Source organism: Burkholderia sp. BCC0044, assembly GCF_902832955.1.
Taxonomy (GTDB): domain Bacteria; phylum Pseudomonadota; class Gammaproteobacteria; order Burkholderiales; family Burkholderiaceae; genus Burkholderia.
Map to the genome: position 1 here is coordinate 227,522 of NZ_CADFDO010000002.1, position 57,671 is coordinate 285,192.

A 57,671-nucleotide genomic window follows, 5' to 3' on the forward strand; every position below is an offset into this window, starting at 1 on the left:
TGGCGCGCATGCACGTTTGGCGGTCGGCGGCACACATCCGCTTCCCGCGTTGGTCGGCTGCGCTCAATGTGCCGCGCAAGGCGCGCCGAACCATCGCGTGACCGCCTGCGTGGCGGCGTCGATGTCCACGTCCGCATCGTCGTCGCAGGCCCAGGCGACGAAGCCGTCGGGGCGCACGAGCACCGCGCGCAATCCGAGCCGGTCTTTCGCGCCGCTCGCGATATAGGCGATGCGGTCGCGCCAGCGGCTTGCGAGTGCCCGAAGCGGCTGGTCCGCATCGAAGTCCAGCAGCACACCCTTGCCGTGCCTGACGTGTTCGCCGAGCCGCGTGCCGTCGGTCAGTTCGAAGTCCGGAACGCCGCGGCCCACGAGCGGATGGCCGCCGCCGAGATCGTACGCGAGCGACACGCCCCACAGGCGTTCGGCGAAGTACGTCGCGCCGTCGCGCGTGTCGACGAGATCGCGGATGATCGCCGCGAGCGCGCGCGAACCCGGGGACGGCCGCATCAGCGCGACCTGCGCACGCGACCAGTCGAGCACGCGTGCGCCCACCGGATGCCGTTCGTCCGTGTAGGTATCGAGCAGGGCCGCCGGCCCATCGCCGCGGATCGTCGCGGCCAGCTTCCAGCCGAGATTCATCGCATCGCCGAGCCCGAGATTGAGGCCCTGGCCGCCGAGCGGCGAGTGGATGTGCGCGGCGTCGCCCGCGAGCAGCACGCGGCCGTTGCGGTACGTCGATGCCTGGTACGCGCGGTCGGTCCACGTGGCGGCGAGCCGGAGCGCGGTCAACGTGACGCCGGTGCCGGACACGCGGCGCAGCACGGCCTGCGCATGCTCGAGCGTGACCGGCCCGCTCCGGTGGAACGTGCCGCCGTCGAACTCGACCAGCGCGACGGTTCCCGGCGGCGTGTACGTGTACATGCCGGCCGGCGTGTAGTGCCGGCCCGGCAGCAGCGCGCCCGGATCGGCGAACTCGGCTTCGATCGAGTAGCCGGTGAACTCGGCGTCGGTGCCTGCGAACGCGAAGCCGCCGGCCTTGCGGACCGCACTGCGGCCGCCGTCGCAGCCGACGAGCCAGCGTGCGTGGAATGTCTCGCCGCCTGCGTACAGCATGACCCCATCGTTCGACTGATCGAAGCCTTCGACGGCAAGGCCGCGCCGGATCTCGACGCCTGTTGTGTGCGCACGGGCCGTCAGCACGGATTCGACGCGCGCCATGTCGGTCGCCATGTGCGTGCCGGCCGGGCCGGGCAGATGGTACGGCCACTGCGACGCATCGATGTCGTCGTGGAAGAACTGGATGCCGGCGAAATGGCCGGCCGGACGACGCGCTTGCTGCATCCAGTGCGCGGTGTCCGTTGCGCGGGACGGCAGCGCGATGCCGTCGAGCAGGCCGCGACGGTAGAACGCGTCGATGGTCGGCGCGGACAGGCCGCGCATGCCGAACGGGAGAGGCTTCAGCGGAGATTCCGGATCGCCTGCCTGTTCGACCACCAGCACGGACGCACCGGCAAGGCGCAGCTCGCACGCGAGAAACAGGCCGACAGGGCCGGCTCCGGCAATCACGACATCATGGGTCACGGGTGGATTCATCGGTGGCGCGGGTTCAGGCTCGGCGGCCTGGTGTGATCGAGAGGGCGGTACGCGCCGGCATCGCGCGCGCTTCGGGAAAGTAGTGGAACGTCGTTCCATCGACAAGATATTGGAACGATGTTCCAGATGTGTCAAGCTAGCGCGCATGAAAACCAGCAACCGAACCGAGCGGCGTGCGGACGCGCTGTCGAAAGAGCGAATCGTCGAGGCCGCGATCGAGATCCTTGACCATGCAGGCGAGGGCGCGCTGACGTTTCGCGCGCTTGCCGCGCACCTGGCGACCGGAAGCGGCGCGATCTACTGGCATGTCGCAGACAAGCATGCCCTGCTCGCGGCGGCCGCGGATCAAGTGATCGCGAGTGCGCTGACGGACCTGCCGACGAAGCGTGACGGCGATGCGGCGAAAGCGATCCGGCGCATCGCGCTGCGCCTGTTCGACGCGTTCAGCGCGCATCCGTGGGTGGGCGCGCAGTTGTTCCGCGAGCCGTGGCAGCAGGCGGTGCTGCGGATACTGGAGCGCGTCGGCGGTCAGCTTCAGGCGCTGGGCGTGCCCGAGCCCGCGCAATTCAACGCGGCGTCGGCGCTGATGCATTACATCTTCGGGCTGGCTGGCCAGTATGCGGCCGGCGCGCGGCTGCATCCGCGCGAGACGGGGCAGCCGGAGATCGTCGCGGCCGTTGCCGAGCGGTGGGCGCAGCTGGAACCGTCGCAGTATCCGTTCGTGCGCAAGGTGGCGGCGCAACTGGCCGCGCACGACGAGCGTGCGCAGTTCCTGGCGGGCATCGACCTCATTCTGGCGGGGATAGGGGCGGCGGCCCGCTAAGCCCGCCGTCGGATGCATGGTTCCGAACGGCGGTGCGACGAGTCCGTTGTCACGCCAGCAGCCGAAGCGCGTCCGCGAGCGACAGCACCGTCGTGCGCGATTCGAACGCGGTGGCGAACAGATGCTCGTGGACGATCGGATCCGGGTCGTAGCAGCAATCCTTGACCGTGTAGAGGCGGAAGTCGGCGTCGCTCGCGTGGGCGATCGACGACAGCATCACGCCGGTCGACGCGATGCCGACCATGATCAGCGTATCGACGCCTTGTGCGAGCAGACGCGCGTGCAGATCGGTGCCGAAGAACACGCTTGCGCGGTGAGCGAGGATCAGCGGTTCGTCGGGCTGCCTGGCCAGTTCGGGGCACGGGGCGTCGACGATGAACAGGCCGAGTTGCTTGATGCCCTGGCCGTTCTTGTTGAGCGGGCTGACTTCCGGATAGCCGGGGCTGAAGCGAAGATTCGCGAACCAGACGCCGACGCCGGCAGCGCGTGCCGCGTCGCAGAGACGGCGCGTATTGGCGAGCAATTCAGGCGCGACCGACGGGAATAGGCCGAGGATGTCGGTCTGGTAATGCATGACGAGCAGCGCGGTTCTGGATGGCGCGATGGGGGGAATCCGGGAGGCCGTGCTTTGAGCGTGTGCGTTGTCATCATTGGCGGGCGAGTGGGTTGCCATTTCGATATCCGGTGCGGTTTCCTCGTTCATGAATAACGTTCTCCGTGCTGTTGGCGAGGTGCATCTGAATTTTTCGCGCACGTACTTCAAAAAAACCGACCGCCCCGCCGTATAAGTCGTCGACCCAACGCCGACGTGCCCGTGCCCTGGAAATATAAACCCGGGCGTGATTCCTTCAGAACGGCCCATGCGGGCAGCCACGCCGCCGTCAACGGCCGGGATCGGCAAAACGGTCACGCGTGGCCGTTGCAACCCGACATCGAAAAATGCCGCGCGCCACGAACGCGTTTTGTCCTTTCCGTCAACCGCTATCATGGACGTTCCTCTTCAAGGAGAACCCCCGATGAGCCGGCCGGATTTCATTAAGCACTGGACTGAACTCGAAGAACCGGATGCGCATTCCTATCGCGGCGATACCGAGCCAATGGCGCTCGACGCGCCGCTTTCCGCCGCACTCGGCATTACGCGTATTGGAATCCATCATGTCAGGCTGCTGCCCGGACGGCGGACGTCATATCCGCACGCCGAAAGTACCGAGCAGGAGTTTGTGTACGTGCTCGAAGGCAAGCCGGACGTATGGATCGACGGCGTGCTTCACCCCATTGCCGAGGGCGATTCCGTCGCGTTTCCGGCCGGCACCGGAATTTGTCACACCTTCATCAACAATACGAAGGACGAAGTCAGGTTGATGGTGATCGGCGAACGTCCTCGCGACGACAACCGCATTCGTTACCCGCTCAACGAAGCGTACGAACTGACCCGCGCGGACCGATGGGCGGACTGGCCCGACAGACCGCTCGGGGGCCATAACGGGATGCCGGACTGACGCTCACGCGGAAGACCGCATCGGCCGACCACCCGCCAGCGACGATATCCGGGCGAGTGACCGCCGTACTTTGCGGGTTCGGCCCGTCGATGCAACGAATGGATGAAATCGCTTAGCCGATGTATCGAAGCTCAGTGTGCTATTTCTTTGAAATCAATCCAGTCATATATTGATTCAGATCGCGAAAATCCTTGACCGTCCATGGGTGTGGCGGCAGAGCTTTTTCCCGTTGTCACTATCCGCAAAGGCTGGGGACGTTTGGGAAAGCAATGAAATTCCTAGTGAGGCGATAAGCAATGTTTTTATTTTTGTTGATTTTTTGTATAAGCCTGCGGATATCTCATCTGCGGATGAAGCGCGCCTGACCTCAATACTTCAAAAAATCGACCTTCCCGTATAAGTCGTCAACCACTCCAGCGCCAGCGTCCCCGCCAACGAATTCCCGTTCGCATCCAGCCCCGGCGCCCACACGCACACCGCCATCTCCCCGGGCAGCACCGCGACGATCCCGCCGCCGACGCCGCTCTTCGCCGGCAGCCCGACCCGATACACGAAATCGCCGGCCGCGTCATAGGTGCCGCAGGTCAGCATCAGCGCCGACAGCCGCTTCGCGGAACTCGAATCGACGACGCGCTCGCCGGTCGCCGGCGCGACGCCGCCGTTCGCGAGGAACAGCGCGGCGGTGGCGAGCTCCACGCAGTTCATCGTGATCGCGCACTGCCGGCAATATGCGTCGATCACCGTATCCGGCGGCATCTGCATGTTGCCGAAGCTCGCCATGAAATGCGCCATCGCGCGGTTGCGCTCCGCGTGCTGCAACTCCGACAGCGCGACGCGCGAATCGTAGTCGACGTCGTTCGAGCCGATCAGCCGCCGCACGAATTCGACGAGCGCCGTCTCGGCCTTCACGAAGCGGCGGCACAGCACGTCGGTGACGACCAGCGCGCCCGCGTTGATGAACGGATTGCGCGGCTTGCCGCGCTCGCTTTCGAGCTGGACCAGCGAATTGAACGCGGTGCCGGACGGCTCGCGGCCGACCCGTTCCCACAGTTCGTCGCCCAGCAGCTGGAACGCGAGCGTGCACGCGAACAGCTTCGAGATGCTCTGGATCGAGAAGCGCTCGTGCGCATCGCCGACCGTGTAAACGTTTCCGTCGAGCGTGACGACGGCCATCCCGAACTTGTCGGCGGGCACTTTCGCGAGTTCGGGAATGTAGTCGGCTACCCGGCCCTGGCCAATCCAGGGGGCGAGTTCGGTGTGGATGCGTTCAAGAATCGATTGGTAATTCATCACGTCAGGCAGGGTAGAGGCACGGCCGGATTCCGGCGAGCCCGTATGGAACCGTCCCGGCGCCGATTCGTCAAGCGCGGCCGGAATCGCGCCCTTATTTTCAAGACCGGCAAACAGGCGAGCGGCGGGCGCAGTATCATGCGGTACGTTTCGGCCGAGGGCCGGCGTCCGGCACCGGCCGGCGCCGCCGCGGCTTCCCCGATGATCCGACCGCCGCCCATGTCTTTTCGCATCCTGCTCGTCGAAGACGACACCCGCCTGTCCACGCTGATCGCCGGCTACCTGCGCAAGAACGACTATGAAGTCGACACTGTGCTGCATGGTGACGCCGCGGTGCCGGCGATCCTGTCCATTCGTCCCGATCTCGTCATTCTCGACGTGAACCTGCCGGGCAAGGACGGCTTCGAAATCTGCCGCGAGGCGCGCAAGCAGTACGACGGCGTGATCATCATGGTGACGGCGCGCGACGAGCCGTTCGACGAGCTGCTCGGCCTCGAATTCGGCGCGGACGACTACGTGCACAAGCCGGTCGAGCCGCGCATCCTGCTCGCGCGGATCAAGGCGCAACTGCGCCGCGCGCCCGCGCGTGCGGCCGAAAGCACCGCGCCGCAGCCGGAGCGCTACGCGTTCGGCAAGTTCTCGATCGACCGTACCGACCGCACCGTCTTGCTGCCCGACGGCAGCACGCCCGATCTGACGTCGGCCGAATTCGACCTGCTGTGGGCGCTCGTGTGCCACGCGGGCGAAGTCGTGAGCCGCGACGATCTTATGCTGCAGTTGCGCGGCGTCGAATTCGACGGCCTCGACCGCACGATCGACGGGCGCATCTCGAAGCTGCGCCGCAAGCTGCGCGACGACGCGAGCAACCCGCAACGGATCAAGACGATCCGCAGCAAGGGTTATCAATTCAGCAAGCACGCGTGGGAATGACGCCGCGCTCGCGCGCCGCCGTCACGTTCCGCGCGGGCATTCCGCCCGCCGCCCGGGAGCCGCGATGATTCGACGAACCCGTTCGCACCCCGATGCACCGCCGCTGCCGACGCTGCGCTACGTCAAGTGGCGCTGGCTGCATTTCCGCCGCGCGTGGACCGACACGCGCGCCGATCGCATTCCGAGCTGGTCGCGCCTGTACGTGCGCACCTACCTGCATCTGCTCGGCCTCGTGTTGCTGACCGCGCTGGTGCCCGCGCTCGCGCTGTGCGTCGAATTGTCGCCGGAGGTCGTGTGGCATGCGTTCGACTCGCTGCCGGGCGACATCTGGATCGTGCTCGCGTTCGTGTTCACCGCGCCCGCGCTCGCCGCGTACCGGTGGATGCGGCCGGTCTGGTCGGATCTGGTGATGGTGCGCGAGCGTGCGATCGACTTCACCGGCGGGCGCTTCAATACGCGTGCGCGGGAATCGCACAGCGTGATCATTGGCCCGCTCGCGCGCACGCTGAATGCGCTGGCGATGCGGATGGAGCGGCTGATCGCCGCGCAGCGCGATCTGACGAACGGGATCTCGCACGAGCTGCGCACGCCGCTCGCGCGCGTGCGCTTCGCGCTCGAAATGCTGCGCGAACCGGGGTCGGCGGCCGAATACCAGGGCGCGCTCGAGAGCATCGCGCAGGACGTGACCGAGCTCGAGGAGCTGATCGACATGAGCCTCACGTACGCGCGGCTCGAATACAGCTCGCTGCAGTCGAACCTCGAGATGACGGCGCCCGTCGCGTGGTTCGAGCACCAGGTGAACGACGCGCAACTGCTGTATCCGGACCGGGCGATCGAGTCGCGCATCGAGATCGGATCGGATTTGCGCGTGAAGATGGACCGGCGGCTGATGTCGTATGCGATGCGCAACCTGTTGCGCAACGCGAGCAAGTACGCGAAATCGCGGATCGTCGTCGGGATCTCGCTCGTGCACGGCAACATCGGGATCTTCGTCGAGGACGACGGCCCCGGCGTGCCCGAGGGCGAGCGCGAACGGATCTTCGACGCGTTCGTGCGCCTCGACCGTCGCACCGGCGGCTACGGGCTCGGCCTGTCGATCACGCGGCAGGTGCTCCATGCGCACAACGGCCGGATCGCGGTCGTCGATCCGGTCGAGCTCGGCGGCGCGCGGTTCGAGATCAGCTGGCCGGTCTAGGGCGACGCCGGGCGAGGCCCGGCACGCGGCAATCGTGAAGACGAAGGTCGCCGGTGAGCGCGCACGGCGTGACGCCGACACGGATGCCGCCTCGGCGGCATCCGCGTGTGCTCAGTAAGTGCGGCCGAGCTGCAGGTAGAAGTTGCGTCGGCCGCTGGGCGCGAGCGCCACGCCGATATAGACGGGCCCGAACGCGGTCGACAGGCTCGTGAAGAACGTGTAGCTCTGCTTGAGCGCGCCGCCGCCGATCTTCTGGCCGCTCGACCAGACGTTGCCGACTTCCGCGCTGGCGCCCACCGACAGCGCCTTGATCGGCGACGCGTTGAACGTCATCAACTGGTTCATGTACGTGATCTGCCCGTACGCGAGCTCGTTGCCGTTCAACTGGTCGGCCGCATAGGCGGACAGATGCTGGAAGCCGCCCAGCGTGAAGTTGAACGCATTGATCAGGTTGGTGCCGCCGATGCTCTTGCCGCCTTCGATCGTCGCGCTGACGCTGTGCCGGCCGAACTGCTGCGCAATCATCGCCTTGCCGTAGATCTCGGTATAAGGCGCGTTGCTGATCCCGTCGGCGAATTCCTGCGCCGAGCCGCCGTTGCGCGACACCAGCGAGCGTTCGACCCGCAGTTCGCCGAAATAACCCTTGCGCGGGAACATCGGATCGTCGAGCTGATCGATGACGAGCCGCGCCCGCGCGATCAGCGCCTGGGACGTGAAGCTCGGCCACAGCAGCGCCTGGCCGCTGCCGTCGTCGAACGGCACGTTGTAGGTCGGCGAGCCGTGCCCGGTCACGTAACCGAGGCCGACCCGGAAATCGCCGAGCCGCGCGATCGGCAGGCCGAGGTCGATCCCGGCGCGCGCCGTCTGCATCAGGTACTGCGTGATCTTCACGTCGCCGGAGTCGTCGTACAGGTTCGCATAGCGGCGCTGGTATTCCGCGTACGGCGACAGGTACACGCCGTACGCGGTCGACAGCGGCTGGCGCAATTCGACGCGCGCCGACTGCAGGTCGCTGCCGATCGTCGTGTCCGCGCGGAATTCGAGCCCCGACTCGGTGAGCCACGGCCGCCGGTAGCCGACGTGCAGGCGGAAGCCGCCCTCGTCGGTCGAACTGCTCGACATGCCGAGCCCGAACAGCAGGAAGTTGGGCCCCCAGTACTTCTCGCGCGCGTCGATCTCGAGCACGTTGTCGTCGCCGCGGCTCACGATCTGTTGCGTGACGCTCTCGAAGTTGCCGCCCGTCGTGAGCCCGAGCAGATCCTGGCTGACGGTCTTCGGATCGTAGATATCGCCGGGTTTCACGTGCAGCGCGTTGCTGACGACGCGCTTCGGCACGCCGCCGCTGGTCTTGATGTCGATGCGCGTGATCCGGATCGGCGGCGGCAGCGGCTGCGCGTGCGCGGACCGGTAGGCCGCGTACTGTTCCGGCGTGAGCGCGAAACGCCGCAGCTTCGGCAGCGCCGCGGTCGCGGCGAGCTCGCCGGCGGCGATCGCCTGCTTCGCGTTCTGGAAATCGGTGAACGCGAGCGCGCCGAGGTTCGGCGTGAGCAGCACGTCCTGCGCGTCGAGCTGCTTGCGCTGCGCGGTCACGTTCTGGCGGATCAGGATGCCGACCATCTGCTGCATCACGTCGGCCGGCGACGCGAGCGCGTCGAGCGGGCGCAGTTGCGAGCCGATGTCGACGGCAATCACGACGTTCGCGCCCATCTGCCGCGCGGTGTCGACGGGCAGGTTGCTGACGAGCCCGCCGTCCACGAGCGCGCGCCCGTTGATCTCGGCCGGCGCGAACAGGCCCGGCATCGCCATGCTCGCGCGAATCGCGAGCGGCAGCGAGCCGTGGTCGAGCACGACCATCTGGCCCGTCTGCAGATCGGTCGCGACCGCGCGGTACGGAATCGGCAACTGGTCGAACGGCTGGTTGGTCGGCACGGCGGCCGTCCAGTTCGCGAGCAGCGCCTGCAGCCGGTTGCCCTGTACGAGGCCGACCGGCGCCTTGACGCCTTTCTTGCCGAAGCCGAGCGTCAGCCCGTTGATGTACAGGCGTTCGTCTTCGCGGCTGGTTTGCGGCAGGTCCGCGCGGTCCGTCACGTCGAACGCGATATCCGCCAGGTTGACCTCCGACAGCCGCTTCTGCATCTCGTCGGCCGCCATCCCGCTCGCGTACAGGCCGCCGACCACGGCGCCCATGCTGGTGCCCGCGATGCAGTCGATCGGAATCCGGTTGTCCTCCAGCACCTTCAGGACACCGAGGTGTGCGTAGCCGCGCGCGCCGCCGCCGGACAGCACGAGGCCGATCGACGGGCGGCCGGCCGGGCCGCCGTCGGCCGCGCAGGTGTGCGCCGACGCGGCGGAGGCGGCGGGTGCGGCGGGCGTGGCGGCAGCCGGCGCGTCGGCGGCAGCGGCAACGGCCTGGGCCGCGACGGATTCGGCGGCCGGCAGCGGTTGCGCGGCGACCGTGCAGCACCAGAAGGCAACGAGCGTCGTGCAGAGCGGGCGCACCGGCGCCCAGCGGAAGGAAACGGTCGCTGTCATGGTGAAGATACCTGGCGTGATCGTGCGTCTGAGGCCTGCCGGGAGCAGGCAAGACCGAGAGATTACCGTGTTTTACAGGCCTGACGCGAGAGGCCGTTGCGTAGCCGGACGTGCCCGAAACGCCACATTCGGCAAATTCGTCGCGAAAAAATCAGCGGAATTGCCTAAAGTATCGGAACGATTTGCCGCTAAGCTCGTGATGGGGCGGTATGGACGCGCGGCAAAAAGTGCGGCGCGGCTGTCCCGGCCCGTTCCCTCACCAAGGTTTGATATGTCCACACCGCTGTTCGGAAAGTTGTTTGCGCAACCCGTTGCGATCGACCCGGGAACGGCGAGTACGCGGATCTATACGCATGAACGCGGCGTGGTGCTGAACCAGCCGTCGGTCGTCTGCTTCCGCAAGGGCGGCGCGAGCGACGCGCGGCCGACGCTCGAGGCGGTCGGCGAGCTCGCGAAGGCGCTGCTCGGCCGCGAACCGGGGCATCTGGAAGCCGTGCGGCCGATGCGGCACGGCGTGATCGCGGACGCGCACGCGGCCGAGCAGATGATCCGCAGCTTCATCGACATGTCGCGCACCCGCTCGCGCTTCGGCCGCCGCGTCGAGGTCACGTTGTGCGTGCCGTCCGACGCGACGGCCGTCGAGCGCCGCGCGATCCGCGAGGCCGCGTTCGCGGCCGGCGTATCGGAGGTCGAACTGATCGAGGAGTCGCTCGCGGCCGGGCTCGGCGCGGGCTTGCCGGTGACCGAGCCGGTCGGGTCGATGGTCATCGACATCGGCGGCGGGACGACCGAAGTCGCGGTGATCGCGCTCGGCGGCATCGTGTACCGCGAGGCGATTCGCGTCGGCGGCAGCCAGTTCGACGCGGCGATCGTCAACCATGTCCGCAACCTGTACGGCGTGCTGCTCGGCGAGCAGACGGCGGAGCACGTGAAGAAGACGATCGGCTCGGCCACCAGCGCGGTGCCGCGCACGTCGACCCGCGCCGTCGGCCGCGGCATCGGCGACGGTCTGCCGCGTTCGGTCGAGCTGTCCAATCACGACGTCGCGGACGCGCTGGCCGCGCCGCTCAAGCAGGTGATCGGCGCGGTGAAGTCGGTGCTGGAAAACGCGCCGGCCGAACTCGTGACCGACATCGCGAATCGCGGCGTGGTGCTCACGGGCGGCGGCGCGCTGCTCGCCGATCTCGAACGCCTGCTGTACGACGAGACCGGGCTGATCGCGCGGATCGCCGACGAGCCGGCCACCTGCGCGGTGCGCGGCGCCGGCGAGGCGATGGGGCGGCTCGCGATGTGTCCGGCCGATTGAGCCGGGGCGGTGCCGTCGGCCGCTGCCCGCCGCACGCATTCACATTCTTTCGATCTCCGTATTGCCGGCCTGCGTGGCCGGCATCGGTCCATCGCATGGACAGGCGCGGGCGCGCCGTGCTAGCGTGACGCGCCCGTTCGGGGCCGGGCCGGCCGATGCGCCCGACGACACCTGAGAGACCGGATACCTTGAAATATCGAACCAAACGGGGCTTCGCGGCCCGGGCCGGCCGCGTGCTGGCGATCGTCGCATGCGTGTGGGCCGCGGCGGCCGTCGCGATCGTCGTCCATGGCATGCGGATGCCCAGCGACCCGGCGGACGTCGCCGTGATCTTCGGCAACGCGCTCGACGCAACCGGCGCGCCGAAGCCCGTGCTCGCGGCCCGGCTCGATGTGGGCGTGCGCTGCTACCGCGCGGGGCAGTGCCCGGCGTTCCTGGTCAGCGGCGCGATCGACGGCCCCGGGCTGAACGAGGCGACGGCCATGCGCGACTACCTCGTGGCGCGCGGCGTGCCGGCGGAGCGGATCGCCGTCGACGACCAGGGCGACAACACGCTCGCGACCGCGCAGCACACGCTTGCCTACCTGCACGCGCATCGCGTGTCGCGCGTGCTGATCGTCAGCCAGTACTACCACCTCGCGCGGGCGCGCCTCGCGTTCGAGCGCGTCGGCATTGCGCGGTCGAACATCTCCGCCGCGTATCCGCGCCGCTTCCAGTTGCGCGATGTTTATTCGAGCTGGCGCGAGGTGCCCGCCTACGCAGTGTATGCGGTGCGGTTGTGGATGAATCCCGATGCGCGGCCGGTTTCGTTTCGGCCGATGCTTTATCTGATGCGGCTGTTTTCGTGATGTAGCGGCCCTGGGCGCGTGCGCTTCCGGTGTGAGGTCGTAGCTTTCCTGGTTTCCTGTCGCCTCATGCCGGCTGCGCGAACGTCATTGGCACCGAATAAACGATAACGATTCGTGTCGCGGATTCGTTGCAACGCAAAAAATAAAAATAATTCCGCCGGAAGCTTGAACATCGAGGTCTATGCGCTTGTTAAGCGGATGCTGATTATCCGTATTGATGGTTCATGACGATAAAAATATTGCGCTGCAAAATCCACGTGTGTTGAATCAAAGCCATATATCGGCGTTTTTGCTGATGCGACACGCCCGCTATCTTTGCGGAAAAGCAAAACAAGGCGGCGGAAAACGTGCCGGATGCCGCGACCGGTTGCTTTCGTCGAGTAAAAAGTACACGTTCGTCGACCCTTGATCCGATGGAAAACATCGACTGGAAAACGGTTAGAGTTTGATATAGCCTTGTCTGATAAAAGCAGGGCAGTAATCAAATCAACCAGAAAGTCGCTGCAAAAAAACAGGGGCCGCCATCATGTCATTCGACTAGTTTCGAACCTGCATTCCCGGGCTGTTAAAAAATTCATCCATGAATAAACCGACATCGCGTCGCGATTGCCGGAGCGGACGCTTTTATCCGTGATTTTCTGCCGCGTGCCATGCGGCCGCGATACCCATACCAGCGCCGAAATCGATAACGAGGGAAAGCATGAATATTGCGCGTTCGAAAAAAGCGGGTGAGCCGTTTCCGAGACTGTTGCTGCCCACCGGCGTGATCCTGGCGCTGTCGGGCGCGGGCATCGTTCCCGCCCATGCGACCTGCAGCACGGCGGGCACCACGGTGACCTGTTCCGGCGTCGCGAATCCGCTGGCGCCCAGTTATTCGAACAGCGCCAACAACGTGAACGCGACGGTCAACCCCGGTGCAAGCGTCGGCGTGCTGCTCGGCGTCGGCGGCACGGCGATGTCGTTGACCGGCAATAACGTCAGGCTGACCAACAACGGCACGATCGACCCGTCGGCGCTCGGCTCCGGGCTCGGCATACTGTCGAGCGGTGCCGTGGTCGGCAACGCGGCGGCGAGCGCCACGTTCGTGACCAACAACGCCACCATGAACGGCTCGACCGGCGTGGCGATCAGCGGCGTGACGGGCATGGCGCTGGCGGTTCAAAACGGCACGGGCGGCACGTCGACCATTTCGAACACCGGTACGATCGGCTCCACCCCACTGGTCGGCGCGACGCTGACTGGCGCCGATGCGCCGGTGGTCGCCGCCTATGGCGGCGGCACGGTCAACATGTCGAACAGCGGAACGATCACCGGTCGCGTGTCGTTGGGCTCGAGCGGCACACCGGGACAGGGCAATACATTCACCAACTCGGGCACGATCAACGGCGGCGTGTCGATGGGGGCGAACAGCACCAATACGTTCAATGCCGTGACGGGCTCGTCGGTCAATACGGCCGGCGGCACCGGCGGCGCCTTCAACATCACGGTCGGGCCGGTCACGCTCGGCGTGGCGGCAACCGGCGTCGTCGACGGCGGCGCGGGCGGCAACAATACGCTCAACCTGCAGCAAGGGGCCGCGGCAACCGGCACGATCGCGGTCAACAACTACATCAACTTCAATCACCTCGACGTCACGAGCGGCAACTGGACGATCAACGGCGCGTCCACCGCGCAGGACGCGACGCTGACGGGCGGCGTGGCGATCATCAACAACAACGCGTCGCTCGGCACCGGCACCGTCACGGGCAACGGCGGCGCGTTGCAGGCGGGCACGGCGGGGCTCGACGTGTCCAACAACGTGTCGCTCGGCGCGGGCGGCCTGACCGTGCAGGGCGCGACCGGGCTGACGCTGTCCGGCACGGTGTCGGGCGGCGGTGCGCTGACGAAGAACGACGGCGGCACGCTGACGCTGTCCGGCGCGAACAGCTACACGGGCGCCACGAACCTGAATGCCGGCGGCCTGGTGGTCGGCAACAATTCGGCGCTCGGCATCGGCGCGCTGAACGTCAACGCGTCGGCGTCGCTCGACGCGAACACGAACGTGACGCTCGGCAACACGGTCAATCTCGCCGCCGGCTCGACGCTGACGATCGGCGGCAGCAACGATCTCGGGCTGACCGGCGCGATCAACGGCAGCGGCGGCCTCACGAAGAACGGCTCGGCGACCACGACGCTGAGCGGCGCGAACACGTATACGGGCGACACGACCATCAACAGCGGCACGCTCGCGCTGAACGGGGCCGGCAGCCTGTCGGCGACCGGCACGGTCAACCTGACCGGTGCGGGCGCAACGTTCGACGTGAGCGGTGCGGCGGGCGCGCGGACGATCGGCGCGCTGGCCGGCGCGGCCGGCACGAACGTGAACCTCGGCGCCAATTCGCTGACGCTCGACGGCAGCGTCAATGCGACCTATGCCGGCACGATCGGCGGTTCGGGCAGCGTGACGCTGTCGGGTACCGGCACGCAATCGCTGACGGGCACGAACGTGTACACGGGCGGCACCAACCTGAACGGCGGCAACCTCGTCGTCGGCAGCAATACGTCGCTCGGCATCGGCGCGGTGAACGTGAACGGTTCGTCGTCGCTCGACGCGACGACCAACGTATCGCTCGCGAATGCCGTCAACATTGCGACGGGCACCACGCTGACACTTGGCGGCAGCACCGATCTCGGCCTCGGCGGCGTGGTTGCCGGCGGCGGCGGTCTCGTGAAGAACGGCGCGGCGACGCTCACGCTGTCGGGCGCGAACAACTATGCAGGCGGCACGACGCTGAACGCGGGCGGACTGGTGCTCGGCAACAACGCGGCGCTGGGCACCGGCGCGCTGACCGTCGGCGGCTCGGCGACGCTCGATACGAACACGAACCTCACGGTCGGCAATGCGATCGATATCGGGACGGGCCATACGCTGACGCTCGGCGGCAGCAACGCGCTCGGGCTGAGCGGGACGATTTCCGGCGCGGGTGCGCTCGTGAAGGACGGCGCGGCGACCACGACGCTGACGGGCGCGAACACATACACGGGCGGCACGACGATCAACGCCGGCACGCTGGCGATCGGCGCGGGCGGCAGCCTGTCGTCCACCGGTACGGTGAACCTGGTCAATCCGGGGGCCGCGCTCGACATCAGCGCGGGCAGCGCGCAGTCGATCGGCGCGCTGTCGGGCGGCGTCGGCACGAGCGTGAGCCTCGGCGCCAACGCACTGACGCTGGGCGGGACCGCGAGCGGCGCGTTCAGCGGCACGATCGGCGGCGCCGGCAGCCTGACGCTGGCGGGCACCGGCACGCAGACGCTGAACGGCGCAAATACGTACACCGGCGGGACGACCCTCAATAGCGGCAGCCTCGTGCTCGGCAACAACGGGGCGCTGGGCGCCGGCGCGCTGACCGTCGGCGGCGCGGCGACGCTCGATACGAACACGAGCCTGACGGTCGGCAATGCGGTCAATCTCGGCACGGGCGCCGCGCTGACGCTGGGCGGCAGCAATAACCTCACGCTGGGCGGCGCGATTTCCGGTGCGGGCAGCCTCGTGAAGGACGGTGCGGCAACCACGACGCTGACCGGCACGAATACCTACACGGGCGGCACGACGATCAACGCAGGGACGCTCGCACTCGGCGCGGGCGGCAGCCTTGCGTCGACCGGCGCGATGAACCTTGCCGGCGCCGGCGCGACGCTGGATTTGAGCGGCGCGGCGGGCGGGCAGACGCTCGGCGCGCTGTCGGGTGTTGCGGGAACGAACGTCAACCTTGGCGGCAACGCGCTGACGTTGGGCGGCACCGCCAGCGGTACGTTCAGCGGGGTGATCGGCGGCTCGGGCAGTCTCACGTTGTCGGGCACCGGCACGCAGACGCTGAACGGCGCAAATGCGTACACCGGCGGCACGAACCTCAATAGCGGCAGCCTGGTGCTCGGCAACGACGGAGCGCTGGGCGCCGGCGCGCTGAACGTCGGCGGCGCGGCGACGCTCGATACGAATGCCGCGCTGTCGGTCGGCAATGCGGTCAATCTCGGTACGGGCGCAGCACTGACGCTGGGCGGCAGCAACAGCCTCACGCTGGGCGGTGCGATTGCCGGTGCGGGCAGCCTCGTGAAGAACGGTGCGGCGACGACGACGCTGACCGGCGCGAACACCTATACGGGCGGCACGACGATCAACGCGGGGACGCTGGCGCTCGGCGCGGGCGGCAGCCTCGCGTCGACCGGCGCGATGAACCTTGCCGGTGCCGGCGCGGCGCTCGACCTGAGCGGAGCGACGGGCGGGCAAACGCTCGGCGCGCTGTCGGGCGTCGCGGGAACCAACGTCAACCTGGGCGGCAACGCACTGACGCTCGGCGGCACCGCGAGCGGCACGTTCGGCGGGGTAATCGGCGGCACCGGCAGTCTCACGTTGTCGGGCACCGGCACGCAGACGCTGTCCGGCGCGAACACCTATACGGGCGGCACGACGATCGGCGCCGGCAGCACGCTGGCGCTCGGCGCGGGCGGCAGCCTTGCGTCGACCGGCACGGTGAATCTGGCCGGGGCGGGCGCGACGTTCAACCTGAGCGGCGCATCGGGCGCGCAGACGATCGGCGCACTGACCGGCGCGGCCGGCACGAACGTGAACCTCGGCGGCAACGGGCTGACGCTGAGCGGCAACGGCAGTAACACGTTCGGCGGCGCGATCGGCGGCACCGGCGGCCTGACGCTGGCCGGCAGCGGCACGCAGACGCTGACGGGCGCGAACACGTATACCGGCGGTACCACGATCAGCGGCGGCGGCACGCTGGCGCTGGGCGCGGGCGGCAGCCTCGCATCGACCGGCGCGGTGAACCTCGCGGCCACGGGGGCGACGTTTGACGTGAGCGGCGCGGCGGGCGCGCAGACGATCGGCACGCTGACCGGCGCGGCCGGCACGAACGTGAATCTCGGCGCGAACGCGCTGACGCTGAACGGCAGCGGCAACACCACGTTCGGCGGCACGATCGGCGGGACGGGCGGCGTGACGGTCGCCGGCACCGGTACGCAAACGCTGACGGGCGCGAACACGTATTCCGGCGGCACGACGATCAACGGCGGCAGCACGCTCGCGCTGGGAGCCGGCGGCAGCCTCGCGTCCGGCAGCGCGGTGAACCTGGCGGGCGCGGGGGCGACGTTCGACGTGAGCGGCGCGACGGCCGCGCAGACGCTCGGCACGCTGACCGGGGCGGCCGGCACGAACGTGAATCTCGGCGCGAATGCGCTGACGCTGAACGGCAGCGGCAACGGGACGTTCGGCGGCGCGATCGGCGGGACGGGCGGCGTGACGTTCGCCGGCACGGGCACGCAAACGCTGACGGGCGCGAACACGTATTCCGGCGGCACGACGATCAACGGCGGCAGCACGCTCGCGCTGGGGGCTGGCGGCAGCCTCGCGTCGGGTAGCGCGGTAAATCTTGCGGGGACGGGCGCGACGTTCGACGTGAGCGGCGCGACCGGCACGCAAACGATCGGTGCGCTGTCGGGCGCGACCGGCACGAACGTGAATCTCGGCGCGAACGCGCTGACGCTGAACGGCAGCGGCAACACCACGTTCGGCGGCACGATCGGCGGAACGGGCGGCGTGACGCTGGCCGGCGCCGGCACGCAGACGCTGACGGGCGCGAACACGTACACGGGCGGCACGACGATCAACGGCGGCAGCACGCTCGCACTCGGCGCGGGCGGCAGCCTCGCGTCGACGGGCGCGGTGAATCTCGCGGGGACGGGCGCGACCTTCGACGTGAGCGGGGCGACCGGCACGCAAACGGTCGGTGCGCTGTCGGGGGCGGCCGGGACGAACGTGAATCTCGGCGCGAATGCGCTGGCGCTGAACGGCAGCGGCAGCAGTACGTTCGGCGGCACGATCGGCGGTTCGGGCGGCGTGACGGTGGCGAGCGGCACGCAGGTGCTGACGGGCGCCAACACGTACACGGGCGGCACGACGATCGCAGCCGGCGGCACGCTGCAGCTCGGCAACGGCGGCACGTCGGGCAGCGTGGCCGGCAACGTCGTCGACAACGGTGCGCTGATCGTCAATCAATCGGGCAATGTGACGATCGCGAGCGTGCTGTCCGGCACCGGCTCGCTCACCCAGGCCGGCAGCGGACAACTCACGCTGACCGGCACGAGCACGCTGAGCGGGCCGACCACGGTCGGCGCGGGCACGCTCGCCGTCAACGGTTCGCTCGGCCAGTCGACCGTCACCGTGCAGAACGGCGCGACGCTGACGGGCACCGGCACGATCGGCGGCCTCGTGGTGCAGGGCGGCGCGACGGCGGCCGCCACGCAGCCGGGCGCGGCGCTGAACGTGGGCGGCAACGTCACGTTCCAGCCGGGCTCGACGTTCCAGGTCGCCGCCACGCCGCAGCAAAGCGGCAGCCTCGCGGCGAGCGGCGCGGCGACGCTGAACGGCGGCACCGTGCAGGTGCTCGCGAACCAGAGCGGCTATCAGCCGAGCACGACGTACACGATCCTCAGCGCGTCGTCGGGCGTGCAGGGCGCGTTCACCCAGGTGAGCGCGAACTACGCGTTCCTGACGCCGACCCTCAGCTACGATCCCGGTCACGTGTACCTGCGGCTGGTCCAGAACGGCACGTCGCTGCCCGACGTCGCGACGACGCCGAACCAGCGCGCGGTCGCGACCGCGTTGGGCGGGCTCGGCGCCGGCAATCCGCTGTACGACGCGGTGCTGACGACCGATGCGCCCACCGCGCGCCGCGCGTACGGGCTGCTCGACGGCGAACTGCAGGCGAGCCTGAAGAGCATGCTGCTGCTCGACAGCCGCTATGTGCGTGACGCGGTGACCGATCGTGTCCGTCAGGGACTCGCGCCCGGATCGGGCCCGCTCGCGGCCCTGTCGTCGGGCGGCGCCGCGCTGTGCGGCGACAACACGGCCGGCGTGGTCGACCCGACGCTGCCGCCGGAACGCCGGATCGGTTCGCGCGACGGATGCTATGGCGGCACGCCGTATCAGCCGGTCGTCTGGGGGCAGGCGTTCGGCGGCCGCAGCCGGCTCGCCGGCGACGGCAACGCGTCGACGATCAACCGCAGCATGACGGGCTTCATCGCCGGCGCCGACATGGCGCTCAACGACAAGTGGCGCGCGGGCCTCGCCGCGGGCGTCACGCACAGCTCGCTCGACAACGACCAGAGTGCGTCGGCGGCGGTGAACAGCTACTACCTGTCGCTGTACGGCGGCGCGCAGTACGGCGCGCTCGGCGTGCGCGGCGGCGCGTCGTACACGTGGTACCGGATCAACAGCGACCGCTATCCGGGCTTCGCGGGCTTCTCCGATCACGACTCGGCCGGCTACAACGCGCATTCGGCGCAGGTGTTCGGCGAAGTCGGCTACGCGCTGCCGGTCGGGCCGGTCGCGATCGAACCGTTCGCGGGCCTCGCGTACGTGAACCTGCATACCGACGGCTATACGGAAACCGGCGGCGCGGCCGCGTTGCGCGCGGGCGGCGAGACGACCCACGTCGGCTTCTCGACGCTCGGCCTGCGCGCGGCATCGCAGCTCGGCTCGATCGCGAGCGGCACGTTCACCGCGCGCGGGACGGTCGGCTGGCGGCATGCGTTCGGCAACGTGCGGCCGTCGTCTGCGTTCACGTTCGCGAACGGCGGCACGTCGTTCCAGGTGTCGGGCGTGCCGATTGCTCGCGACAGCGCGGTGCTCGAAGCCGGCATCGACGCGAACATCACGAAGCGCCTGACGCTCGGCCTCACGTACAGCGGCCAATACGGCAGCGGCGTGCGCGACAACGCGATCCTCGGCAACATCCTGTGGAAATTCTGACCGGCAACTGACGAGCCCGTACGCGGCGCGCGGCGACGAAGCAATGTCGCCTTGCGCCGCGGCCGTTTCGTCGCTGCGCACGTTCGCCGTTCTGGCCTATCCTGTGCGAAACACGCGACGCGCACCGCGCGTTGCGCCTCGACACAGGAGCATCGATGCCGAATCACGCCGAAGCCACGACGACGCAGGCGCCGCAAGTCGCGCCGATTGCCCCGACCATCGCGTCGGGTCCCGCTTTCATCGCGCCCGAAGCCGATCCGCAGGTCCTCGCGCGCAACAACCAGTACGTGCTGAAATCCGGCGACGCGTTCGTGGTCAGCGACGCGCTCGGCGACATCGGCGGGCATGACGACGGCCTGTTCGTCGACGACATGCGCGTGCTGTCGACCTGGCGCCTGACGTTCGGCGGCCGCGCGCCGTCGCTGCTGTCGGGCGCGACGAGCGCCGACAACGCGTCGTTCACCGCGCACCTGACGAACCGCCCGCTGCCGCCGCTCGGCGGCCAGGAGACGCCCGAGGGCGTGATCCATATCGAGCGCATGCGCGTGCTCGCGGGCGACGTGCTGTACGAAGCGCTGACCTTGACGAACTACGGCGCGAGCGAAGCCGAGGTGCCGCTGTCGCTGTCGTTCGCGGCCGATTTCAAGGACATGTTCGAAGTGCGCGGCACGCGGCGGCCGAAGCGCGGCACGGTGGGCGCGCCGCGCGTCGACGCGGGCGCGGTGCGGCTGCGCTACGACGGCCTCGACAGCGTGGAGCGCAACGTGACCGTGCATTTCTCGCCGGCGCCCGACGCGCTGTCGGTCGATCGCGCCGACTACACGCTGAAGATCGCCGCGCAGGCGTGCGTGTCGATCTACCTGACCGTCGATGCGACGCTCGGGCCCGCGCAGGCCGACGGGCCCGGATGCGGCCGCGTCGCGCTGCGCACCGCGCTCGTCGGCGTGCATCGCGAGATGCGGGCACGGCGCGAGTCGATGGCGCGCGTGAACACCGGCAATCCGCTGTTCGACGCGTGGCTCGATCGTTCGCTCGCGGATCTCGGGCTGCTGACGACGCAGCTCGACACGGGGCCGTACCCGTATGCGGGCATTCCGTGGTTCTCGACGCCGTTCGGCCGCGACGCGATCATCACGTCGCTGCAGATGCTGTGGCTGCAACCGTCGCTCGCGCGCGGCGTGCTGCGTTTTCTCGCCGAGCATCAGGCGCGCGAGACTTCCGCGTTCCGCGATGCCGAGCCCGGCAAGATCATGCACGAGTTCCGCCGCAGCGAGATGGCCGCGACGGGCGAGGTGCCGTTCGCGCTGTACTACGGCGGCGTCGATACGACTCCGCTGTTCATCGTGCTCGCGGGCGCCTATGTCGAACGCACCGGCGACGATGCGCTGATCGACGAGCTGTGGCCCGCGCTCGAGCGCGCCGCGCAATGGGTGACCGACAAGTGCGACCGCAATCCGTACGGACTGCTCGATTATCAGCGCACGTCGGAGCGCGGCCTCGCGAACCAGGGCTGGAAGGACAGCCACGATTCGGTGTTCCACGCGGACGGCCGTTTCCCGGACGGGCCGATCGCGCTCGTCGAAGTGCAGGCCTATGCGTGCGCGGCGCTCGACGCGATGTCGGCGTGCTCGCACCGGCGCGGCCACGCGGCCGACGCGACGCGCTACGCGCTGCGTGCGAAGACGCTGCGCGATCAGGTCGACGCGCTGTTCTGGATGCCCGAAGGCGACTTCTACGGGATCGCGCTCGACGGTCATGGCGACCTGTGCCGTGTGTTCGCGTCGAACGCGGGCCACCTGCTGGCGTTCGGGCTGCCCGACGCGGAGCGCGGCGCGGCGGTCGCCGGCGTGCTCGGCTCGGCGCTGTTCCAGACCGGCTGGGGCATCCGCACGCTCGCGGCCGGCCAGCCGCGCTTCAACCCGATGGCCTATCACAACGGCTCGGTGTGGCCGCACGACAATGCGCTGATCGCGCGCGGCCTGGCGCGCTACGGCGACAAGACGGCCGCGGTGAATCTGCTGCGTGCGCTGTTCGAGGCGGCGGTGAGCTTCGAGATGCGCCTGCCCGAACTGTTCTGCGGGTTCCCGCGCCGGCGCGGCGAACCGCCGACCGCGTATCCGGTGGCCTGCCTGCCGCAGGCGTGGGCGGCCGGCGCGCCGTTCATGATGCTGCAGGCCTGCCTCGGCGTGAGCATCGACGCGTCGCGCCACGAGGTGCGCGTCGAGCGCCCGGCGTTGCCGGAAGGCGTCGACTGGCTGCGGATCGATGCGCTGCGCGTCGGCGACGAAACCGTGTCGCTGACGTTCCGCCGCGTCGACGGCCAGGTCGTCGCGTCGGCGGAGCAGCCGGGCCGCGTGAAGGTGGTCGCGGTGCTGTAGCGGGGCGCTGCGCGAACGTTGCGCGATGTCGCGCCACGTTCGCGCGCGGCGGCATAGAATCGCGACATGACCCTTGAACGATGGCGGAGGTAGACGATGACGACCGACAACCGGCCCGACGACGGCGAGCACAAGCTCGAGAATCTGGAAGCGGCGGTCGACCACCTGCACAAGTCGATCGAATCGCAGAGCATTGCGGTTGGCGCGGCGAAGGGCATTCTGTTCAGCCTGATCGAAACGCTCGGCGCGCTGATCGGCGATCCCGACCTGCCCGAGCATGCGCGCTCGGGCTACGAAGCGCTGCGCGACAAGGCGAGCGAATTGCGCGGCGGGCTCGACCGCCATTGATGCACGGGCGGCGCAGGCGCTGCCCGATTCGGCGGACGCAGCACAAAACCCCGTGCGCTCAATCAGTTAGGTGCCCGATACGCAGGATATCCACAAGCTTGCCAACACAATCTGTGGAGAACCACCCGGCTCTCGGCCGGGTGCGCCGCGCGTGCGCGGCATGCGGCTAGACAACCGTTCCGGTGCCACACCATTGACCGGTCAAGGTCCGTGGATCGAATCTCCTTGTGTATCAAGATGTTACGCATCTGATATGACGGATATCCACAGGCTTGCCAACAAAATCTGTGGACAACTCGCGATCGATTGCATCGCCCTGGTTGAGGATCCGATCGGCATGCGGCGCGTGCGCGAAGCCCGTGCGCAAAGGCTGCCCGCGCCGTGCATCGGCGCGCGAATGCGTGCGCGATCAAGGGCTTAGGCCCCGGGTACCCAGGATATCCACATCCTTGCCAACACTTTCTGTGGACAAATGCGGCCGCGTTATTCGGCCGGCGCCGCGTCGGCCGCTTCCGCCACGATCCAGTCGCGAAAGAGCGTCATCGCGGGCGTCAGCGGTTTCGACTTCAGCGACGTGAGCCAGTAGCCGCCCGCGCGCACGTCGATGTCGAGCGGTCGCGCGAGCTGGCCGAGCTGCAGTTCTCGCGCGAACATGCAGGCAGGCGCGAGCGCGACGCCCGCACCCTGCATCGCTGCCTCGACCATCAGCCGCGACGAATCGAATACCGGCCCGTTGACGGCCCACGGTTCGAGCTGCGCGGCGTCGAACCAGCCGAGCCATTCGTCGGTGCGGTACGAGCGCAGCAGCGTTTCGTTCGCGAGATCGGCTGGCTGCGCGATGCGCCGCGCAATGTCTGGCGCGCACAGCGCGGTGAGCGGCGCATCGAGCAGCCGCTCGTTGCGCGTCGTCGGCCAGTTGCCAACGCCAAAGCGGATCGCGAAGTCGAGGCCCTCGGCGGCGAGATCGACGACGTTGTTGTTGGTCCGCAGCCGCAGCTCGACGAAGGGGTGCGTGTCGCCGAACTGCTTGAGCCGCGGCATTAGCCAGCCTAGGGCAAAGGTGCCGACGACGCCGAGCGTCAGCACCTCGTGGAAACGCCCGCCGTCGAACTGCTTGAGCACCGTCTCGATCCGGCTGAACGCGTCGCTCAGCACCGGCAGCAGCGCGCGGCCCTCATCGGTCAGCCCGAGACCGCGCGGCAGCCGCGTAAACAGCGTGCAGCCGAGCCGCTCCTCGAGCGAGCGCACCTGCTGGCTGACGGCCGCCTGCGTCACGCTCAGCTCGAGGCCGGCGCGCGTGAAGTTCAGGTGGCGCGCCGACGATTCGAACGCGCGCAACGCATTGAGCGGAAGATGGGGGCGGAGGCTCGGCATAAGAATTTCTTTTGTCAGCGCTCAATTATCGTTGCTTGTCGGTCAACCGTAAAGTCTCGATAGTGCTGTCTCGGCGGCCGGCCGTTTTCAACGCGTCAACAACGTTGCGCCGCCATTCCATCACGAGACAACCGACATGACCTACTCATCGAAACGTCGAACCCTGTTGCTGGCCGCCGCGACGGCGCCGCTCGTTCTCACCGTCACCGCATGCGCGTCGCAACAGGCCGCCGCGCCGGACGCGGCCACCGCGGCGGCGAAGGCTGCCGCGGACGCCATTGCGCCCGCCGCGGCCGCGACGACGCTTGCCGATCTCGAACGCGACGCGGGCGGCCGTCTCGGCGTGTGCGCGATCGACACGGCGAGCGGCCGGGTCGTCGAGCATCGCGCGGGCGAACGCTTCCCGTTCTGCAGTACGTTCAAGGCGATGCTGGGCGCGGCGGTGCTCGCGCGGAGCGTCGAGCGGCCGGGCCTGCTGCAACAGCGCGTGACGTATACGAAGGCCGACCTCGTCAACTATTCGCCGGTGTCGGAGAAGCATGTCGGCGCGGGCATGACGGTCGCCGCGCTGTGCGAGGCCACGATCCAGTACAGCGACAACGCGGCCGCGAACCTGCTGATGAAGCTGATCGGCGGCCCGTCGGCGGTAACGGCCTACGCGCGCTCGATCGGCGACGACACGTTCCGGCTCGATCGATGGGAGACCGAACTGAATACCGCGCTGCCGGGCGACCCGCGCGACACGACGACGCCCGCCGCGATGGCCGCCAGCCTGCGCGTGCTGACGCTCGGCGACGCATTGCCGGCCGCGCAGCGCGCGCAGTTCGTCACGTGGCTGCGCGGCAACAAGGTCGGCGACAAGCGGATTCGCGCGGGCGTGCCGGCCGGGTGGGTGGTGGGTGACAAGACCGGTACCGGCGACTACGGGACGACGAACGACGTGGGCGTCATCTGGCCGACGTCGCGCGCGCCGATCGTGCTGGCCGTCTACTACACGCAGACGCGTGCCGATGCGCGGGCGAAGGACGACGTGATCGCGTCGGTCGCGCGCATCGTCGCGCAGACGTTCGGTTGAGCGGCGCGGCACGGCGTGCGTGACGAGCGCCGCGGGCGCGCCGTGCCGCAGTCGTGACCTGCGCGATCAAACGTTGTGCGATCAACGACTTAGGTCGCGCATGCTCAGGATATCCACATGCTTGCCAACAAAAATTGTGGACAAGCCCGCGCGCCGCGGCGCCCGGCGCGATGCGCGCCGCCGTGCCGCGTTCGAAGCAGCGCGGACAAAGTCTTTCGGATCAAGCGCTTGACCGCGGTATGCGCAGGCTATCCACACGCTTGCCAACACAATCTGTGGACAAGCACGGCAGGCGGCGTGACAGGCGGTGCGTCACGCGTCGAAGCGGTATGCGACCGTCGATTCGCCGGCCGCGCGCCGCTTTCGAAGCAGCGCGAACAAAGTCTTTCGGATCAAGCGCTTGGTCGCGGTATGCGCAGGCTATCCACATGCTTGCCAACACAATCTGTGGACAAGCTCGCGCGCTGCCGCGGCTGCAACGCTCAGGGCTGCCGATCGTCGACGGTGGGCCAGCGCGCGAACGCGAACACCCACAACATGATGAAGTTCAGCACCGGGATGAACATCGTCAGGATCCACCAGCCCGAATGCCCGGTGCGCCGAACGATGCGGACGTACGGATAGACGACGATGGCGACGAGCACGAGCGAGACGAGCAATTGCCACGCGGTGAAGTGTTCCATGGTCTTCCTCGGTTTGAAATGTCGTCATGCGGTGCCGGCGCAATGGCCGGCCCGGGGCGCCGACGCGCGTCGCCGGCGATGCGCGGCCGCGTGCGGCTTGCGTGATCTTGATGCGCGACGGGCGCGGGCGTCAAGGCATCGGCGGTGCGCTGCGATCGCACTGAATCGTCCGTGTTCGCGCAGGCCGAACCCGCGCGCTGCCGAAACGGTGACACGCGGCATGAACCCTAGGCCGATCAACGGGTTAGCGCAGGCTTGCGCAGGATATCCACAAGCTTGCCAACACAATCTGTGGGTAAGTGGCGCATCGTCGTGGCGTCGTGGCGTCGTGATGCGAAGTGCGGCGAAGCGGTGTGCGCGATGGCCATGACGCGCGCCGTGTCTGCATCACGCGTGCCAAAGTCCATCGGATCAAGGGTTTAGCGTCGCGGTGCGCAGGATATCCACAAGCTTGCCAACATTTTCTGTGGAGAAGTCCGCGTTCGCGATTCGGCCGATGCCACGCGCTGCCACGCTATGCGCGCCGGCTTACGCGGTGCAGATACCGGCCACGCCGACCTTCTGGAACAGGTGCGGGCTGGCGACGGCGGACGACGGATAGGCCGCCAGCTTCGCGACGAACTCCGGATGCGTGAAGGCCGCGCGAAACGCTTCCGTCGATTCCCAGATCGCGTAGTTCAGGTAAGTCGGGCTGTCGCCGAGCGCGCGGTGAAGCTGCGTCGAGATGAATCCCGGCTGCCGCTTCATGAATGCCGCATCGTCTTGCCAGACGGCGAGAAAGTCGGCTTCGTCGGCAGCTGCCAGCGTGAACACGTTGACGAGTACGACCGGCGCCGCGTCGATCGCGATCTGTTGCTGGATCGGAAAGGCCGGATCCATCGGCTTGAATTGAGGCATGGGCACTCCTGGTGGGGTAGCGGGGCAAGCGGGCGGTCACGCGTGGCCGTTTTGACCGTGCGCGCCGGACATCGCCGACAGCACGCGAAGCGCCGCGTCGAGGTCGGCCGAACTGAAATCGCCGGCAATGTCGCGGACATGCCGCTGCCACTGCTCGACCACGGCCTGATAGGCCGCTTCGCCGCGGGGCGTCAGCGCATACAACGGCGAGCGCTTGTGCGCCGGATTGGGCAACGACAGCACCAGCCCTTCGTCGGTCAGCACGTTGATCTGTTTCAGGACGGCCTGGCGCGTGATGCCCATCGCATCGGCGATCTGCGGGATGGTCGGCGCGTCCGGCGCCATCGAGATCGCGCCCAGCACCTGCCAGCGCGCACTGGTCAAGCCGTGCGGCCCGGCGAACGTGTTGCCCCATTCGATCAGCAGGCCGTTCAACCGGAATACGGACAGCGCGACGGCGGTCAACTTGTCGGATTTCGTCATACCGAGCTCGGATCTTGAATTGACAACCAGTTTACGTAATGGACAACTGGTTGTCAAATTGGCGGGTCGAGCGGATCGTCCACGACAACGTGCGCGAGCGCGTGCGTGCTCCGCTCCGGCGCATTTGCCGCGCACGTACGACAAACCCTTTCCGATCAAGGGTTTGGTGCCGTTAATGGAAGGTTGTCCACAAGCTTGCCAACATAATCTGTGGACAAGCCGCCAGCCGCCCGCACATCAGCCGGGCGGCGGGAAGCGCACCGTGACGGTCAGCCCGCCCCCGCCGCGCGTGGTGCCGAGCGCGACGGTCGCGCGATGCTGTTCGGCGATCCGCTTGACGATCGACAACCCGAGCCCGCTGCCCGACGACGTAATTGCCTGCGCGCCTTCGCCGCGATAGAAGCGTTCCCACACGTCCGTGCGTTCGGCCTCCGGGATGCCGGGGCCGTCGTCGGCGACTTCGAGCACGGGCGTCGCGCCGTCGATGCGCGCCGACACGTCGACGCGCGCGCCTTCGCCCGCATAGCGGATCGCGTTGTCGACGAGGTTGTTCAGCAGCACGCGCAGCGTGTCGGCATTGCCGGCGGCCATCACGGGCGCGTCGACGATCGCGCCGAGATCGATCCGGTGCGCGTCGGCCACACGTGCGCGGTCCGACACCACCGAGCGGCACAGCGCGGCGAGATCGACCGGCGCCGATGCGGCGGCGGCCGCCTGCGCATCGGGTTCGAGGCGCGCGAGCGTCAGCAACTGTTCGGCGAGGTGGCCGAGGCGTGTCGTGCCCGCATGGATTTGCGCGAGGATGTGCTCGCGTTCCTCGGCGCTCGCCGCGCGTCGCAGCAATTGCGACTGGATCGACAGCCCCATGATCGGCGTGCGCAGCTCGTGCGCGGCATCGGCGATGAAGTGCCGCTGCAACGTGAACGAGCGGTCGAGGCGTGCGAGCAGGTCGTTGATCGCCTCGGCGAGCGGGCGGACCTCGTTCGGCATCGACGCGACGTCGACCGGTTCGAGGTTGTTCGCATTCCTGCGTTTCAGGCCGGACGCGATCGCCCGCAACGGCCGCAGCCCCGCGCCGATGCCGAACCACAGGCCCAGCGCGAGCAGCGGCAGCATCGAGAACACGGGCCACAGCAGGTGGACGGCGATGCCCGCGATCGCTTCCCAGCGCGCATGCCGCGCCTGCGCGAGCCGGATCGTCGTGCCGCCGCGTTCGGTCACATAGGTGCGCCACGGCTGGCCGCCGACGTCGACGCTCGCGATGCCCTGCTGCGCGGGCGGCGGCAGCTTCGAATCGCGGTCGGTCGAATACACGAGCGTGCCGTTGCGCCACACCTGCAGCAGCACCGCGTCGGGGTCGCTCGCTTCGAAGCCGTGCTTGCCTTTGTCGTGGTTGCTGAACGACAGCTCGCCGTTCGGGCCGACGACGATCTGTTTCGACATGCTGCGCATCTGGTCGTCGAGCAGGTCGTCGAGTTCGCGCAGCGCGCCCCAGTAGGTGCCGGCGCTCGCGACCAGGCCGATCACGCACGCGGCCGGCAGCAGCCACGTCAGCAGGCGCCGCCGCAGCGACGCGTTGCGCCAGCGCGCGGCCGCGCGTTGGATGCGTGTCACGTGCCGTCACCGATCCGGTAGCCGACGCCGCGCACCGTGCGGATCATGTCGTGGCCGAGCTTCTTGCGCAGGTTGTGGATATGCACCTGCACCGCGTTGCTCTCGATTTCCTCGCCCCAGCTGTACAGCCGTTCCTCGAACTGTTCGCGCGAAATCACCGCGCCCGGTTCGCGCATCAGCTCGTGCAGCAGCACGAACTCCTTCGGCGACAGCGGCACTTCGTCGTCGTCGAGCCAGACGAGGTGCTTGACGGGATCGAGCCGCAGCGGGCCGATCGCGAGCGTGGTTTGCGCGCGGCCCGCATGGCGGCGGCTGACCGCGCGGATGCGGGCGAGCAGTTCGTCGAGTTCGAACGGCTTGACGAGGTAATCGTCCGCGCCGCTGTCGAGGCCCGCGATGCGGTCGGGCACGCCGTCGCGCGCGGTGATGATGATCGCGGGCAGGTTCTCGTCGCGGCGGCGCAGCGCGGCGAGCACCGACAGGCCGTCGCGGTTCGGCAGCCCGAGATCGAGCAGCAGCAGCCCGTAGCCGGTCGCACGCAGCGCGAGCGACGCGGCATCGCCGTCCTTCACCCAGTCGACCGCGAAGCCTTCCTGTTTGAGGCCCTGTTCGAGTCCGCTGCCGATCAGCGGATCGTCCTCGACGAGCAGTACGCGCATGGATTCGTGTCTCTCCAACGGGGGCGCCGCGGCGCCCGGAATTTCGCATGATAAGCGCACGTGTCTTAGGCGAAGCTTAAATGGGTGCGGTGCGCGGCCCGCTTTCGTACTCGTCCGGCGCGGCAACGTGTCACTTCGGCGCGCCCTTCAGGTTTGCTTAATCTTACGGTCCGTAATCTGGCGCCGTCGCGTTCAACGGAGCGCGGTGCCACATCGAAGAAGAGGACCGACATCATGAAACACCTGGCCAGAATCCTGGCGGTTGCGCTCGTCGCGCTGCCTGCCGCCGTCTACGCGCAATACACGGGGCCGTCCGCGCTGACCACGACGACCGTGAAGGAACTGCTCGCCAACGGGAAGGACGACCAGCACGTGCAGTTGCAGGGGCGCATCGTCAAGCACGTCGGCGGCGAGGATTACGAGTTCGCCGACGCCACCGGCACGATCCGCGTCGAGATCGACCACAAGCTGTGGGCGGCGGGCCAGCCCGTCAGCGACAAGAACGAGGTGAAGCTGACCGGCGAATTCGAGCGCAAATGGTCGGGCCGCGTGAAGGTCGACGCCGATCACGTCGAAGTGCTGCGCTGACCGGTGGGCGCGGGGCCGGTGATACCATGGACGATCGGTTCCCGTTCCCACCAAGATGGCCGCCAATTTCGACGAACTCGCGTCCCGGATCCGGGCGCAATTTTCCGAGCTGAGCCCGCAATTCCAGGCGGGCGCCGCTTTCCTGCTCGATCATCCCGACGAAGTCGCCACGTCGTCGATGCGCAAGGTCGCGCAGCGCGCGCAGGTGCAGCCTGCGTCGCTCGTGCGGCTCGCGCAGCAATTCGGCTTTCCCGGCTGGAACGAGCTGCGCGACCTGTGCGTCGCGCGCGTGCGCACGCGGCCCGAGCCGCTCACGCAACGTGCGCGCTCGCTGGTGCGGCCCGACGCGAAGGCGTCGCTCGCGCACGATCTGCTCGCCGCGCAGCAGCACAACCTGTCGGCGACCGCCGCGCAGAACGAGCACGCGCTCGCGGATGCGGCGAAGCTGCTCCGCAAGGCATCGCACGTGCACGTGGCGGGGTTTCGCTCGTGCTATCCGGTCGCGTTCGGTTTCGTCTACGGCTACCGGCTGTTCCGTCCGACCGTGTCGCTGCTCAACGGCGTCGCTGGTTCGCTCGAAATGGAGCTGCGGACGATCGCGAAGCAGAGCGTGACCGTGATCATCAGCTTCGCGCCGTATTCGGCCGAGGCGACGCGCGTCGCGCAGGCGGCGAAAGCGCAGGGCAGCAAGATCGTCGCGATTACCGACAGCGCGGTGTCGCCGATCGCGCTGCACGCGGACGCGCAACTGATCTTCACGCACGACAGCCCGTCGTTCTTTCCGTCGCTGGTGGCCGCGCATGCGATGGCCGAGGCGCTGGTCGCGCAGTTGCTGGCGCTCGAAGGCAGCGATGCGGTCGCGGCGCTCGAGCGGACCGAAGCGGAACTGCACGCGAAGGGCGCGTACGTCGTTTGACGGGCGCGGGATGTGCGGCGGGTTGGGCCCGCTTTCATTGACGACTCGATGCAACCGATGACGTTGACCTATGCAGTGACCGACGCGGCCGACGCGGACGTGCGCAAGCAGATCGTCGCGCCGCTTATCCGCTTCAACGAACGCCAGGCCGGCCCGGCCGACTTCCGGCCGCTGGCCGTGATCGCGACCGACGCGGCCGGCTCGGTGGTCGGCGGCCTGTGGGGCGGCACGGCGTTCGGCTGGCTGCATGTCGACCTGCTCGTGGTGCCCGAGGCCGCGCGCGGCCAGGGCGCCGGCACGCGCATCATGGATCTGGCCGAACGAGAGGCCGTCGCGCGCGGCTGCCACAGCGCGTGGCTCGATACGTTCGACTTCCAGGCGCGGCCGTTCTACGAGAAGCGTGGCTATGTGCGTTTCGGCGAGCTGCCCGATTATCCGCTCGGGCACACGCGCATCTTCCTGACGAAGAAGCTTGCGGGCTGAGCGGCGCCGCGCGGCACGGTTGACGATGCCGCCGGCCGTCGCCTACGATACCGGGCAGCGATGCAGGTCGCTTCCGGGTCCGCGGAAAGGGTTCAACCCACCTGTCGCAGCCAATCCAGTCTTCCCCATCCTTCGTGCTGGCGGTATTGCGGACCTTCGGCCATCCATGCACGAGGATTCGCATGAAAAAGCTGCCTCCGAACGCCCATCCCGATCATCTGAAAAAGCAGGCCAAGGCATTGTTGCGCCTGTATCGACAGGGCGACGCCGACGCCGTCGCGCGCTTCGTCGAATTCCTGCCCGCCGCCGCGCATCGCACGCATGACGAAGCGCTCGCGCTCGGGCTGCGCCTGCATGACGCGCAGTCCTGCATCGCGCGCGAGTACGGTTTTGCTTCGTGGGCCGATCTCGGCGCGTTCGTCGAAACGCATGCGCTCGCGCGGCAACCGCGGTCGCAGTTGATCCGGCGCTGGCTCGATCTCGCCTACGGCGCCGACGTGACCGGCGGCTTCGACGCGGCCCGGCCGCGCGTCGCCGCGCAATTGCTGCGCGACCATCCCGATCTCGTGTCGGCGGATCCGGCCGTCGCGTGCGCGGCGGGCGATCTCGACGCGGTGAAGGCGGCGCTGGCCGCCGATCCCGGCTGGATCGCGCGCGCCGCCGGTGCGCTGAAGTTGCCGCCGCTCGTCGCCGTCACGCATTCGCGGCTCGGGCAGCTTCCCGAATTCGCGGCCAGGCTGCGCGCGTGCGCGCGTCACCTGCTCGATGCGGGCGCCGATCCGAACCAGCGGATCGGTAACCGGTATCCGCCGGCATCACTTGCCGAGCCCGACGAGTCGGAATCGTTGTCGGCGCTGTATGGCGCCGCCGGCGTCAATCGCGATCCGGCGCTCACCGCGATGCTGCTGGAAGCGGGCGCCGATCCGAACGACGGCGAATCGCTGTATCACTCGGTGGAGAACCCGGCGTGCACGCGCCTGCTGCTCGAGCACGGCGCACGGGTGGGCGGGACGAATGCGTTGCGGCGGGCGCTCGACGTGCCGGACGCGGCCGCGCTCGAATTGCTGCTCGCGCACGGCGGCGACCCGAACGAACCGGCCGGCGAAGGGCCGACGAAGACGTGGGGCGCGCCGTTGCTGCGCGCGATCGCCGTGCGTTGCCCGGCGCGCCACGTCGCCGCACTGCTGGCGGCCGGCGCCGATCCCGGTGCGCGGACCGCGGCAGGCGTCAGCGCGTACCGGCTGGCCATGCAGACCGGGTTGTCGGACGTCGCGGCGCTGTTGCGCGCGGCCGGCGCGGACGAGGCGCTCGACACGCAAGACGCGTTCGTGGCGGCCTGCGCGCGCGCCGATGCCGACGACGCACGGCGTATCCAGGCGCGCCATCCCGAACTGCCCGGCGCGTTATCCGTCGACCGGCTCCGGTTGCTGCCGGACGCCGCCGCGTGGGGTTCGCGCGATGCGGTGAAGGTGATGGTCGAGCTCGGCTGGCCGATCGCCTCGCGCGGCGGCGACTGGGACGCGAGCGCGCTGAATCACTCGGTGTTCCGCGGCGATGCCGAACTGCTCGCGTTCCTGCTCGCGCATGGCGCAAGCTGGCGCGACCTGCACGGATTCGGCAGCGACGCGCTCGGCACGTTGTCGTGGGCGTCCGTCAACGAGCCGGAGGGCATCGGCGATCCCGACTGGGAAGCGTGCGCGCGCATGCTGCTCGCGCACGGCGTGCCGCCAGCGGTGCGCGATCCGTCGAATCCGGAAGGCGTGGTGATCGACGGTCGCGCGATGCGGTTCTCCGACGCTGTTACCGACGTGTTGCTCGGCATTGACGTCGGGCCGCCCGCATCGACGTGAACCGCGCGGGCCGCCGTGCGTGGCGGCCCGCATTCGGCACGGGCGCGTGTTTCCTGTCGCGCGCCGACATTTCGGCGAAAGCTGAAACGTCGCGCGCACGACCGGCGTAAGCTCACCGTCAACACCTTCCCGGAGTTCGCGATGACCCGTTCCGACCAGCAAGCCCGCCACGCCGAAGTTTTCCGTGCACTGCATACGCGCCCCGGCGCGTTCATCATCCCGAACCCGTGGGACGCCGGCACCGCGCGCCTGCTCGCGATGGCCGGCTTCGAAGCGCTCGCCACGACGAGCGCCGGCTACGCGTTTTCGAAAGGGCAGCCCGACAACGCGATCGACCGCGACGCGATGCTCGATCACATTGCCGATCTCGTCGCCGCGGGCGGCCTGCCCGTGAGCGCCGATCTCGAGAACGGCTTCGGCGACGCGCCCGACACGGTGGCCGAAACGATCCGGCTGGCGGCCGAGGCGGGCGCGGTCGGCGGCTCGATCGAGGATGCGACCGGCCGCGCCGATACGCCGATCTATGCGCGCGACGCGTCGGTCGAGCGCATCGCGGCGGCCGTCGATGCGGCGCGCGCGCTGCCGTTTCCGTTCACGCTGACCGCGCGCTGCGAAAACTACCTGCACGGCCGCCGCGACCTCGACGACACGATCGCGCGGCTCGTCGACTATCGCGACGCCGGCGCCGACGTGCTGTATGCGCCCGGCATCACCGACGCCGACGAGATCGCGGCGGTGACGCGGGCGGTCGGCGCACCCGTCAATGTCGTCATGGGTCTGCAGGGCGGCTTGCTGAGCCTCGACGAGCTGGCGGCGCTCGGCGTGAAGCGCGTCAGCGTCGGCGGCGCGCTGGCGCGGGCCGCGTTGGGCGCATTCCTGCGCGCGGCGACGGAGATGCGGCGCGACGGCACGTTCACTTTTACCCAGGCGGCCGTGCCGGGGCGCGATATCAACCGCTGGTTTGCCGCGCCGGATAATTCACCGATTTTGTTGGACGAATGAGCCCCAATAAAAACCGGAATCGTTTCCGCCGAAACATTGATTGACAATAATCAACCGATTTCGCGTCCGGATTAATCGTCGGTGACGGCGCGAAAATCATCGTCTATTCTCCGCATTCCATCCGATCGACCGCGGCCGGCGCGTAAGCCGCGCCGGGCCTGCCGCCCGGCGAGCCGTTATACGCGACGATGCCGCGCATTGTTGCAGGTTCCCGTTCGAAGCATTTTCGTGCGCGGGAGTTGCCGGATGATTTTTTGATTGATAATCTGCGGCACGTTCCAATGAGCGGTGAGTGGGCTGCCGGGAATATCAATATATTCAATATATAAAAAGCTGAGAGAGCGATGACGATCCGAGAAAATCACCGAGTCGGGTTTCGCGTGGGCGATGTCGTGACGCTGAAAACGGGCGGGCCGCGCATGACCGTCACGTATGCCGGGCCCGTCGTGTTCGACGACGGCGACTGGCTGATCTGCCAGTGGTTCGACGAAAGCGGCGAGTTCCGGCAGGAAATGTTCCATCACGACACGGTGGTGCCCGAGCCGCGCGCGATTTCGGCCGGGCGGGTCCGGCTGCGCATGCAGTCGCACCGCTACCGGTCGGCGGCCTGACGCCGGCCGGGCGCTGCGATGCCGCGGCGCGTGGCGCCCGGCGTCCGTGCAGCGACATTTCACGCCATCCCGAAACATCGGGCGGCGCACTGCGACGATACTGAACGCATGAACCCGACCGATCCCATTGCCGCGGTCACGCACCGCGATCCCTATCCCTATTACGCCGCGCTCGTCGACGGGCCGCCGCTTGCGTTCGACGCCACGCTCGGCCTGTGGGTCGCGAGCCGCGCGGCGGCCGTGACGGCCGTGCTCGGCCATCCGGCCTGCCGCGTGCGCCCGCTCGATGCGCCGGTGCCGCCCGCGTTGCGCGGCACGACGGCCGGCGCACTGTTCGGCGAGCTGGTGCGCATGAACGATGGCGCGTCGCGACACGACGTGCCGAAGCAGGCGTTGCGCGCGGCGTTCGCGCCGATCGACACGGATACGCTGCGCGATCGCGCCGACGTGCTTGCCGCCCGGCGGTTGCCGGTGCCGGGCGATGCCGACGCGCTGAACGCGTGGTGCATGACGGTGCCGGTGTGCGTGGTTGCCGATCTGCTGGGCTTCGACGAAACGCAACTCGACGACATTGCCGCGCAGGTCGTCGATTTCGTCGCCGCGCTGTCGCCGCTGTCGGATGCCGCGGCGCTGGCCCGTGCGAGCGACGCGGCGCGGCACCTGCTCGACCGGATGACGGAGCGCGTTGCACGGTCGCATGCGCACGACGGCACGCTGGTCGCCGCCGTGCAGCAGGCGGCCCGCGCGTCGGGCTGGCACGCGAGCGGCGCGCTGGTCGCGAATCTCGTCGGGTTGCTGTCGCAGACGTGCGAGGCGACGGCCGCGTGGCTCGGCAATGCACTCGTGGCATGGGACGGCGAAGCCGGCGCGGCGCCGGACGCGGCCGCGCTCGACGCATTCGTCGCCGAAGTCGGGCGTTTCGAGGCGCCGGTGCAGAACACGCGCCGCTTCGTCGCGGCACGCACGACGATCGAAGGCGTGAGCGTCGAGGCCGGCGACGCGATCCTCGTCGTGCTTGCGGCAGCGAACCGCGATCCGGCGGTGCATCGCGATCCGCACCGGCTGATGCCCGGCCGCGCGGCAGGGCCGAATTTCGGCTTCGGCACGGGGCCGCACGGGTGTCCGGGCGAGCGGATCGCACGGGCGGTGACGGCGGGGGCATTCGCGGCGCGATTGCGCGCGGGCGGCTGGCCGCCGCGCGACGCACTGAAGTGGGATTACCGCGCGTCGACCAACGTCAGGATGCCCAAGTTCGACGCGATGCGGTGAAGAGGAAAGAGGGACTTAACGGCAGCCTTGTTTTTCCGCCCATTGCTCCTGGGCGGCGACGCGGCGCTGCACGCGTTCGACGAGGCCGGTCGAGAAGGTCCGCATGCTGACGCCGCGGCGCTTCGCGAGGATCGTCTGCGCGACGTCGGTGCGCGGGTTCGGCTGGCACGCCCAGTACAGCGTCATCAGCCAGCCGATGCCCGTCCACGCGAACAGCGCGTTGAACATCGCGATCGTCAGCTTGTCGTGCCGGCCGCGCCGGTCGGCAATGACGGCCGGCAGGAAATAGAGCGCGATCGCCGCGACTGAACCGGCCACTTGAATCAGGACTGCATCATGCATGGTGCTGCTCCGTCCGAACTGCAATGAGGCTGATTGTCGCGCTTTTTCCGTTCGTGTGCAGGCAATTGATTGTTGCGCTTTTGGTGACGATCAGGCGGCTTCGGCGTCCGCCGGCTGCACGTCGTTGCTCAGCGCGAAACCTTCGTCGAGCCAGCCCGTCACGCCGCCGATCATCAGTTTGACCGGGCGGCCGAGGCGCGCGAGCCGGATCGCCGCGCGCGCGGCGCCGTTGCAGTGCGGCCCCGCGCAGTAGACGACGAACAGCGTATCGGCCGCGTAACCGGCGAGCTTGCTTTCGATGATCTTGCGGTGCGGCAGGTTGCGCGCGCCGGGCACGTGGCCGGCGGCGAACAGGTCCGGCCCGCGCACGTCGAGCAGCACGAAATCGGGCGTACCGGACGCGAGTGCGTCGTGCACGTCCCAGCAATCGGTCTCGAAGCGCAGCGATGCCTCGAAATGCGCGAGGGCGGCGGGGCTGTCCGCGGCGGGGATGTCGGTGACATGGGACATGGTCGGGCTCTCCTGGTCGAGCGGGCACGGAACGCGCCGCAATGAAGGGCAGTATCGCGGTTCGGCGCGTTTCGCGGCAGTGGCGCGATCGACAAGTTCCGGTAACATCGCGCCATGCACAATCATCTCGTCGTCGCGCTCGCCTACGATCGTCTCTGCACGTTCGAATTCGGCTGCGTGGTCGAACTGTTCGCGCTCGAGCGCCCGGAGCTGGGCGTCGACTGGTATCGCTTCGCGGTCTGCGCGAGCGAGCCGGGGCCCGTGCGCGCGGCGGGCGGCATTACCGTTGCCGCGCCGTACCGGCTCGCGACGCTCGATCGCGCGGACACCATCGTGATTCCCGGCTGGCGCGATCCGGACGAGCTGCCGCCCGAGCCGCTGCTGAAGAAGCTGCGGGCCGCGCACCGACGCGGCGCGCGGCTCTGCTCGATCTGTTCGGGCGTGTTCGTGCTGGCGGCGGCCGGCGTGCTCGACGGTCTCACCGTGACGACGCACTGGCGGTATGCGGAACGCCTGCAGGCGCGTTATCCGGCGCTGCGCGTGAATCCCGATGCGCTGTACGTCGACGAAGGACAGATCGTCACGTCGGCCGGCTCGGCGGCGGGGCTCGACATGCTGCTGCATCTCGTGCGCCGCGATTACGGCGGCGCGATCGCGAACCGCGTCGCGCAGCGCCTCGTGCTGCCGCCGCATCGCGACGGCGGACAGGCGCAGTTCGTGCCGCGCCCGGTCGCGCCGGGCGGCACCGACCGGCTCGCGAAACTGATCGACTGGATGCGCGCGCATGCGGCCGAGCCGCACACGCTCGCGTCGCTCGCCGCGCAGGCCGCGATGAGCACGCGCACGCTGCAGCGTCAGTTCGCGGATGCGACGGGGATGTCGCCGCTCGCGTGGCTGATCCGCGAACGCGTGAACGTCGCGAAGGACATGCTCGAAGCGCAGCCCGCGTTGCCGCTTGCGCAGGTCGCGGCGCGCGCCGGGTTCGGTTCCGAGGAATCGCTGCGCCGGCATTTCCGGCGCGTCGCGGCGACCAGCCCGGCCGCGTACCGGCGCGGGATGGATCGCGGCGGTACGTAGCGAGCGCCGGGCGGGACCGCGCGTGCGCGACGAAGAAAAGCACACCCGATGTGGCGCGGCCACTCATTCAAAAAAGGGATTCCGATGACGATACTGCCTTCCCGTTTGCCGTTGATCCAGGCCCCGATGGTGGGCTCGCTGAGCCCGCTCGCGATTGCCGTGTGCGAAGCCGGCGGGCTCGGTTCGCTCGCGTGCGCGGCGCTCGGCCCGCAGCAGTTGCGCGACGAGATCGCGGCGATCCGTGCGCGCACGGCCGCGCCGTTCAACGTGAATTTCTTCTGCCACGCGCCGCCCGCGCCCGATGCCGAGGTCGATGCGCGCTGGCGCGCGGCGCTCGCCGGCTACTACGCGGAAGCCGGGCTCGACCCGGCCGACGTGAAAGGCGGCCCCGGCCGCGCGCCGTTCGACGATACGATGTGCGCGGTCGTCGAGGAGTTGCGGCCGGCCGTCGTGAGCTTCCATTTCGGACTGCCGGACGACGCGCTGCTCGACCGCGTGCGCCGCACGGGCGCGCAGGTGGTGTCGTCCGCGACGACCGTCGAGGAGGCGCGCTGGCTCGATGCGCGCGGCGTCGACGCGATCGTCGCGCAAGGGGCGGAGGCCGGCGGCCATCGCGGGATGTTCCTGACCGACGACATCCACGCGCAGCCGGGCCTGTTCGCGTTGCTGCCGCAGATCGTCGATGCCGTGCGCGCGCCGGTGATCGCAGCCGGTGCGATCGCCGACGGGCGCGGCATCGCGGCCGCGTTCGCGCTCGGCGCGAGCGCGGTGCAGATCGGCACCGGCTACCTGCTGACGCCGCAGGCCGGCCGTTCGGCGCAGCATCGAGCGGCCGTGCGCGCCGCCCGCGACGACGGCACGCGCATGACCAACCTGTACACGGGCCGCCCCGCACGCGGGCTGCTGACGCGCTTCATGCGCGAACAGGGGCCGATGAGTGCGCTCGCGCCGGCGTTTCCGCTCGCGACGGCCGCGGTCGATCCGCTGCGCGGCGCGTTCGAGCGGCAGGGCCGCGACGATTTCTCGTTGTTGTGGTCGGGCGAGGCCGCGGCGCTCGCGCGCGAAGAGGATGCCGGTGAACTGACGCGGCGCCTGTGGCACGACGCGCTCGCGTGCGCGGCCGGGCTGCGCGACGCGTTTCCGAAGGCTGGCTGAACGGCCAGGAGGGGCGCCGGCGGGGGAGCATCGGCGTATGATCTGGATTTTCGTCAGCCCGATCCAGGCACCCCCACCATGACTTCCGTCGACACTACCCCCGTCCTCGACCATGACAAGCTCGTTACCTTCATCGAGCGCAAGTGGAACGATGAAATTCTCCACGCACTGACCGACTACATCGCGATTCCCGCGAAGAGTCCCGCATTCGACCCCGACTGGGAGAAGCGCGGTTATCTCGAGCGGGTCGTCACCGACGCCGCGCAGTGGGCCGAACGGCAACCCGTGAAGGGCCTCAAGCTCGAGATCGTGCGCCTGCCCGGCCGCACGCCGGTGATCTTCTTCGAGTCGCCGGCCACGCGCTCGGGCAGCACCGACACGATCCTGCTGTACGGCCACCTCGACAAGCAGCCCGAATTCGACGGCTGGCGCGCGGATCTCGGCCCGTGGACGCCGAAGTTCGAGAACGGCAAGCTGTACGGCCGCGGCGGCGCGGACGACGGCTATGCGATCTACGCGAGCCTCGCGGCGCTGGGCGCGCTCGACGAGCAGGGCATCGAGCGGCCGCGCTGCGTCGGCCTGATCGAAACCTGCGAAGAGTCGGGCAGCTACGACCTGCTGCCGTACGTTGACGCATTGCGCGATCGGCTCGGCCAGGTATCGCTCGTCGTGTGCCTCGATTCGGGCGCCGGCAACTACGACCAGATGTGGCTCACCACGTCGCTGCGCGGCCTCGTGTCCGGCGACCTGCAGGTCGAGGTGCTGGAAGAAGGCATCCACTCGGGCGTGTACGGCGGCATCGCGCCGTCGAGCTTCCGCGTGATGCGCCAGTTGTTCGAACGCCTCGAGGACGCGAAGAACGGCAACCTGCTGCCGGGCGCGTTCCATTGCGAGATTCCGTCGAGCCGCGTGCGCGAAGCCGAGGCCGCTGCCGCGATTCTCGGCGATACGGTGTGGAAGGGGCTGCCCTGGGCGTGCGGCCAGGACGGCAAGCCCGTGCTGCCGACCACGACCGATCCGCGCGAGGCGCTGCTGAATTCGACGTGGCGTCCGTCGCTGTCGGTGACGGGCGCGGCCGGCCTGCCGGCGCTCGCCGATGCGGGCAACGTGCTGCGTCCGCGCACCGCGTTCAAGCTGTCGCTGCGGCTGCCGCCGCTCGTCGACGCCGCGCAGGCCGTGCAGCAACTGAAGGCGTTGCTCGAGCTCGACCCGCCGTACAACGCGAAGGTCACGTTCAAGCCCGACGCGGGCGCCGCGACGGGCTGGAGCGCGCCGGATCTCGCGCCGTGGCTCGCGTCGTCGCTCGACGCCGCGTCGCGCCGCCACTTCGGCGCCGACTGCGCGTACATGGGCCTCGGCGGCACGATCCCGCTGATGAACGTGCTGCAGGAAGGCTTCCCGGCTGCGCAATTCATGGTGTGCGGCGTGCTCGGGCCGAAGTCGAACGCGCACGGCCCGAACGAGTTTCTGCACGTGCCGTATGCGAAGAAGCTCACGGCGGCGGTGGCCGACGTGATCGCGACCGCGCGCTGAGCGTCGCAGCGTTCGACGTAGCGATTGCCCGACCCGAACCGACTGGATGGAGTGCTGCCGATGACCGTACTGCCGACACCCGATACCGAACCGCTGCGCATGCGCGCCGAACCGCTGCATGCGTTCGTCGCGGCACTCTGGGAACGGGCCGGCAGCAACGCGCGCGAGGCAGCGCTCGTCGCCGATCACCTGGTCGGCGCGAATCTCGCGGGCCACGATTCGCACGGGATCGGGATGATCCCGAATTACGTCGCATCGTGGCGGGAAGGGCAGTTGCAGTTGAACGGGCATGCGTCGATCGTTCGCGATGGCGGCGCGGTGCTGACGATCGACGGCGGGCGCGGCTTCGGCCAGGTGATCGCGTTCGAGGCGATGGTCGAAGGGATCGAGCGCGCGCGGCGCATGGGCATCTGCGCGATCGGGCTGCGCGACGTCCATCACCTCGGCCGTATCGGGCACTGGGCCGAACAGTGCGCGCGCTCGGGGCTCGTGTCGTTCCATTTCGTCAACGTGCCGGGCGACCTGCTGGTCGCGCCGCTGCACGGCACCGATCCGCGCTTCGGCACGAACCCGTTCTGCGCCGCGTATCCGCGCGCGGGCAAGCCGCCGCTGCTGCTCGATTTCGCGACGAGCGCGATCGCGTACGGCAAGACGCGGGTCGCGTACAACCAGGGCAAGCGCACGCCGGCCGGGTCGCTGATCGACCATCGCGGCCAGCCGACCGACGATCCGGCCGTGATGCACGAGCAGCCGTTCGGCGCGCTGCTGCCGTTCGGGCTGCACAAGGGGTATGCGCTCGCGGCGATGTGCGAGATCTTCGGCGGCGCGCTCGTGGGCGGGCATACGACGTACGGCGATACGCTGCAGAAGACGAGTGCGATCGTCAACGGGATGCTGTCGGTGCTGATCGATCCGAAAGCGTTCGACGCGGCCGATGCCGAACGCGAAGCCGATGCGTTCGTCGCATGGGCGAAGGCGTCGCCGCAGGCCGGCGACGCGCCGGTGCAGATGCCCGGCGAGCCGGAGGACGCGAGCCGCGCCGCGCGCGGCTCGGCCGGCATTCCGGTCGACCGCGCGACGTGGCGGCAGATCCGTGAGAGCGCGGCGGCCGTCGGTTTCAACGCGGCCGAGCTCGATGCGTGGACGCAGCGCTGCGAGGTGTCCGCATGAGCTGGCAGGCGGAAAAGGCGCACGGCGAGGAAATCGCGTATCAGCTTGCGCCGCTCGGTACGGTCGCCGTTGTCCGGTTCTTCAGCGGCGCGGCGTTGCGGCTCGATGGCGTGATGTTCGGCTTCATGTCGCGCGGGTCGCTGTTCCTGCGTGTGGACGACGTGAACCGTCCGGCGTTCGTCGCGGCGGGGATGGGGCCGTTCTCGTATGCGCGGCCCACGCGCACCGTCGCGCTCGAGGGCTATTACGAAACGCCGGCCGACGTGCTCGAGGATGCGGGCGCGCTGTTCGACTGGTGCCGCAGTGCGTATCGCGCGGCGCTGCTGGCCGGGCCGCCGAAGCGCAAGGCGAGGACGGCGTCGAAGACGGTATCCGGGGCGGGGCCGAAAGCCGCGCCGAAAACTGCGGTGAAGGCTGCGTTGAAACCGGTGACGAAACCGATGACGAAACCGGTGACGAAACCGGTGGCGAAACCGGTGGCGAAACCGGTGGCGAAACCGGTGGCGAAACCGGCAACGAAACCGGCAACGAAGCCTGCAACAAAACCGGCAACGAAACCCGCATCAGCCCAGAAAACGAAGCCGGCGGCGAAATCCGCATCGAAACCGGCGTCGACGCAGAAACCGAAACCGGCATCGAAATCATCGCCCGCGCCGGCACGGAAACCCGCGGCGAAGCGCAAACAGGCGTAGTCCCGAGCACGAGGAGCGACAACCTCGCGATTTTCGCTTTCCTTACTTTCAGACCCACCCGTCGCTCCCGACCCGCACGCTGCGCGGCCGACTCGCGCGCACGATCCGATGCGCGAACGCATCGAGCTTGACGCGCCGCACATCCTGCATGCTTCACAACGGCGGCCCCGGCGTTTATGATCGGCGCGGGTTGCGCCCGTGCCTCGCGCGACCCGCGCCGGCCTCGCCGCCGGCCCCGCGAACGGCGCACCGTACGCCGCGCGGAACGCTTCCCCACTCATCATTCCAGACGGAGACAGCCGATGCTCGTCCTGATTCTCGGTTTAGCGATCTTCCTCGGTGTGCACTCGATCCGGATCGTCGCCGACGGCTGGCGGTCCGCGACGATCGAACGGATCGGCGAGAAAGGCTGGAAGGGCGGGTACGCGATCGCGTCGATCGTCGGCTTCGTGCTGATCATCTGGGGATACGGGCTCGCCCGCGCAGGCGCGACGCTGCTGTGGGTGTCGCCGGTCGGCGTGCGCCACCTGACGGGCATGCTGACCGCGGTCGCGTTCGTGCTGATCGCCGCGTCGTATGTGCCGCGCAACCGGATCAAGACGCTCGTCGGGCATCCGATGCTGGCCGGCACGATGGTCTGGGCGGTTGCGCACCTGCTCGTGAACGGCACCGTGCACGCGGTCGTGCTGTTCGGCGCGTTCTTCGTGTGGGCGATCGTCGATTTTGTCGTGTCGCGTGCGCGAGACCGCCGCGACGGTGTCCGCTATCCGGCCGGAGGGCTGGCCGGCGACGTCGCGGCCGTCGTGGTCGGACTCGTCGTCTGGGCGGTGTTCGCGCGGTTCCTGCACGGCCCGCTGATCGGCGTGCGGCCCTTCGGCTGAACGCGCAGGCCCGGCCGGACAGGCAGCTGCGGCAGGAAACCGTGGAGGCTCGCGTCGAGCAGGATCGCTGTGTGCCGCGCCGCCGACGGCGAGTCGGCATGACTGCCGCGGCCGCGGCGTGCGCGCGTCAGATCGGTTTGACGAACAACCCGATGGTCAGCAGCGCGCCGATGCAGACGATCGCGATTCGCAGCACGCGTTCGTTCACGCGATGCAGCGCCCACGCGCCGAGCAGGCCGCCGACGATTGCGCCGCCGCCCAGCGCGATCGCCTCACGCCAGTGCAGGTGCGGCGAAGTGACGAACAGCAGGACCGCCGACGCGTTCATCACGCCCGCGAGCGCATTCTTGGTCGACATCGCGTGGCGCGGCGGCAGGCCGGCCATCGTCAGCGCGGCCATCATCAGGAACCCGATGCCGCCGCCGAAGTAGCCGCCGTAGATCGCGATCAGGAACTGCGAGACCCCGGCCGCGACGGGGCCGAGATGTTGCGCGCCTGCGCCCGGCTTGCGGAAGAAACTGCCCCACGCGAACACGGCCGTCGCGAACAGCACGAGCCACGGCACCAGGTGCGAGAAGATCGACGACGGCGTTTTCAGCAGCAGCAGGCCGCCGAGCGCGCCGCCGGCCACGCTGATTGCGAACAGCGCGCGAAACGGCAGCCTGCCCACACCGCTCACCATGTTCCGGCTCGCCCAGCCCGTCGTGACCTGGCCGGGGAACAGGGCGACCGTCGACGTGATGTTGGCCGCGAGCGGCGACATCCCCGACACGATCAGCGCGGGCAGCGTGACGAACGAACCGCCGCCCGCGAGGGCGTTCTGGAGGCCGGCCCACAGGCCGGCGACGATGATGAGAGCGAGCACGATCGATTGATCCAGGATATGACCTTGAACCGCTGACGGCCAAGCCCGCCGCGTGAGGATGCCCGATGGTAATTCAGGACCGCCGTCCGCGCACGCGCGAGTCGCGCCATGCCGGCGACGGCCGGTGCGCGGGCAAAATGCGCGCCGATTATTTATGACGAGGATTTAATTTTGGCAGAGCCTCGTCATTTATTTCCTTTCCGGATTCATTGGGTCTGGTTTTGAGGCTGGTTTTCCGATATGAGCGGATAGGGTTACAGCGAAGACTGAAACGAATTTCAGGTGTTCGGTGCGAAAGGATGTCGGGTTTGGAAGCGCCGTCGATATCTACGGGTTTTCGATAGAGACCGAGAAGAACGAAAAGGCCCCGAAAAATCCTTGTTGCCGACGAGGTTTATAGCTGGATGTGATGCATCGGATGCGCGGTTTCAAACCGTTGTACGCGACTGAGACCCGATTTCGTTTTCATTCCACGATTTGGACATGAGTTCACGCGGGCATTTTGCCGTACCGGTCAAATAGGAAGGTTGGGCTTGTCCGGCGGGATTTTCGAGATAAATCGTATCGCGACAAATCATTGTCACGACAACGAACGCCGCGAATCAATCCTGCAAATTGTTGATCTTTTTAGAGTGATGAAAAAATATGGGCGAGAAAGACTGAAAAAATTTGTAAAAGCTCCAATGGAGTGCAATCATGTACGTGAAAGATCGGTGTAATCTAAATGCAGGCACGAGTGGTACCAAAAGAGAGTGATGGTGCACCGCGGCAATTCGCCTTGATCAAGCGAATTGTTGATGATTCGCGATAAAAGGAAATAACTAATATGGCGAGGGCGGTAGAGATGCAGATCCAATATCAAACAAAAAATCGCCGTGCGGAGAAAATCCGCGGCACAAGGGCCATCAAACACATACGGCTGTCGGCGCGGCGCACCGTATTGGGCCGTTTCCTGGCGCGCAGGGCGAACGGCTTTTCCGGCCGTCTGGACTCGTCCCTGATTCCATAGCAGTCCCGGCTCCTTTCTTTCTTCCTTTTCCGTTATAGACCGCCTCGGGCGGGCTAGCGGCTCGTTGCGTCCCGCGCGAGCCGGATACCCGATTTGCAGCGGCGCGAAATCGCGTCGTGCCCCGTCGCGCCTGTTTGGTTGAACGTTTGCCCGTCAGCGACGGGCCAGGTTTGTCATTCCATCTACAAGGAGTCGGGCAATGGTTTCCTCGTCGGTCTTGAGCAATCACGTCGATGTTCCGGTCGCCAATGGTTCGCAGGTCGTCACGTCGCCTGGCGGTCCCGCCAATTTCCTGCTGTCGGCTCACAAGGAAGACGTGGCCAACTACGCGCGTTCCGGGAACGACCTGGTCGTCGAATTCAAGGACGGCCGGACGGTGCGCGTGCAGGCGTTCTTCGAGAACGGCGCGGATTATCACAATCTCGTCTTCGTCCAGGACGACGGGCGGTTTCTTGTGCAGTTCGGCCCCGGACTGCAGGCGACCGGCGATGGCATCGTCGACTCGGCGCTCACCTATGCGCCGATCGGCGACGGGTTGTCGACCGGTGCGCTGCTCGGCATACTCGGCGGCGTCGCCGCGGCCGGCGGCATTGCGGCGGCCGCGGCCAGCGGCGGCGGCGGTGATGGCGGTGGCGGCGGCGGAACGCCGGCCGGACCCGCGCGACTGGCGATCGACTCGATCGATGGGCAGCCGATCGACGGCAACGGCAATATCGTCACGGGTCGTGCGTCGCCGACGATCTCGGGTTCGGGCGCTCAGCCGAACGCGACGGTGAAGATTCTCGTCGATGGCCAGACGGTCGGTACGGTGACCGCGGACGCGAACGGGCGCTGGTCGTACACGCCCGGTACGTTGCCCGACGGCACCCATCAGGTCACGGTGACGCAGACCGATAGTAGCGGCAATACGAGCGAACTGAGCACGGTGGGGATCGTGGTGGATACTGCCGTGCCGGACACGCCTGCGATTACGGCCGTCAACGACGATGCGCAACATCCGGTTGCGATCGGCGGTGCGACGAACGATACGACGCCGACGTTGAGCGGTACCGCGGAAGCGGGCAGTACGGTGAGCGTCTATGACGGTACGACGTTGCTGGGGACGACGACGGCGGATTCGTCCGGGAAGTGGACTTTTACGCCGAGCGCGGGTTTGGGAGAGGGCGCGCACGCGATCACGGTGACTGCGACGGATACGGCAGGCAACGTTAGCGCCCCGAGTACGGTATTCGGTCTGACGATCGATACGACGGCGCCGGCATTGCCGACGGTGAATGCGACGGATGGTACGTCGCTGTCGGGTACGGCCGAAGCGGGGGCGACGGTCAATATCGATACGAATGGTGACGGTACGCCGGATGCCACCGTAACGGCCGACCCGAGCGGCGCATGGACGTACACGCCGTCGACTCCGCTGCCGGTCGGCACGGTGATCGGCGTGACGGTCACCGACGCAGCAGGCAATACGGGGCCGTCTGCTTCGGTGGCGGTGACGGGTGACACGACGGCGCCGGCCGCGCCCACCATCGGCACCGTGACGGATGACGTGGGTTCTGTTGTTGGCGCGATCGTTTCTGGCGGCAGTACTGATGATGCGACGCCGACATTGAGTGGTACGGCAGAAGCGGGTAGCACGGTCAGTGTGTATGACGGCACGACACTGTTGGGCACGACGACGGCAGACCCGTCCGGAAACTGGACCTTTACGCCGACCACCGCACTGGGTGAAGGTGCGCACAGCCTGACCGTCACCGCAACGGATGCGGCCGGGAACGTCAGCACGCCGAGCGCGGCGTTCGACCTGACGATCGATACGACGGCGCCGGCATTGCCGACGGTGAATGCGACGGACGGCACATCGCTGTCGGGCACAGCCGAAGCGGGAGCGACGGTCAACATCGATACGAATGGCGACGGTACGCCGGACGCCACCGTAACGGCCGACCCGAGCGGAGCGTGGACGTACACCCCATCGACTCCGCTGCCGATCGGCACGGTGATTGGTGTGACGGTTACCGACGCAGCAGGCAATACGGGGCCGTCTGCTTCGGTAACGGTGACGGGTGACACGACGGCGCCGGCCGCACCGATCATCGGCACCGTGACGGACGACGTGGGTTCTGTTGTTGGCGCGATCGTTTCTGGCGGCAGTACTGATGACACAACGCCTACTCTCGCTGGCACAGCAGAAGCCGGCAGCACGGTGAGCGTCTATGACGGTACGACGCTGCTGGGCACGACGACCGCAGACCCGTCCGGAAACTGGACGTTCACGCCGACCACGGCTTTGGGCGAGGGCGCACACGCGATCACGGTGACTGCAACGGATACGGCAGGCAACGTTAGCGCCCCGAGCGCGGCGTTCGACCTGACGATCGATACGACGGCTCCTGCATTGCCGACAGTGAATGCAACGGACGGCACGTCGCTGTCGGGCACCGCGGAGGCGGGCGCAACGATCAATATCGACACGAATGGCGACGGTACGCCGGATGCCACCGTAACGGCTGACCCGAGCGGTGCATGGACGTATACGCCATCGACATCGCTGCCAGTCGGTACGGTGATCGGCGTGACGGCTACCGATGCAGCAGGCAATACGGGTCCGTCTGCTTCGGTAACGGTGACGGGCGACACGACGGCGCCGGCCGCGCCGACCATCGGCACCGTGACGGACGACGTGGGTTCCGTTGTGGGTGCGATCGTTTCTGGCGGCAGTACTGATGACACAACGCCTACTCTCGCTGGCACAGCAGAAGCCGGCAGCACGGTGAGCGTCTATGACGGCACGACGCTGTTGGGCACGACGACCGCAGACCCGTCCGGAAACTGGACCTTTACGCCGACCGCGGCTTTGGGAGAGGGCGCGCACGCGATCACGGTGACCGCAACGGACACGGCGGGCAACGTGAGCACCCCGAGCACGGCGTTCGACCTGACGATCGATACAACTGCACCGGCGATTCCGACGGTGAATGCAACGGACGGCACGTCGCTGTCGGGCACCGCGGAGGCGGGCGCAACGATCAATATCGACACGAATGGCGACGGTACGCCGGATGCCACCGTAACGGCTGACCCGAGCGGTGCATGGACGTATACGCCATCGACATCGCTGCCAGTCGGTACGGTGATCGGCGTGACGGCTACCGATGCAGCAGGCAATACGGGTCCGTCTGCTTCGGTAACGGTGACGGGCGACACGACGGCGCCGGCCGCGCCGACCATCGGCACCGTGACGGACGACGTGGGTTCCGTTGTGGGTGCGATCGTTTCTGGCGGCAGTACTGATGACACAACGCCTACTCTCGCTGGCACAGCAGAAGCCGGCAGCACGGTGAGCGTCTATGACGGCACGACGCTGCTGGGCACGACGACCGCAGACCCGTCCGGAAACTGGACCTTCACGCCGACCGCGGCTCTGGGAGAGGGCGCGCACGCGATCACGGTGACCGCAACCGACACCGCCGGCAACGTGAGCACCCCGAGCACGGCGTTCGACCTGACGATCGATACAACTGCACCGGCGATTCCGACGGTGAATGCAACGGACGGCACGTCGCTGTCGGGCACCGCGGAGGCGGGTGCAACGATCAACATCGACACGAATGGCGACGGTACACCGGATGCCACCGTAACGGCCGATCCGAGCGGTGCATGGACATACACGCCGTCGACCCCGCTGCCAGTCGGCACGGTGATTGGTGTGACAGCTAGTGATGCAGCAGGCAACACCGGCCCGTCTGCTTCGGTAACGGTGTCGGGTGACACGACGGCGCCGGCCGCGCCGACCATCGGCACCGTGACGGACGACGTGGGTTCCGTTGTTGGCGCAATCACTTCTGGCGGCAGTACTGATGACACAACGCCTACTCTTGCTGGTACGGCAGAAGCAGGCAGCACGGTGAGCGTGTACGACGGCACGACGCTCCTGGGCACCACAACAGCAGACCCGTCCGGAAACTGGACCTTTACGCCGACCGCGGCTTTGGGAGAGGGCGCACACGCGATCACGGTGACTGCAACGGATACGGCAGGCAACATTAGTGCCCCGAGCGCGGCATTCGACCTGACGATCGATACGACGGCTCCGGCATTGCCGACGGTGAATGCGACGGACGGCACATCGCTGTCAGGCACGGCCGAAGCGGGCGCAACGGTCAACATCGACACGAATGGCGACGGCACACCGGACGCCACCGTAACGGCGGACCCGAGCGGAGCATGGACGTACACGCCGTCGACTCCGCTGCCGGTCGGTACGGTGATTGGTGTGACAGCTACGGATGCAGCAGGCAACACCGGGCCGTCTGCCTCGGTAACGGTGACGGGCGACACGACGGCGCCGGCCGCGCCGATCATCGGCACTGTGACGGATGACGTGGGTTCGATCGTGGGTCTGCTGACGACTGGTGCAACGACGGACGACACGACTCCGACTCTCGCTGGCACAGCAGAAGCCGGCAGTACGGTGAGCGTCTATGACGGTACGACGTTGCTGGGCACCGCGACAGCAGACCCGTCCGGAAACTGGACGTTCACGCCGAGCACTGCACTGGGTGAAGGTGCACATAGCCTGACCGTCACCGCAACGGACACGGCCGGCAACGTGAGCACCCCGAGTACGGCCTTCGATCTGACGATCGATGCGACGGCTCCTGCACTGCCGACGGTAAATGCGACGGATGGCACATCGCTGTCAGGCACGGCCGAAGCGGGCGCAACGGTCAACATCGACACGAATGGCGACGGTACGCCGGACGCCGCCGTAACGGCCGACCCGAGCGGCGCATGGACGTACACGCCGTCGACCCCGCTGCCGCTCGGCACGGTGATCGGCGTGACGGCCACCGATGCGGCAGGCAATACGGGCCCGTCTGCCTCGGTGACGGTGACGGGCGACACGACGGCGCCTGCGGCACCGATCGTTGTTAGCGTTACGGACGATGTGGGTTCCGTTGTTGGCGCGATCACGTCTGGCGGCACTACTGACGACACGACCCCGACGCTTGCCGGTACGGCAGAGGCCGGCAGCACGGTGAGCGTCTATGACGGCACGACGCTGCTGGGCACGACGACCGCAGACCCGTCCGGAAACTGGACCTTCACGCCGACCGCGGCTCTGGGAGAGGGCGCGCACGCGATCACGGTGACCGCAACCGACACCGCCGGCAACGTGAGCACTCCGAGCACGGCATTCAACCTGACGATTGATACGACGGCTCCTGCACTCCCGACGGTAAACGCGACGGATGGCACGTCGCTGTCGGGCACCGCGGAGGCGGGCGCAACGATCAATATCGACACGAACGGCGACGGTACGCCGGATGCCACCGTAACGGCCGATCCCAGCGGAGCGTGGACGTACACCCCATCGACTCCGCTGCCGGTCGGTACGGTGATTGGTGTGACAGCTAGTGATGCAGCAGGCAACACCGGCCCGTCTGCTTCGGTAACGGTGTCGGGTGACACGACGGCACCTGCCGCGCCGATCATCGGTACCGTGACGGATGACGTGGGTTCGATCGTCGGTCTGCTGACGACTGGTGCAACGACGGACGACACGACGCCGACACTCGCCGGTACGGCAGAAGCTGGCAGCACGGTCAGCGTCTACGACGGCACGACGTTGCTTGGCACCACAACAGCAGACCCGTCCGGAAACTGGACCTTCACGCCGACCACCGCACTGGGTGAAGGCGCACACAGCGTGACCGTGACCGCAACGGACACGGCTGGCAACGTGAGCACTCCGAGCACGGCATTCAACCTGACGATCGATACGACGGCTCCTGCACTCCCGACGGTAAACGCGACGGACGGCACATCGCTGTCAGGCACGGCCGAAGCGGGCGCAACGATCAACATCGACACGAACGGCGACGGCACCCCAGACGCCACCGTAACGGCCGACCCGAGCGGCGCCTGGACGTACACCCCATCGACCCCGCTGCCGATCGGTACGGTAATCGGCGTAACCGCCACCGACGCAGCCGGCAACACCGGTCCGTCCGCATCGGTGACGGTTACAGACCTGACGGCCCCGGCCGCACCGATCATCGCTACCGTCACGGACGACGTCGGTTCGATCGTCGGCTTGCTGACGACTGGCGCAACGACGGACGACACGACGCCGACACTCGCCGGCACAGCAGAAGCCGGCAGCACGGTCAGCGTCTACGACGGCACGACGTTGCTGGGCACCACAACAGCAGACCCGTCCGGAAACTGGACCTTCACGCCGAGTACCGCACTGGGTCAAGGCGCCCACAGCCTGACCGTCACCGCAACGGATACGGCAGGCAACGTCAGCACCCCGAGCGCAGCGTTCGCGATCACGGTCGACACGACCGCCCCGACCGCGACGGCCACGCTCACGACGCTGACCGACAACACCGGCGTGCCCAACGACTGGATCACCGGCGACACGACCCCGACCTTGGGCGGCACGCTGAACGCGGCGCTCGGCGCGGGCGAGGTCGTCCAGGTCAGCCTCGACGGCGGCGCACACTGGACCAACGCGACGGTCAGCGGCACGAACTGGACCTGGTATGCACCGGGCGTGCTGTCCGCGGCCAACTACACGGCGACGGTGCGCGTCGTCGATGCCGCGGGCAACCTCGGCCCGACGACCTCGCAGCCTTTCACGATCGATCCGAACGTCGCACCGGTCGTGTCGGCGCAGTCGTCGGGGAACCTGCTCGGGATCATCGGCGCGAATCTGCTCAACCTGATCGATTTCAGCACGCAGCAGGCGTTCTCCGCGTCGGACTACAACAACAACCTCGATCACGTGACGCTGCACTACGGCGGATTGATCGGCCTCGGCGCGCTGCAATTCAACGCGAACCAGGCGCTGGCGAACGAACTGGGGCTGCACTTCAACGTCGTCAACAACCCCGGGATCCTCGGCATTATCGGGCCGTCGTCCGACCTGACGATCACGGCGACCGACGGCGGCGCGATCGACAACCTGAAGCTCAACGAGTTTCTCGGTTCGATCACGCTGAACGGCGGGCTGATCAGCATCAGCGCGCTCGACAGCGTGACGATCTCCGCGACCGACAAGACAGGGCTGTCCGCGTCGGCCACGGCCGGTCAGTTGCTGAATGCGAGCCTGCTCGGCTCGACGCAGTCGGCGTCGATCATCGAGGGGACGTCGGGCAGCGACACCGTCACCGGCACGTCCGGCAACGACCGCCTGTACGGATACGGCGGCGACGACGTGCTGAACGGCGGTGACGGCAACGACCTGCTGCGCGGCGGTGCCGGCAACGACACGCTCAACGGCGGCAACGGCAACGACATCCTGATCGGCGGCGCCGGCAACGACACGCTGACGGGCGGCGCCGGCACCGACGTGTTCCTGTGGGAAGTCGTCGGCGCGGACAACACCGGCGGCAACGGTCACGACGTCATCACCGACTTCCAGCTGGCAAGCGGTCCGACCGATACGAGCGGCGACAAGATCGATCTGTCGAAGCTGCTGGTCGGCTACACGGCCGATGCGGACGGACCCGCGCACTACGTGGACGGCGTGCCCACGATCGATGCGGGCGACACGATCGGGCAGTTCCTGTCGGTGACGAACGTCGGCGCCGATACGGTGATCAGCATCGACCGCGACGGCGCCGGTACGGCGTTCGGTTCCGAAACCCTCGTCACGCTGAACAACGTGACGACCAATCTGGAGACCCTGCTCGCGAACCATCAGATCCTCGTCTGACCGCAGCGCCCCGGGGAGGCCGGCCTGCCTCCCCGACACGGCGGGCCCGTTCGCATCGCGACGCGGGCTTGCCCGACGCATATCCGTCCCCGCGGCAAACGGGGGCCTGCTTTGCCGGGCGGCTCGCCGCCGGCGTCCCGATGATGCTCAAGACAACCGCTTGCTCCAGATTCACCGTGCGTCGCGCCGCTCGCGCGGCGCGTGCCGTTTTCCATCCAGGCCATGTGTTGTTCGCGATCGCGCTGCTCGACACCGCACCGGCGGCGTTCGCGTCGTCGTCGCCGCTGCCGAGCGGACGGCTGACCGATTCGTTCGAGACCGCGGCGCGCGTGCCGGCTGACGCGATCCTCGCGGCCCCCGCGCCGTCGGCGCATTCATTGCCGCCCGCGCCGCTGGCCGCTCCGAAGGCGGCGGCTCCGTCGGTGCGGCCGGCGGTGGCGACCGCGTCGTTCGTGCCGCTGCCGGCCGGTATGCCCGCCGCCGCACCGCGCCGGCACGTGGCGCCGCCATTGCCGCCCGCAGACCCGGCGCGGCGCATCGTCCTCGCGAACCTGTCTCGCGCGATGGCGCCGGGCGACCCGCCATCACCGGTGCCGCCGCCGCGCGACGGGGTGACGACGATCACGCCGGATCTGCCGGCTCTGCCGGACGCATTCGACCCGCCTGCCGCCACGCACGCAGCGGATTCCGCGGATACCGAGGATGCCGTCGAAGCTTCGGGCGAAACGCTGCGCATCGCGCTCGACCGTCTGACGCTGCGTGATGCGGTCGGCGTGGCGATCGCGCGCCATCCCGACATCGGCCGCGCCCATGCGGAAGTGGCGCAAAGCACGTCGGAGGTCGAGGTCGCGAAGGCAGCGTGGTACCCGAAGATCGACTACGGCGTGCGTCCCGGCTATGGCGGCAGCTTCGGCAGCAACGGCAACCGTACCGGCACGCGCGCATCGATCGGCGTGTCGCAGTTGCTGTACGACTTCGGCCGTACGTCGGGCCGGATTTCCGCGGCGGATTCGACGCGCAGCCAGAAGCAGTACCAGTTGGCCGACACGATCGAGACGGTCGCGTACCAGACGGCGTCGACGTTCGTCGAACTGGCCGCCAGCCAGGACGTCGTCGCCGCCGCGCGGCGCCAGGTCGCCGCGCTGAGCGACACGCGCACGAAGATCCTCGACCGCGTGCGGGCCGGACTATCGGTGTCGTCGGACCGCAATCTGGTCGAACTGGCGATCCTGCATGCGCAGGCGGAAGTGCTGAAGGCCAACACGCGCTTCGACGTCGCCGCCGCGAAGCTCACCGAACTGATCGGCGCCCGCCCGCGGCGCGTGGCGCCGCTGGGCGGCACGGTGGATTTCGTCGGCGATCTCGGCTACGCCGGCGGCGACATCGAACGGACGCCGTCGGTGCTCGCCGCATCGGCCGCCGTCGATGCGGCCGATGCGCGCGTGCGGGTCGCGCAGGCGGAGCGCTTTCCGTCGATCGGCATCGGCGCGAGCCGTTCGATATCGAGCGGCCGCCCGAACGCGACCAACGACACGTGGATCGGCTTCGCGGTGAGCGGCAATTACTCGCTGGGCGGCCTGGCGAGACATCAGATCGCGGCCGCCGAAGCCGAACTGCGCGCGAACCGTGAAAGCCTCGAGAACCGGCGGCTCGTCACGCGCAGCGCGCTCAAGTCGGCGGAGATCGAGGCGTCGGGTGCCGCGGCACGCCTGAACAGCTACGAAAAGGTGACCGCGCTGTCGCGGGCATCGCGCGACCTGTACTGGCAGGAATACATCCTGAACAAGCGCACGTTGACCGAAGTCGTGAATCCGGAGCGCGACATCTTCGAATCGGAAGTCGAGTCGATCAACGCACTGGCCGACGGCGCGATTGCGCGCATCAAGGCATACGTGGCAGTCGGCAAGTTCGTCGAATTGCTGCGCGAACACGAGGGGAGTCGTCATGAATGATGCGTTTCGCGCCGGGCGCGATGCCGGCGCCGATATCGCGCGCTGGGCCGACCCGCTGATTTTCGCCGCACGGCATCTCGGTCTCGCAGTTTCGCCCGAGCAAGTGCGCGGCGCGGCATCGTGGGCGAGCGTCGCGGATCCGGACGCCGCCGTCGTCGAAGTCGCCGCGTCCGCGGGCCTCGCCGCGCAGTTCGTCGCGTTGCCGGCAGCGCGGCTCACGCCGGCGATGCTGCCGGCGCTCGCCGTGTTCGACGATACGCATGTCGGCGTGATCGTGTCGGTCGCGGCGGGGCGTGCGATCGTCCAGTTCGTCTTCGACGGCAAGCCGCTCGAACGCGCGATCGATCTCGACGCGCCGGCGCCAGCGTGGCCGGCCCGCGTGCTGATCGTCCACGAGCGGGTCGCGCGGCGCGACGAGCGCGTCGACGGCTACCTGTCCGCCAAACCCGACACCTGGCTGCACGATCTGTTCTCGGCGCAATGGAAGGTGTTGCTCGATCTCGGCGCCGGCTCGCTGTTCGGCAATCTGCTCGCGATCGCGACGTCGCTGTTCGCGATGCAGGTGTGGGATCGCGTGGTCCCCGCGCGGGCGACGCATACGCTGTGGGTGCTGGCTTCAGGCGTCGTGCTCGCGCTCGCGCTGGAACTGCTGCTGCGTACCGCGCGCGTGTCGATCGCCGATCATTTCGGCAAGCAGGCGGACCTCAAGCTGTCCGCGATGTTCTTCGCGCGCGTGCTCGACATCCGCAACGACGCGCGGCCGCGCTCGCCGGGCACGCTGGTCGCCCAGCTTCGCGACCTCGAACAGCTGCGCGAACTGCTGACGTCGAGCACGATGGGCGTGCTGATCGACATCCCGTTCGTCATCACGTTCCTGTTCATCATCTGGCTGCTCGGCGGGCCGCTCGCGTTCGTGCCGCTCGCGGCGATTCCGCTGCTGATCCTGCCGGGCGTGCTCGCGCAAATCCCGCTGGCAAAGCTGTCGAACCAGGGGCTCGAGGAATCGGCGCTGCGCAACGCGATCCTGATGGAGGCCATCTATCGCGCGGAGGACATCAAGGCGTTGCAGGCGGAGCCGCGATTCCGGCAGCTGTGGGCGCAGACGAATCGCGTGAATGCCGACATCGGTTTGCAGCAGCGCCGGCTGGCCGGTCTGCTGGTCAATCTCGCGCAGACGGTGCAGCAGCTCGCGTACGCCGGCGTGCTGGTTGCCGGCGTGTACGGCATCCTGGACTCGAGCCTGTCGTTCGGCGCTGTGCTCGCCTGTTCGATCCTGACGAGCCGCACGATCGCGCCGCTGGGTCAGATTCCCGCGGTGCTGTCGCGCATCCAGAACGTCCGCGCGGGCAAGAAGGGGCTCGACAACCTGCTCGCGCTGCCGGTCGATCACGATCCGGCGGTCGATGCGTATCACAAGCCGGCGCTCGTCGGCCGATATCGCTTCGAGCAGGTCGGCTACAGCTTCGATCCGCAGGAAAAGCCTGTGCTCAGCATTCCGAATCTGTCGATCGAACCGGGCGAGCGGGTCGCGATCCTCGGCCGGGTCGGCGCGGGAAAATCGACGCTGCTGAGGCTGTTCGGCGGTCTCGCGACGCCGGTGCAAGGGCGCATCCTGTTCAACGACACGCCGATGCCGCTGATCGACGTCGCCGATGTCCGCCGCGACGTCGGGATGCTGCTGCAGGAGTCGAGCCTCTTCTACGGCACGCTGCGAGAGAACCTGCTGATCGCGAATCCGCTCGCCACCGACGACGCGATGCTCGCCGCGATGAAGGTCGCGTGCGCGGACCAGTTGCTGCTGCGGCAGCCGCACGGCCTCGATCTGAAGCTGCGCGAAAGCGGTCTTGGCCTGTCCGGCGGCCAGAAGCAGGCGCTGATGCTGGCCCGCGTGATTCTGCGCTCGCCGAACGTGTTGCTGCTCGACGAGCCGACCGCATCGCTCGACGAGGCGACCGAGCGCGCGATCGTCGAGCGCCTGCAGCAGTGGCTCGGCCATCGCACGTTGATCGTGGCGACGCATCGTTATCCGGTGCTGTCGATCGTCGATCGCATCATCGTGCTCGATGGCGGGCGCGTGGTGCGTGACGGCCCGAAAGACGAGGTGCTGGCCGCGTTGCGCGGCACCGGCACCGGCACACCGGAGCCTGCGGCCGCTGCGCGCGCGCCGGCCGGCGGCTCGCGTCCGTTGCCGACGCAGATGGCGGGAGAGGCGAAATGAGCGATTTTCCGTGGTCGGTGCACCGCGCGCGCGAAGCGGCCCCCGCACGGCGGATGCTGTGGCTGATCGTCGCGGCGCTGGCGGTCTTCCTGGTGTGGTCCGTGTTCGCGAACCTCGACGAAGTCGCGGTCGGCGAAGCCAAGGTCACGCCGGCATCGAAAGGGCAGGTCATCCAGAGTCTCGAAGGCGGCATCCTGCGGGAGCTGGCGGTGCGCGAGGGCGATGTCGTCGACGCGGGCCAGCGGCTCGCGACGCTCGATCCGGTGCTCGCTCGCGCGTCGATGGAGGAAACGCTCGAGCGGATCACCGCATTGCAGGGGCGCGCCGCGCGACTGTATGCGGAGATGAACGACCTGCCCGGCATCGAGTTCCCGGCCGAACTGGCGAACGAGAAGGCCGTGACCGGGCGCGAGCGTCAACTGTTCGTCGCCAACCGGCGCGCGTTTCGCGAAAACGTCGCCAACCTGCGCGAACAGTTGCGCCTCGCCGAGGACGAG

Annotated in this window: 40 protein-coding genes (1 of these 40 cut by a window edge); 27 read left to right on the forward strand and 13 right to left on the reverse strand. The window is 68.1% G+C overall.

Annotated features, from left to right (window positions below; all coding sequences use genetic code 11):
* Positions 1 to 63: 63 nt before the first annotated feature.
* On the reverse strand, positions 64 to 1,593 hold the full coding sequence (locus HWX14_RS09665; RefSeq protein WP_175882521.1) for an FAD-dependent monooxygenase: 1,530 nt from the start codon (positions 1,591 to 1,593) through the stop codon (positions 64 to 66).
* Between the two features lie 145 nt (positions 1,594 to 1,738).
* Between HWX14_RS09665 and HWX14_RS09670 the strand changes: the two genes are divergently transcribed.
* On the forward strand, positions 1,739 to 2,416 hold the full coding sequence (locus HWX14_RS09670; RefSeq protein ID WP_175882522.1) for a TetR/AcrR family transcriptional regulator C-terminal domain-containing protein: 678 nt from the start codon (positions 1,739 to 1,741) through the stop codon (positions 2,414 to 2,416).
* A gap of 49 nt (positions 2,417 to 2,465) precedes the next feature.
* On the opposite strand, the gene HWX14_RS09675 is transcribed toward HWX14_RS09670, so the two are convergent.
* A complete protein-coding gene (locus HWX14_RS09675) occupies positions 2,466 to 3,089 on the reverse strand; it encodes an isochorismatase family cysteine hydrolase (protein ID WP_244130243.1) in 624 nt (207 codons plus the stop codon).
* Between the two features lie 343 nt (positions 3,090 to 3,432).
* Between HWX14_RS09675 and HWX14_RS09680 the strand changes: the two genes are divergently transcribed.
* Complete coding sequence (locus HWX14_RS09680; RefSeq protein WP_175882523.1) at positions 3,433 to 3,915, forward strand: cupin domain-containing protein; 483 nt, start codon at positions 3,433 to 3,435, stop codon at positions 3,913 to 3,915.
* A 375-nt stretch (positions 3,916 to 4,290) separates the two neighbouring features.
* Here HWX14_RS09680 and HWX14_RS09685 read toward each other — a convergent pair whose 3' ends face one another.
* Entirely contained in the window at positions 4,291 to 5,205 is a 915-nt protein-coding gene (locus HWX14_RS09685; RefSeq protein WP_175882524.1) for a glutaminase, read from the reverse strand.
* A gap of 219 nt (positions 5,206 to 5,424) precedes the next feature.
* On the opposite strand from HWX14_RS09685, the gene HWX14_RS09690 reads away from it, so the two are divergent.
* Both HWX14_RS09690 and HWX14_RS09695 read left to right on the forward strand, forming a co-directional pair.
* The gene (locus HWX14_RS09690; RefSeq protein ID WP_175882525.1) at positions 5,425 to 6,135 is read left to right on the forward strand and encodes a response regulator; all 711 of its coding nucleotides are present in this window, start codon (positions 5,425 to 5,427) and stop codon (positions 6,133 to 6,135) included.
* A gap of 64 nt (positions 6,136 to 6,199) precedes the next feature.
* Positions 6,200 to 7,330, forward strand: a complete 1,131-nt coding sequence (locus HWX14_RS09695; RefSeq protein WP_175882526.1) for an ATP-binding protein — start codon at positions 6,200 to 6,202, stop codon at positions 7,328 to 7,330.
* 111 nt (positions 7,331 to 7,441) lie between these two features.
* On the opposite strand, the gene HWX14_RS09700 is transcribed toward HWX14_RS09695, so the two are convergent.
* A complete protein-coding gene (locus HWX14_RS09700; RefSeq protein WP_175882527.1) occupies positions 7,442 to 9,862 on the reverse strand; it encodes a patatin-like phospholipase family protein in 2,421 nt (806 codons plus the stop codon).
* 271 nt (positions 9,863 to 10,133) lie between these two features.
* On the opposite strand from HWX14_RS09700, the gene HWX14_RS09705 reads away from it, so the two are divergent.
* The 5 genes from HWX14_RS09705 to HWX14_RS09725 all read left to right on the forward strand — a co-directional run bounded on the left by HWX14_RS09705 (position 10,134) and on the right by HWX14_RS09725 (position 22,540).
* Entirely contained in the window at positions 10,134 to 11,168 is a 1,035-nt protein-coding gene (locus HWX14_RS09705) for a rod shape-determining protein (RefSeq protein ID WP_175882528.1), read from the forward strand.
* A gap of 155 nt (positions 11,169 to 11,323) precedes the next feature.
* On the forward strand, positions 11,324 to 12,016 hold the full coding sequence (locus HWX14_RS09710) for a YdcF family protein (protein WP_175882529.1): 693 nt from the start codon (positions 11,324 to 11,326) through the stop codon (positions 12,014 to 12,016).
* Positions 12,017 to 12,716: 700 nt separating this feature from the next.
* Entirely contained in the window at positions 12,717 to 19,814 is a 7,098-nt protein-coding gene (locus tag HWX14_RS09715) for an autotransporter-associated beta strand repeat-containing protein (RefSeq protein ID WP_175882530.1), read from the forward strand.
* A gap of 155 nt (positions 19,815 to 19,969) precedes the next feature.
* Positions 19,970 to 22,192: an amylo-alpha-1,6-glucosidase gene (locus HWX14_RS09720; RefSeq protein ID WP_175882531.1), complete on the forward strand. Its 2,223-nt coding sequence runs from the start codon at positions 19,970 to 19,972 to the stop codon at positions 22,190 to 22,192.
* A gap of 96 nt (positions 22,193 to 22,288) precedes the next feature.
* Entirely contained in the window at positions 22,289 to 22,540 is a 252-nt protein-coding gene (locus HWX14_RS09725; RefSeq protein ID WP_006482135.1) for a hypothetical protein, read from the forward strand.
* 483 nt (positions 22,541 to 23,023) lie between these two features.
* On the opposite strand, the gene penR is transcribed toward HWX14_RS09725, so the two are convergent.
* Positions 23,024 to 23,914, reverse strand: a complete 891-nt coding sequence (gene penR / locus HWX14_RS09730) for a beta-lactamase transcriptional regulator PenR (RefSeq protein ID WP_175882532.1) — start codon at positions 23,912 to 23,914, stop codon at positions 23,024 to 23,026.
* A gap of 136 nt (positions 23,915 to 24,050) precedes the next feature.
* Here penR and blaPEN-B point away from each other — a divergent pair, with 136 nt between their 5' ends.
* Positions 24,051 to 24,989 (forward strand): PEN-B family class A beta-lactamase, encoded by a 939-nt coding sequence (gene blaPEN-B / locus HWX14_RS09735; RefSeq protein ID WP_175882533.1) that lies wholly within the window; start codon positions 24,051 to 24,053, stop codon positions 24,987 to 24,989.
* A gap of 482 nt (positions 24,990 to 25,471) precedes the next feature.
* Here the strand turns inward: blaPEN-B and HWX14_RS09740 are convergent, their stop codons facing one another.
* The 5 genes from HWX14_RS09740 to HWX14_RS09760 form a co-directional block, all read right to left on the reverse strand.
* On the reverse strand, positions 25,472 to 25,672 hold the full coding sequence (locus tag HWX14_RS09740; protein WP_175882534.1) for a hypothetical protein: 201 nt from the start codon (positions 25,670 to 25,672) through the stop codon (positions 25,472 to 25,474).
* 528 nt (positions 25,673 to 26,200) lie between these two features.
* The gene (locus HWX14_RS09745; RefSeq protein ID WP_175882535.1) at positions 26,201 to 26,569 is read right to left on the reverse strand and encodes an antibiotic biosynthesis monooxygenase family protein; all 369 of its coding nucleotides are present in this window, start codon (positions 26,567 to 26,569) and stop codon (positions 26,201 to 26,203) included.
* A 36-nt stretch (positions 26,570 to 26,605) separates the two neighbouring features.
* Positions 26,606 to 27,052, reverse strand: coding sequence for a MarR family winged helix-turn-helix transcriptional regulator (locus HWX14_RS09750; RefSeq protein WP_175882536.1), 447 nt, complete (start codon positions 27,050 to 27,052; stop codon positions 26,606 to 26,608).
* 237 nt (positions 27,053 to 27,289) lie between these two features.
* A complete protein-coding gene (locus tag HWX14_RS09755) occupies positions 27,290 to 28,666 on the reverse strand; it encodes an ATP-binding protein (protein WP_175882537.1) in 1,377 nt (458 codons plus the stop codon).
* Positions 28,663 to 29,325, reverse strand: coding sequence for a response regulator (locus HWX14_RS09760; RefSeq protein WP_027781177.1), 663 nt, complete (start codon positions 29,323 to 29,325; stop codon positions 28,663 to 28,665). The genes HWX14_RS09755 and HWX14_RS09760 overlap by 4 nt, the downstream gene beginning before the upstream one ends.
* A gap of 234 nt (positions 29,326 to 29,559) precedes the next feature.
* Between HWX14_RS09760 and HWX14_RS09765 the strand changes: the two genes are divergently transcribed.
* The 7 genes from HWX14_RS09765 (at position 29,560) to HWX14_RS09795 (ending at position 36,044) form a co-directional block, all read left to right on the forward strand.
* Positions 29,560 to 29,913 carry a NirD/YgiW/YdeI family stress tolerance protein gene (locus tag HWX14_RS09765; protein ID WP_006480793.1) on the forward strand — a complete coding sequence of 118 codons (354 nt, stop codon included), beginning with the start codon at positions 29,560 to 29,562 and terminating at the stop codon, positions 29,911 to 29,913.
* A 55-nt stretch (positions 29,914 to 29,968) separates the two neighbouring features.
* Positions 29,969 to 30,829 carry a MurR/RpiR family transcriptional regulator gene (locus tag HWX14_RS09770; protein WP_175882538.1) on the forward strand — a complete coding sequence of 287 codons (861 nt, stop codon included), beginning with the start codon at positions 29,969 to 29,971 and terminating at the stop codon, positions 30,827 to 30,829.
* Positions 30,830 to 30,886: 57 nt separating this feature from the next.
* Positions 30,887 to 31,312: a GNAT family N-acetyltransferase gene (locus HWX14_RS09775; protein WP_175882539.1), complete on the forward strand. Its 426-nt coding sequence runs from the start codon at positions 30,887 to 30,889 to the stop codon at positions 31,310 to 31,312.
* Positions 31,313 to 31,494: 182 nt separating this feature from the next.
* A complete protein-coding gene (locus tag HWX14_RS09780) occupies positions 31,495 to 33,162 on the forward strand; it encodes an ankyrin repeat domain-containing protein (protein ID WP_175882540.1) in 1,668 nt (555 codons plus the stop codon).
* A gap of 141 nt (positions 33,163 to 33,303) precedes the next feature.
* Positions 33,304 to 34,164 (forward strand): isocitrate lyase/phosphoenolpyruvate mutase family protein, encoded by an 861-nt coding sequence (locus HWX14_RS09785; RefSeq protein WP_175882541.1) that lies wholly within the window; start codon positions 33,304 to 33,306, stop codon positions 34,162 to 34,164.
* Between the two features lie 344 nt (positions 34,165 to 34,508).
* Complete coding sequence (locus tag HWX14_RS09790; RefSeq protein WP_174992436.1) at positions 34,509 to 34,775, forward strand: YodC family protein; 267 nt, start codon at positions 34,509 to 34,511, stop codon at positions 34,773 to 34,775.
* A 108-nt stretch (positions 34,776 to 34,883) separates the two neighbouring features.
* Entirely contained in the window at positions 34,884 to 36,044 is a 1,161-nt protein-coding gene (locus HWX14_RS09795; protein ID WP_175882542.1) for a cytochrome P450, read from the forward strand.
* 15 nt (positions 36,045 to 36,059) lie between these two features.
* On the opposite strand, the gene HWX14_RS09800 is transcribed toward HWX14_RS09795, so the two are convergent.
* Together HWX14_RS09800 and HWX14_RS09805 are read right to left on the reverse strand one after the other, a co-directional pair.
* Positions 36,060 to 36,386, reverse strand: a complete 327-nt coding sequence (locus tag HWX14_RS09800) for a superinfection immunity protein (RefSeq protein WP_006480800.1) — start codon at positions 36,384 to 36,386, stop codon at positions 36,060 to 36,062.
* Positions 36,387 to 36,476: 90 nt separating this feature from the next.
* The gene (locus HWX14_RS09805) at positions 36,477 to 36,896 is read right to left on the reverse strand and encodes a rhodanese-like domain-containing protein (RefSeq protein ID WP_175882543.1); all 420 of its coding nucleotides are present in this window, start codon (positions 36,894 to 36,896) and stop codon (positions 36,477 to 36,479) included.
* A gap of 114 nt (positions 36,897 to 37,010) precedes the next feature.
* On the opposite strand from HWX14_RS09805, the gene ftrA reads away from it, so the two are divergent.
* The 6 genes from ftrA (at position 37,011) to HWX14_RS09835 (ending at position 43,404) form a co-directional block, all read left to right on the forward strand.
* The gene (ftrA, locus tag HWX14_RS09810) at positions 37,011 to 37,973 is read left to right on the forward strand and encodes a transcriptional regulator FtrA (RefSeq protein WP_175882544.1); all 963 of its coding nucleotides are present in this window, start codon (positions 37,011 to 37,013) and stop codon (positions 37,971 to 37,973) included.
* 84 nt (positions 37,974 to 38,057) lie between these two features.
* A complete protein-coding gene (locus HWX14_RS09815) occupies positions 38,058 to 39,128 on the forward strand; it encodes a nitronate monooxygenase (RefSeq protein WP_175882545.1) in 1,071 nt (356 codons plus the stop codon).
* 78 nt (positions 39,129 to 39,206) lie between these two features.
* Positions 39,207 to 40,661, forward strand: coding sequence for a M20 family metallopeptidase (locus HWX14_RS09820; RefSeq protein WP_175882546.1), 1,455 nt, complete (start codon positions 39,207 to 39,209; stop codon positions 40,659 to 40,661).
* Positions 40,662 to 40,721: 60 nt separating this feature from the next.
* Positions 40,722 to 41,831: a malate/lactate/ureidoglycolate dehydrogenase gene (locus HWX14_RS09825; protein WP_175882547.1), complete on the forward strand. Its 1,110-nt coding sequence runs from the start codon at positions 40,722 to 40,724 to the stop codon at positions 41,829 to 41,831.
* Positions 41,828 to 42,523: a TfoX/Sxy family protein gene (locus HWX14_RS09830; RefSeq protein WP_175882548.1), complete on the forward strand. Its 696-nt coding sequence runs from the start codon at positions 41,828 to 41,830 to the stop codon at positions 42,521 to 42,523. The genes HWX14_RS09825 and HWX14_RS09830 overlap by 4 nt, the downstream gene beginning before the upstream one ends.
* A gap of 302 nt (positions 42,524 to 42,825) precedes the next feature.
* A complete protein-coding gene (locus tag HWX14_RS09835; RefSeq protein WP_175882549.1) occupies positions 42,826 to 43,404 on the forward strand; it encodes an NnrU family protein in 579 nt (192 codons plus the stop codon).
* A 127-nt stretch (positions 43,405 to 43,531) separates the two neighbouring features.
* Here HWX14_RS09835 and HWX14_RS09840 read toward each other — a convergent pair whose 3' ends face one another.
* Positions 43,532 to 44,269, reverse strand: coding sequence for a sulfite exporter TauE/SafE family protein (locus tag HWX14_RS09840; RefSeq protein ID WP_175882550.1), 738 nt, complete (start codon positions 44,267 to 44,269; stop codon positions 43,532 to 43,534).
* Positions 44,270 to 45,477: 1,208 nt separating this feature from the next.
* Between HWX14_RS09840 and HWX14_RS09845 the strand changes: the two genes are divergently transcribed.
* The 4 genes from HWX14_RS09845 to HWX14_RS09860 all read left to right on the forward strand — a co-directional run.
* Positions 45,478 to 53,004, forward strand: coding sequence for an Ig-like domain-containing protein (locus HWX14_RS09845; protein WP_175882551.1), 7,527 nt, complete (start codon positions 45,478 to 45,480; stop codon positions 53,002 to 53,004).
* A 470-nt stretch (positions 53,005 to 53,474) separates the two neighbouring features.
* Complete coding sequence (locus HWX14_RS09850; RefSeq protein WP_244130244.1) at positions 53,475 to 54,956, forward strand: TolC family protein; 1,482 nt, start codon at positions 53,475 to 53,477, stop codon at positions 54,954 to 54,956.
* Positions 54,949 to 57,174 (forward strand): type I secretion system permease/ATPase, encoded by a 2,226-nt coding sequence (locus HWX14_RS09855; protein ID WP_175882552.1) that lies wholly within the window; start codon positions 54,949 to 54,951, stop codon positions 57,172 to 57,174. Before HWX14_RS09850 ends, HWX14_RS09855 begins: the two co-directional genes overlap by 8 nt.
* On the forward strand, positions 57,171 to 57,671 hold the beginning of the coding sequence (locus tag HWX14_RS09860; RefSeq protein WP_175882553.1) for an HlyD family efflux transporter periplasmic adaptor subunit. It continues 672 nt past the right edge of the window; only the first 501 of its 1,173 coding nucleotides appear in the window; the start codon lies at positions 57,171 to 57,173; its stop codon lies off the right edge, out of view. Before HWX14_RS09855 ends, HWX14_RS09860 begins: the two co-directional genes overlap by 4 nt.

Coding starts and splice junctions, on each gene's coding strand:
- HWX14_RS09665 (WP_175882521.1), bottom strand. CDS start 1,593: ATGAATCCACCCGTGACCCATGATGTCGTGATTGCCGGAGCCGGCCCT.
- HWX14_RS09670 (WP_175882522.1), top strand. CDS start 1,739: ATGAAAACCAGCAACCGAACCGAGCGGCGTGCGGACGCGCTGTCGAAA.
- HWX14_RS09675 (WP_244130243.1), bottom strand. CDS start 3,089: ATGGCAACCCACTCGCCCGCCAATGATGACAACGCACACGCTCAAAGC.
- HWX14_RS09680 (WP_175882523.1), top strand. CDS start 3,433: ATGAGCCGGCCGGATTTCATTAAGCACTGGACTGAACTCGAAGAACCG.
- HWX14_RS09685 (WP_175882524.1), bottom strand. CDS start 5,205: ATGAATTACCAATCGATTCTTGAACGCATCCACACCGAACTCGCCCCC.
- HWX14_RS09690 (WP_175882525.1), top strand. CDS start 5,425: ATGTCTTTTCGCATCCTGCTCGTCGAAGACGACACCCGCCTGTCCACG.
- HWX14_RS09695 (WP_175882526.1), top strand. CDS start 6,200: ATGATTCGACGAACCCGTTCGCACCCCGATGCACCGCCGCTGCCGACG.
- HWX14_RS09700 (WP_175882527.1), bottom strand. CDS start 9,862: ATGACAGCGACCGTTTCCTTCCGCTGGGCGCCGGTGCGCCCGCTCTGC.
- HWX14_RS09705 (WP_175882528.1), top strand. CDS start 10,134: ATGTCCACACCGCTGTTCGGAAAGTTGTTTGCGCAACCCGTTGCGATC.
- HWX14_RS09710 (WP_175882529.1), top strand. CDS start 11,324: ATGCGCCCGACGACACCTGAGAGACCGGATACCTTGAAATATCGAACC.
- HWX14_RS09715 (WP_175882530.1), top strand. CDS start 12,717: ATGAATATTGCGCGTTCGAAAAAAGCGGGTGAGCCGTTTCCGAGACTG.
- HWX14_RS09720 (WP_175882531.1), top strand. CDS start 19,970: ATGCCGAATCACGCCGAAGCCACGACGACGCAGGCGCCGCAAGTCGCG.
- HWX14_RS09725 (WP_006482135.1), top strand. CDS start 22,289: ATGACGACCGACAACCGGCCCGACGACGGCGAGCACAAGCTCGAGAAT.
- penR (WP_175882532.1), bottom strand. CDS start 23,914: ATGCCGAGCCTCCGCCCCCATCTTCCGCTCAATGCGTTGCGCGCGTTC.
- blaPEN-B (WP_175882533.1), top strand. CDS start 24,051: ATGACCTACTCATCGAAACGTCGAACCCTGTTGCTGGCCGCCGCGACG.
- HWX14_RS09740 (WP_175882534.1), bottom strand. CDS start 25,672: ATGGAACACTTCACCGCGTGGCAATTGCTCGTCTCGCTCGTGCTCGTC.
- HWX14_RS09745 (WP_175882535.1), bottom strand. CDS start 26,569: ATGCCTCAATTCAAGCCGATGGATCCGGCCTTTCCGATCCAGCAACAG.
- HWX14_RS09750 (WP_175882536.1), bottom strand. CDS start 27,052: ATGACGAAATCCGACAAGTTGACCGCCGTCGCGCTGTCCGTATTCCGG.
- HWX14_RS09760 (WP_027781177.1), bottom strand. CDS start 29,325: ATGCGCGTACTGCTCGTCGAGGACGATCCGCTGATCGGCAGCGGACTC.
- HWX14_RS09765 (WP_006480793.1), top strand. CDS start 29,560: ATGAAACACCTGGCCAGAATCCTGGCGGTTGCGCTCGTCGCGCTGCCT.
- HWX14_RS09770 (WP_175882538.1), top strand. CDS start 29,969: ATGGCCGCCAATTTCGACGAACTCGCGTCCCGGATCCGGGCGCAATTT.
- HWX14_RS09775 (WP_175882539.1), top strand. CDS start 30,887: ATGACGTTGACCTATGCAGTGACCGACGCGGCCGACGCGGACGTGCGC.
- HWX14_RS09780 (WP_175882540.1), top strand. CDS start 31,495: ATGAAAAAGCTGCCTCCGAACGCCCATCCCGATCATCTGAAAAAGCAG.
- HWX14_RS09785 (WP_175882541.1), top strand. CDS start 33,304: ATGACCCGTTCCGACCAGCAAGCCCGCCACGCCGAAGTTTTCCGTGCA.
- HWX14_RS09790 (WP_174992436.1), top strand. CDS start 34,509: ATGACGATCCGAGAAAATCACCGAGTCGGGTTTCGCGTGGGCGATGTC.
- HWX14_RS09795 (WP_175882542.1), top strand. CDS start 34,884: ATGAACCCGACCGATCCCATTGCCGCGGTCACGCACCGCGATCCCTAT.
- HWX14_RS09800 (WP_006480800.1), bottom strand. CDS start 36,386: ATGCATGATGCAGTCCTGATTCAAGTGGCCGGTTCAGTCGCGGCGATC.
- HWX14_RS09805 (WP_175882543.1), bottom strand. CDS start 36,896: ATGTCCCATGTCACCGACATCCCCGCCGCGGACAGCCCCGCCGCCCTC.
- ftrA (WP_175882544.1), top strand. CDS start 37,011: ATGCACAATCATCTCGTCGTCGCGCTCGCCTACGATCGTCTCTGCACG.
- HWX14_RS09815 (WP_175882545.1), top strand. CDS start 38,058: ATGACGATACTGCCTTCCCGTTTGCCGTTGATCCAGGCCCCGATGGTG.
- HWX14_RS09820 (WP_175882546.1), top strand. CDS start 39,207: ATGACTTCCGTCGACACTACCCCCGTCCTCGACCATGACAAGCTCGTT.
- HWX14_RS09825 (WP_175882547.1), top strand. CDS start 40,722: ATGACCGTACTGCCGACACCCGATACCGAACCGCTGCGCATGCGCGCC.
- HWX14_RS09830 (WP_175882548.1), top strand. CDS start 41,828: ATGAGCTGGCAGGCGGAAAAGGCGCACGGCGAGGAAATCGCGTATCAG.
- HWX14_RS09835 (WP_175882549.1), top strand. CDS start 42,826: ATGCTCGTCCTGATTCTCGGTTTAGCGATCTTCCTCGGTGTGCACTCG.
- HWX14_RS09845 (WP_175882551.1), top strand. CDS start 45,478: ATGGTTTCCTCGTCGGTCTTGAGCAATCACGTCGATGTTCCGGTCGCC.
- HWX14_RS09850 (WP_244130244.1), top strand. CDS start 53,475: ATGCCCGCCGCCGCACCGCGCCGGCACGTGGCGCCGCCATTGCCGCCC.
- HWX14_RS09855 (WP_175882552.1), top strand. CDS start 54,949: ATGAATGATGCGTTTCGCGCCGGGCGCGATGCCGGCGCCGATATCGCG.